General features: G+C 44.8%; 39 protein-coding genes (2 of these 39 cut by a window edge). 33 read left to right on the top strand and 6 right to left on the bottom strand.

The annotated features are described in order from the left end of the window. The 13 genes from OB236_RS11355 to OB236_RS11415 form a co-directional block, all read left to right on the top strand. Positions 1–1,160: the 3' portion of an extracellular solute-binding protein gene (locus tag OB236_RS11355; protein ID WP_262684103.1), read on the top strand. The gene continues 352 nt to the left of window position 1, outside the view; the window shows 1,160 of its 1,512 coding nt (coding positions 353–1,512); the start codon falls outside the window, past its left edge; the stop codon is at positions 1,158–1,160. 248 nt (positions 1,161–1,408) lie between these two features. Beyond that, on the top strand, positions 1,409–3,940 hold the full coding sequence (locus OB236_RS11360; RefSeq protein ID WP_262684104.1) for a glycosyl hydrolase family 95 catalytic domain-containing protein: 2,532 nt from the start codon (positions 1,409–1,411) through the stop codon (positions 3,938–3,940). Positions 3,941–4,008: 68 nt separating this feature from the next. Continuing rightward, positions 4,009–4,371, top strand: a complete 363-nt coding sequence (locus OB236_RS11365; protein WP_262684105.1) for a cupin domain-containing protein — start codon at positions 4,009–4,011, stop codon at positions 4,369–4,371. 15 nt (positions 4,372–4,386) lie between these two features. Beyond that, entirely contained in the window at positions 4,387–5,382 is a 996-nt protein-coding gene (locus OB236_RS11370; RefSeq protein WP_262684106.1) for a Gfo/Idh/MocA family protein, read from the top strand. Between the two features lie 73 nt (positions 5,383–5,455). Further along, on the top strand, positions 5,456–7,240 hold the full coding sequence (locus OB236_RS11375; protein WP_262684107.1) for a glycoside hydrolase family 36 protein: 1,785 nt from the start codon (positions 5,456–5,458) through the stop codon (positions 7,238–7,240). Between the two features lie 339 nt (positions 7,241–7,579). After that, entirely contained in the window at positions 7,580–9,886 is a 2,307-nt protein-coding gene (locus OB236_RS11380; protein WP_262684108.1) for a glycoside hydrolase family 95 protein, read from the top strand. A 121-nt stretch (positions 9,887–10,007) separates the two neighbouring features. Next, complete coding sequence (locus OB236_RS11385) at positions 10,008–12,305, top strand: helix-turn-helix domain-containing protein (RefSeq protein ID WP_262684109.1); 2,298 nt, start codon at positions 10,008–10,010, stop codon at positions 12,303–12,305. A 234-nt stretch (positions 12,306–12,539) separates the two neighbouring features. Continuing rightward, entirely contained in the window at positions 12,540–13,421 is an 882-nt protein-coding gene (locus OB236_RS11390; protein WP_262684242.1) for an ABC transporter permease, read from the top strand. Between the two features lie 93 nt (positions 13,422–13,514). Continuing rightward, the gene (locus tag OB236_RS11395) at positions 13,515–14,393 is read left to right on the top strand and encodes a carbohydrate ABC transporter permease (RefSeq protein WP_262684110.1); all 879 of its coding nucleotides are present in this window, start codon (positions 13,515–13,517) and stop codon (positions 14,391–14,393) included. Positions 14,394–14,445: 52 nt separating this feature from the next. Continuing rightward, the gene (locus OB236_RS11400; protein WP_262684111.1) at positions 14,446–16,098 is read left to right on the top strand and encodes an extracellular solute-binding protein; all 1,653 of its coding nucleotides are present in this window, start codon (positions 14,446–14,448) and stop codon (positions 16,096–16,098) included. A 353-nt stretch (positions 16,099–16,451) separates the two neighbouring features. Then, positions 16,452–18,305 (top strand): chondroitinase-B domain-containing protein, encoded by a 1,854-nt coding sequence (locus OB236_RS11405; protein WP_262684112.1) that lies wholly within the window; start codon positions 16,452–16,454, stop codon positions 18,303–18,305. Positions 18,306–18,417: 112 nt separating this feature from the next. Next, complete coding sequence (locus OB236_RS11410; protein WP_262684113.1) at positions 18,418–21,555, top strand: discoidin domain-containing protein; 3,138 nt, start codon at positions 18,418–18,420, stop codon at positions 21,553–21,555. Between the two features lie 35 nt (positions 21,556–21,590). Then, positions 21,591–21,794, top strand: coding sequence for an Ig-like domain-containing protein (locus OB236_RS11415; RefSeq protein WP_262684114.1), 204 nt, complete (start codon positions 21,591–21,593; stop codon positions 21,792–21,794). Between the two features lie 206 nt (positions 21,795–22,000). On the opposite strand, the gene OB236_RS11420 is transcribed toward OB236_RS11415, so the two are convergent. Continuing rightward, the gene (locus OB236_RS11420) at positions 22,001–22,288 is read right to left on the bottom strand and encodes a hypothetical protein (protein ID WP_262684115.1); all 288 of its coding nucleotides are present in this window, start codon (positions 22,286–22,288) and stop codon (positions 22,001–22,003) included. 85 nt (positions 22,289–22,373) lie between these two features. Next, complete coding sequence (locus OB236_RS11425) at positions 22,374–22,625, bottom strand: hypothetical protein (RefSeq protein WP_262684116.1); 252 nt, start codon at positions 22,623–22,625, stop codon at positions 22,374–22,376. Between the two features lie 635 nt (positions 22,626–23,260). On the opposite strand from OB236_RS11425, the gene OB236_RS11430 reads away from it, so the two are divergent. The 9 genes from OB236_RS11430 to OB236_RS11470 all read left to right on the top strand — a co-directional run bounded on the left by OB236_RS11430 (position 23,261) and on the right by OB236_RS11470 (position 39,440). Further along, entirely contained in the window at positions 23,261–24,232 is a 972-nt protein-coding gene (locus OB236_RS11430; protein ID WP_262684117.1) for an aromatic ring-hydroxylating dioxygenase subunit alpha, read from the top strand. A 143-nt stretch (positions 24,233–24,375) separates the two neighbouring features. After that, positions 24,376–25,761, top strand: coding sequence for a DHA2 family efflux MFS transporter permease subunit (locus OB236_RS11435; protein ID WP_262684243.1), 1,386 nt, complete (start codon positions 24,376–24,378; stop codon positions 25,759–25,761). A 289-nt stretch (positions 25,762–26,050) separates the two neighbouring features. Then, entirely contained in the window at positions 26,051–27,049 is a 999-nt protein-coding gene (locus OB236_RS11440; protein WP_262684118.1) for an ABC transporter substrate-binding protein, read from the top strand. Positions 27,050–27,522: 473 nt separating this feature from the next. After that, positions 27,523–28,482, top strand: coding sequence for an ABC transporter permease (locus OB236_RS11445; RefSeq protein ID WP_262684119.1), 960 nt, complete (start codon positions 27,523–27,525; stop codon positions 28,480–28,482). Between the two features lies 1 nt (position 28,483). After that, positions 28,484–29,356 carry a carbohydrate ABC transporter permease gene (locus OB236_RS11450; protein ID WP_262684120.1) on the top strand — a complete coding sequence of 291 codons (873 nt, stop codon included), beginning with the start codon at positions 28,484–28,486 and terminating at the stop codon, positions 29,354–29,356. Between the two features lie 25 nt (positions 29,357–29,381). Then, positions 29,382–30,917 (top strand): extracellular solute-binding protein, encoded by a 1,536-nt coding sequence (locus OB236_RS11455; RefSeq protein ID WP_262684121.1) that lies wholly within the window; start codon positions 29,382–29,384, stop codon positions 30,915–30,917. A 12-nt stretch (positions 30,918–30,929) separates the two neighbouring features. Continuing rightward, positions 30,930–32,225 (top strand): FAD-dependent oxidoreductase, encoded by a 1,296-nt coding sequence (locus tag OB236_RS11460; RefSeq protein WP_262684122.1) that lies wholly within the window; start codon positions 30,930–30,932, stop codon positions 32,223–32,225. Between the two features lie 91 nt (positions 32,226–32,316). Further along, entirely contained in the window at positions 32,317–34,656 is a 2,340-nt protein-coding gene (locus OB236_RS11465; protein WP_262684123.1) for an AraC family transcriptional regulator, read from the top strand. 59 nt (positions 34,657–34,715) lie between these two features. After that, positions 34,716–39,440, top strand: coding sequence for an Ig-like domain-containing protein (locus OB236_RS11470; RefSeq protein ID WP_262684124.1), 4,725 nt, complete (start codon positions 34,716–34,718; stop codon positions 39,438–39,440). Positions 39,441–39,685: 245 nt separating this feature from the next. On the opposite strand, the gene OB236_RS40045 is transcribed toward OB236_RS11470, so the two are convergent. From OB236_RS40045 to OB236_RS11485, 4 genes are read right to left on the bottom strand one after another with little or no spacing between them, the layout of a single operon-like run. Continuing rightward, entirely contained in the window at positions 39,686–39,892 is a 207-nt protein-coding gene (locus OB236_RS40045; protein WP_408638444.1) for a CLC_0170 family protein, read from the bottom strand. An 18-nt stretch (positions 39,893–39,910) separates the two neighbouring features. Next, positions 39,911–41,140 (bottom strand): Ger(x)C family spore germination protein, encoded by a 1,230-nt coding sequence (locus OB236_RS11475; RefSeq protein ID WP_317259333.1) that lies wholly within the window; start codon positions 41,138–41,140, stop codon positions 39,911–39,913. Further along, on the bottom strand, positions 41,133–42,221 hold the full coding sequence (locus OB236_RS11480; protein ID WP_262684125.1) for a GerAB/ArcD/ProY family transporter: 1,089 nt from the start codon (positions 42,219–42,221) through the stop codon (positions 41,133–41,135). Before OB236_RS11480 ends, OB236_RS11475 begins: the two co-directional genes overlap by 8 nt. Before the next feature lies 1 nt (position 42,222). Continuing rightward, positions 42,223–43,827 carry a spore germination protein gene (locus tag OB236_RS11485; protein WP_262684126.1) on the bottom strand — a complete coding sequence of 535 codons (1,605 nt, stop codon included), beginning with the start codon at positions 43,825–43,827 and terminating at the stop codon, positions 42,223–42,225. 558 nt (positions 43,828–44,385) lie between these two features. On the opposite strand from OB236_RS11485, the gene OB236_RS11490 reads away from it, so the two are divergent. The 11 genes from OB236_RS11490 to OB236_RS11540 all read left to right on the top strand — a co-directional run. Further along, on the top strand, positions 44,386–44,766 hold the full coding sequence (locus tag OB236_RS11490) for a MerR family transcriptional regulator (protein WP_262684127.1): 381 nt from the start codon (positions 44,386–44,388) through the stop codon (positions 44,764–44,766). A gap of 92 nt (positions 44,767–44,858) precedes the next feature. After that, positions 44,859–45,920 (top strand): NAD(P)-dependent alcohol dehydrogenase, encoded by a 1,062-nt coding sequence (locus tag OB236_RS11495; RefSeq protein WP_262684128.1) that lies wholly within the window; start codon positions 44,859–44,861, stop codon positions 45,918–45,920. A 551-nt stretch (positions 45,921–46,471) separates the two neighbouring features. Further along, positions 46,472–49,087 carry a phosphoenolpyruvate synthase gene (ppsA, locus tag OB236_RS11500; RefSeq protein WP_262684129.1) on the top strand — a complete coding sequence of 872 codons (2,616 nt, stop codon included), beginning with the start codon at positions 46,472–46,474 and terminating at the stop codon, positions 49,085–49,087. Between the two features lie 337 nt (positions 49,088–49,424). Beyond that, positions 49,425–49,994, top strand: a complete 570-nt coding sequence (locus tag OB236_RS11505) for an SF0329 family protein (RefSeq protein WP_262684130.1) — start codon at positions 49,425–49,427, stop codon at positions 49,992–49,994. A gap of 202 nt (positions 49,995–50,196) precedes the next feature. Beyond that, positions 50,197–51,075 (top strand): arylamine N-acetyltransferase family protein, encoded by an 879-nt coding sequence (locus OB236_RS11510; protein ID WP_262684131.1) that lies wholly within the window; start codon positions 50,197–50,199, stop codon positions 51,073–51,075. Positions 51,076–51,166: 91 nt separating this feature from the next. Continuing rightward, positions 51,167–51,352, top strand: coding sequence for a VOC family protein (locus OB236_RS11515; RefSeq protein ID WP_262684132.1), 186 nt, complete (start codon positions 51,167–51,169; stop codon positions 51,350–51,352). A 435-nt stretch (positions 51,353–51,787) separates the two neighbouring features. Further along, complete coding sequence (locus OB236_RS11520) at positions 51,788–54,085, top strand: AraC family transcriptional regulator (RefSeq protein WP_262684133.1); 2,298 nt, start codon at positions 51,788–51,790, stop codon at positions 54,083–54,085. A 162-nt stretch (positions 54,086–54,247) separates the two neighbouring features. Next, on the top strand, positions 54,248–55,696 hold the full coding sequence (locus OB236_RS11525; protein ID WP_262684134.1) for a sulfatase family protein: 1,449 nt from the start codon (positions 54,248–54,250) through the stop codon (positions 55,694–55,696). Next, positions 55,641–56,681 carry an ABC transporter permease gene (locus OB236_RS11530; protein ID WP_317259334.1) on the top strand — a complete coding sequence of 347 codons (1,041 nt, stop codon included), beginning with the start codon at positions 55,641–55,643 and terminating at the stop codon, positions 56,679–56,681. The genes OB236_RS11525 and OB236_RS11530 overlap by 56 nt, the downstream gene beginning before the upstream one ends. Before the next feature lie 15 nt (positions 56,682–56,696). After that, a complete protein-coding gene (locus OB236_RS11535; RefSeq protein WP_262684135.1) occupies positions 56,697–57,593 on the top strand; it encodes a carbohydrate ABC transporter permease in 897 nt (298 codons plus the stop codon). A 25-nt stretch (positions 57,594–57,618) separates the two neighbouring features. Beyond that, a protein-coding gene (locus OB236_RS11540; RefSeq protein ID WP_262684136.1) for an ABC transporter substrate-binding protein crosses the window boundary here: on the top strand, positions 57,619–57,671 show its beginning. Its footprint extends 1,588 nt past the window's final position; 53 of the gene's 1,641 nt are visible here — the first part of the coding sequence; it begins with the start codon at positions 57,619–57,621; the stop codon falls past the right edge of the window.

The following is a 57,671-nucleotide window of genomic DNA, read 5'->3' on the forward strand; positions in this document are numbered from 1 at the left end:
CCGCACAAAACGGATTCTTTTGGGATGTCGAGCCCTACCTGAAGGACTACCCCAATTTGAGCAAATTAGACAAGGATACTTTGAACAATACCAGAATCAACGGAAAAATATACGGGATTTACAGAGGGCGGTACGCGGAAAGAATTGTACTTTTTTTCCGGCAGGATTGGTTGAATAATGTAGGAATCAAGGAAGCACCGAAAACTGTCGATGACTATTATAAGGTTTTAAAAGCGTTTACGTATAACGATCCGGACAAAGATGGGAAACAGAACACCTGGGGAATTACGGAAAACAAAGATTTGGGAACCTATACCTTCCCTCTCTTGTTCGGTGCACCGAATAACTGGGGGTACATTAATAACGAAGTCGTTCCCGATTTCAGCACGAAAGAATATATGGATTATTTGAAATTCATGAAGAAGCTGTACGATGAAAAGATTTTGAACCAGGACTTCGCAACGGTACCCGGACAAAAAGTATCGGACGATTGGAATCAAGGGAAAATCGGCATAAGAGGGAATATCGCTGAAAATTATCGCGGCGAATCTTTCTCATACCTCGGTAAAACCCTTCCTGGTGCTGACGTACACATTATCCCGGCGCTCGTATCGACAACAGGACAAAAACGGGTTCAGAAAAGCAGTGGCTTCTTAGGCATGTATATGTTTCCTAAATCAAGCGTCAAGACGGAAGCTGATCTGAAGCAAGTCCTAAGCTTCTTCGATAAGATGGCTGATGATAAGCTGGTCAAAAACGTCATGATGGGAGTTGAAGGGGTTCATTACAAAGAGGAAAACGGTATTCCGAAGATTGTAGACGATCCCAAATACAACAAAGAAGTGGTGCCGGTCGTTCATTTAGCTTCCCGCTTGCAATTCATTAATAACGGCGCACCATTGGCCAAAGAAGCGGAAGATGCAATGAAGGAAATCAAGCAGTACGGAGTTCCAAACGTAACGGATGGCATCATTCTCAGCGACGACAGTAAGAAAAAGTTATCTACGAACAAAAAAATTATTGATGACGCCAAAATCAAGTTCATTATGGGAGTGATCGACGAGGCTGGTTTCAATAAGGATCTTGACAGATGGAAGCAAGCTGGAGGTAACGACGTGATTAAGGAATATACGGAATTGTATAAGAAATTTAAAAAGTAATAATATTGCAAGTTCAAAAAGTCGTCATTTCAGCACCGAGAAGGTTGCAAGAAGGTGAAGAAGGAGGAGCGGAGTTACAAGCTTTCCGTAGGAAAGCTGCTTCGGAAGCATATGCTTTAGGCAGTTTCTAAATGAGCACCGGACTTCAAGCCTGAATGCAAGATTCGATGCCGAATATGCTTATTGTAAGACTTCGTGATCAAATGGGGACTTTTTGAACTACCTCTAATAGGGAGAGTGACTTCATAATGAATTATCGGGAACATGTTTCGCGGGGGGACCTGCACTACGAACATACCGTTAAAAGAAGCGAAGGGGGTCTGCCAATCGGGAACGGAAGAATGGGTACTCTTATATGGACTTCGCCATCCGCCGTTAAATTCCAAGTGAATCGTGTCGATGTCTATGCTAATGACCGTTCCACGAACAGTTTTAATCAACGGCATTTGGATTATGGTTATGCATGCGGATTTGTAGATATTGATTTTGTTGATTACGGTGAGGATGTCTTTGAAGACGGTACGATCCGGCAGCATCTAAGCCTTTATGACGCATTGGTAGCTATCGGGGGAAGTGAAGTGAATCTTGAAGCATTTGCCTATGACCATAGCGATGTGTTTGCTGTAAGCGTGCACGACGAAAGGGAAAACCCGCAGGGGATCAACATCAAACTGAAGATGCTCAGGCCGGCGGAAGTTGTGACAAAAAGCCATTCGGCCATCTCCAAGCTAAGTATGCATAAGGATATGATGATCTTAAAGCAGGAATTCAGGGAGGGAGATTATTATTGCGCTTCGGCCGTTGCCATTGGGATAAAAGGTCGTGACGGAGTCATCCGGATGAACGATGAGTTCGGCGGCAGGTCACCCGTAGGTGATTTCAGGGTAAGTAAAGTGCTGGGGCAGCCCAATGAAACGGAGATGCGTCTATGTGTTAAACCCGGATCGGGAAGCTTTGACATATTTATCGCCAGCGCCGCGACTTTTGACGAGAATGTAGATATTGCAGATCAGGCTATAAGTCAAATTGAATCCGCCAGAAATGCGGGCTATGAGAATATGCTGACTGAGCATAAGGAATGGTGGAACGAGTTTTGGCACAAGTCGTACATTCGCTTAAGCAGCGAAGATGGGAAGGCGGAGTTTCTCGAAAAGCATTATACGTATTATGTGTATCTTATGGCTTCGAATTCCAGGGGTGGCCAGTATCCTCCCAATTTTGGCGGCATGCTCCTTAGTCCTCGCGGGGATTTCAGGCATTGGGGAGCGATGCAGTGGTGGAGCAACCTGAGACTTTACTATAACGCTGTCCTCGCGACGGGCCATTATGAGCTCATGCAGCCGTATTTCAGCATGTATACCGGGATGTACGATTCCTGCGCAATAGCGGCCGAACAGCAATGGGGGAGCAAGGGTATCTACATCCCTGAAACGGTATGGTTTAACGGTGTGGATGAACTACCGGAAGATATCGCTACAGAGATGAGAGAACTCTATTTGCTACGGAAGCCTTGGGAGGAAAGATCTGAACGGTTTAAACAATACGCGCATAATAAGCATCCGCATGAAAGCAGATGGAATTGGAAGGGTCATGAATCATGGGTCGACGGCAACTTGGTTTATACGGATAAAAGCTGGGGCCCCTTCGGCTCAACATCTCATATGTTCGCTAATATTGCCGGCATCGCTTATCACTATTGGAACTATTACGAGTATACAAAGGACTTGGCCTGGCTAAGAGACAGAGCGTATCCGATGATCAAAGGGGCCGTCGAGTTCATGCGGAATTATCCCCATCTACGAAAAGACAATGACGGCAAATATCATATGTACAACACGATCAGTGGAGAAAAATATATCGGCGGCAAGGATACAATCCAGAGCACGGCAGCATTGCACGGCATTATGCCTGTTATGCTGAAAGCTGCCGAAGTGTTAGATATGGATCCAGAGATGAGGCCGGTATGGGAAGAGTTTTATAGTAATCTGGCCCCCCTTCCTAAGAGCGATCACCCGGAGGCTGTTTTCAAGACGAAAGATGATGAGCCTGCTGTATGGGTGGGTGCAATAGGTGACGTACTCGATAATAGAAGCGACATTGCTACGGATCCCATGCGGTATTTGAACCTTTGTTCCTTGGAAACGGCGTATGACAATCCGGAATGGTTTGAGACCGGCAAATCGACTTTAAAATACCAGGAGGCTCTCTTGGGAGAGGATTGGGGTAAGGCTGCGACAGAAATGTCATCTGTTGCCTCGATGTTGGCGGGTATGGGGCTTGCAGAGGAGTTTAAACAAGCAGTATTGGCACAGCTGGAATGCATCAATGCGGACAGAGAATACTGCTATTATGCAGATACCGGCAGAGTCAAATTTTACGATAACCGGTTGACCGTTCGGGAAGGAGTCAATGCCATCAGTGCGCAGAGGATCGGCAATTCGGCTAATGGTCTGCAATATGCGCTCTGTCAGAGCCAGCCGGCAGGACCCGGCAAAGAGTCGGTCATCAACGTTTTCCCGGCATGCCCGAAAGATTGGGACGCTGAATTTTCCCTTTGGTGCCATGGCGGCTTTAAGGTAACATCCGAAATCTGTAAAGGAGTTATCGAGTTCGTGAAGATCGAGTCCACACTAGGCGGCAAATGCCGGCTGAGAAACCCTTGGGGCGAACGTGAACTTGTTGTACATCAAGGAGATCATGTGCAGATGGTCTCGAAGGCTTCATTGCTGGAATTTGAAACAGATAAAGGAACTACTTATACCGTTGCAATATCACCCTGAAGATGTGAAACGGCTGCAGTGTGATCGATTCAATAAATCCATTAAATAACCATTAGGAGTGATATTCAGTGAAACAATTTCGTTTAAACCAACTAGCCGACGTTACAGAAGGACATATATTGAAGGATATTATGCCGGGGGATTACATCTCTTACGGCGGACTTGCCTTCGAGAAGCCGGGCGCACGCGCTCATACGAACGACGGTCCGGGAGGCATCGACTATCATGTGCATGAGGATTGCGAAGCTTTCCTGATCCTGCAAGGAAAGGGCGTGGTTGAAATCAATAAAGAGCACTTTTACCCAGTAAAGACGGGAGATGTCGTCATTATTGAGCCAGGAGAGGATCATCATCTTACTTCAAGCGTGGAAGATCCCATTGTCGTCGTTTGGTGCCATGCCGGACCGTCCCGAAACAAAAATCAAATATAAAGAAGCGAAGAGAGGATGAGCACTATGAAGGCGGTTCTGGTCGGTTTAGGAAATTTCGGTTCAGGGTGGTACAAGAGATTAAGACATCATGTGGGCGTGCAGGCGGTATGCGTTGTTGAAGCAAACGTTCAGCTGCGGGAAACGATCGATCCGGAAACCCCGTTCTATTCGTCTTTGGAGAATGCGATCATCAGCGAGCGCCCCGATTTCGTCATTAATGTTACGCCTCCTCACATTCACACAGTGATTAACGGGATCGCGTTCGCGCATGGCCTGCCTGTGCTCTGCGAGAAGCCGATTTCGAACGATATTATGGATGCACAATATATTGTCGGCCAGGCCGAGTTGAAAAACATCCCGTTCATGATTTCCGAGAACTACCGATTCTTCGCCCCGGTGCTGAAGGCGAAGGAGCTTTTAGACAGCGGCGTCATCGGACATTTGTCATCGGTACACATCGAATTCGACCGTTATCATGTCGTACCCGTTCCTTATTTCGGTCAGCTGGCAAACGGACTGCTGGAAGATGTCACGATTCATCATTTCGATATGATCCGTTATTTTACCGGTCAGGAAGCAATGAAAGTGTTCGCCATGAACAGCAATCCGCCCGGAAGCTGGACGGAGACGACGACGATCCACCTTAGCGCTTGGATGGAGCTTGACGGAGGGACGGTCGTGGATTATCACGGCAACATGATGGCCAAAGGAAAACTGACCGAATGGTATGGAGATTGGCGTTTCGAAGGCGCGGAAGGCGCGATTGTGATAACGAGCAACCGAGTGCAGCTGATGAAGGAAGGAAAGGCCGATGAAGTGTACACCTTCGACGGGGTCGGAAACACGTTGTCGATCGATGAATTTCTCGCTGCTTTGAAAGAGAAGCGTGAGCCAAGACCAAACGGAAGAGATTATTTGAAGTCACAAAGTTTGGTGCATGCTGCAGCCGTATCGTCGAGAATGGGCAAAATGCTTTCCGTGGAAGAGGCACTGGGAGAGGTGTATGCTTAACTTTGTAGATCAGACTGAAGGCTAAAGGCTATATTCGAAGGTTGTGAAATCAATGGAATGAAAGAGGCTCAATATGCTAAATTTGGACGATATGAAAAAAAACAAATCCAGTGTCAGACTTTCCGACTGCACAACAGCTGCTGACCGTGATGTCACTGTAGAGAAAGCATGGGTGAATAATTTTTTAAGCGCTAAAGTTGTCAATCAGTCCGATCATTCACTGCGGATTAGAGAGGTAGTACTATTTTCTGGGGATATGCCGCTCGCCCCCGATACTCCATTTTACGGTGAGGGCTTCCAAATGCTAACTCAATACGGAGGGACGCTTTCTTCCCCCTATGTGATCGGGGCTTACGGAAAAGATCGGGACTTCTTCCGAGTTCCCGAAACTCCGTTTCATGAGAACTTATGGACGGTATACAATCTATTGGCATTGTCTCCCCAACATGAAGGGCACCTGCTGATGGCCTTTACTTCATGCAATCGCTTTTCCGGCGAGTTTCGATTCAGAGATTCCTATATAGAAGTGATTATGGATACAGAAGATTTAGAGCTTGGGCCTGGCCAGTCATGGGAATTGGAACAATTCATGTTTACTTCTGGAGCGAATCGCGATCTGCTCTTTCAAGAATTGGCTGAATGCCTCAATCGGAACCACCCGCGTATGCTTTATCCTGAGATCCCTACGGGATGGTGTTCCTATTATTGTCTTCGTCCAATAACTGCAGAGGGACTTTACGAGAATGCGCGCGGTATGGTTGGGCGAATACCTGAACTGAAACGGATTCAAATTGATGGAGGCTATGCAGCAGCCGACGGCGACTTTTTAATTCCGAGTGTCACGCTTGGAGCAGACGTCAAAACGATTAGTGAAGGTATCCGGGCAACCGGGATCGAAGCTGCCGGCTATATATCTCCTTTTATTGTAGAACCGGGGTCGAAGCTGATGCTTGAGCATCCGGATTGGATGGTTCAAGATCAGGAAGGCAAACCGTTCAATGGAATCGGTCAGAAAAAGAAGCTGCCTGAAAAGCAATGGTATATGCTGGACGGAACGCATCCTGAAGCCCAAAACTATTTGAGATCAGCTGTCAGGGTTATGCATGATGAATGGGGCTGGCGGTATTTTAAGCTGGATTTTCTGCAATACGGTGCCTTGCCAGGATGCCGTTACGACAAACAAGCAACAAGAATCGAAGCATTTCGCAGTGGCATGAAGGCGATTATCAATGAAGTCGGCCACGACAGCTTTATTCTTGGGTGCAATGCTCCTTTCTGGCCGCTACTTGGATTAGTTCACGGGAACCGGGTGACCAATGATATTGCAAGGGACTGGAAACATGTCAGTGGCAATGCGAAGGAGCTGTTTCCCCGTAACTGGCAAAACGACACCTTGTGGTATAACGACCCGGATGTCATAGTCCTCGAAAGAGTAACGTTGTATAACCAGACTATCAGTGGTGAAGTCATTGAGAAGAAATCGGATATTTCAGATCAAGAGTTCGAATTTCATAAAGCCTTTGTCCTGGCATCCGGAGGGATGATCCTAAGCGGAGACTTAATTCCAGCTCTGTCTGAAAAAAATATTCAGGTATTGAAGAAGCTGTTGCCTCCAACCGGTAAAGCTGCCCAATTTGACGATGATACTTATACGATTGGACGAATAAAATTGGAGGATCGTTCTCTCATTTGTGTCTTCAATTTTGGCGATCAGCCTAAAGATATCGAGATCAGCCTGGATGGAAGCTATCGGCTTTACGATTTTTGGACGGATGAGGAAGTCGGGTACTACACCAATACGATGAAACTTAACAGCTTGGAGCCTCATTGTGCCAAAGTATTTTATTATGAGGAATAAGGGAATTACAAATCGTACCTAGTATACAGAGCCTATAGATAGACCCAAAAGACGATTCTTCATTCAGAAATTGAATAAGAATCGTCTTTTTCAGAGGGATGGGAATAATGAGTCCGGCGTCAATAAAAGTTTTTGTGGGTTCGTTGAATAAAAATATCTTATTTTTGTGCAAATACAGAGCAGTATTGGTCATTTATCTTCGATTTCCTTCTACTTATAATAGACTGATGTGTAGTTGAAAGAGTCATCGTAATGGTACTGATATGATTTCCCATTTAAGTTAAAGGATCAGTGCATGGAAACGATACGAATTGATATGAATATTGAGGGAGAACTATTATGCAGTCAAACCTACAAAAGCAGGAAACGAAGCTGTATTACCGCAAACCAGCCAAACGCTGGCTTCAAGCACTACCGCTTGGCAATGGGCGGATCGGGGCTATGGTTCATGGTGAAATCAATCGAGAAGTGATTCAACTTAATGAGGATACCGTTTGGACGAGAGGACCGAAAAACCGTAACAATTCAGATTCTTATCAAACAGCTGGTGAAATTCGGCGTCTTCTGACAGAGGGGCAGATTGAGGAAGCACATGATTTGGCGGATATGGGAATGATGGGCGTTTCGCGACGCCAGCCGCCTTATCAAACGTTGGGTGAGCTCAATTTGTTTTTCACGGGACATAAGGAGAGTGAAGTGTCTGACTATTACCGGGAACTGGACTTGGAAACTGGCATTGCCAAAGTAAGTTATCGTATCCGTGATGTCGTTTATACCAGAGAGGTGTTTTCCAGCGCGGCGGATCAGGTGTTGGTCGTGCGTTTGACAGCGGATCAGCCGAATCAAATCCAGTGTGGTGTTAATTTATTCCGCAAATTTGATGCTCTTACCGAAACCGAAGGTTCGGATACCGTCTGTTTGGACGGCCAGTGCGGGGTATGGGGAACACGATTTCACGTAAAGTTGAAAGCGGTTCTTGAGGGAGGAAGCAGCAGGACACTTGGAGACCACATTTATATGGAAGGTGCCGATGCCGTCACTTTAGTTCTGGCGGTGTCTACTGATTTCCGGCATAAAGCATATCGGGAACGCTGCGTGGAGGAGCTGCAGAATGCCTGTGGCATATCATTCAGTCGTTTACGGGAACGGCATATCGCAGAGCATCGTCAATGGTTTGACAGGATGGAGCTGTCGCTTTCCAACAACGAGAGTAACAATCTGAATAGCCTTGCGACAGATGAACGTCTCGCCCAGGTCAAAAACGGTGAGGAAGATCTCGGGTTAGTGACGCTGTATTTTCATTATGGTCGCTATCTGCTGATCAGCAGCAGCCGACCGGGGACAATTCCAGCTAATCTGCAAGGGATTTGGAACGATAGTTATGTCCCTTCATGGGATTCTAAATATACGATTAACATTAACATCCAGATGAATTACTGGCCGGCTGAAATATGTAACCTGTCGGAGCTGCATTTTCCGTTGTTCGATCATTTGGATGCGATGCTTCCTAACGGTCGTGAAACGGCACGGGTACAGTACAATGCGCGCGGTTTTATGTGTCATCACAATACAGACCTTTGGGGAGATACGGCGCCAACCGATTTCGCTCGGGCTGGCTTATGGCAGATGGGGGCCGCATGGTTGTGCTATCATTTATGGGAGCATTATGCCTTTAGTCTGGACAAGGAATTTTTGACCGCACGTGCATATCCGTTAATGAAGGAAGCGGCTATTTTTATTTTGGACTTTATGATCGAGGATGAACAAGGGAATCGCCACATCGGCCCAACCCTATCTCCCGAAAACTCATACCGGCTTCCGAATGGGCAGATGGGGCGGATTTGTATGGACCCGGCCATGGATATCCAGATTGCCAAAGGGCTTTTTGAACGGTGTATCGAAGCCAGCAGCATTTTACAGACAGATGAAGACCTGCGAAGTCAATGGAAGGATGCCTGCGGTCTATTGCCCGAACCGAAGATTGGGCAATACGGACAGTTGCAAGAATGGGACGAGGATTATGAGGAGGTCGATCCGGGCCATCGCCACCTTTCCCATCTTTTCGGGATTTACCCAGATCACCAGCTTCTGCGCGAGGAAAGATGGTCAAGCGCGGCAAGAGTTGCATTAGAGCGCCGTTTGGAATACGGCGGTGGCGGAACTGGCTGGAGCCTGGCTTGGATTATAAGCTTGTGGGCGCGGTTTGGGGAAGGTGACCGAGCCAACGAGATGATCACGAAGCTGCTGCGAGTAAGTACTGCTGATAATATGCTTGATCTCCATCCACCGCTTATTTTCCAAATAGACGGAAACATGGGGGCAACTGCCGGTATTGCGGAAATGCTGCTTCAATCTCATGAAGGAGTCCTTCGGCTTCTTCCAGCGCTGCCAACCTCATGGACTGACGGTCATGTTAAAGGACTTTGCGCACGGGGAGGATACGAGGTTTCGATCCGTTGGCAGCATAATCATCTGGAGCTTGCAAATATTCTTTCTCTTGCAGGAGGCATCTGTACCGTCCAAACACCGCTGCAGATTGAGATTACTCATGACGGACAGCCGGTTGCAGTAAGCAAGCGGTCATCCGGAGAAACCGAGTTTGCAACCGTGAAAGACGCAAGCTATGAAATTCGGGTTGTATCTTAATTTAATTAAGTCGTATTCACGATCGTTATAACCTACAAAGCTATACGTAAGACCAATCCCAGAATCAGGGGTTGGTCTTTAAGGTTTAGTTAAGTAAATCAGCACAGCGAGGAAGATAGTTATGGACATATTAAGTAAATGGTTTTATCGCCGTACGATGTATTCGAGTATTTTGTTTTCCTATTTGCTTATGCTCATTATCCCGTTATTAATTGAAACATTTAGTTACGTGCAATATTCCAATCTGATAAATAAAGAAACAGAAATCTATAATCTCTCTTTATTAAAACAATCCCAAAGGGTTTTAGATGACCGGCTTCAAAGTATTGAGGAAATGACGATGAACCTTTCTTTGGATACTCAAGTACAACGATTTATTAATGTAACGGAGAATATGGATGCTGTGGATAAATACAATATGAGCAAGTTGATTGAAAGTTTAGCCAGATATAAGAAAACCAACAGCTTTATTGACGGCGTTTATATATATTTTCCGAAATCGGGTTCAGTTGTAACCGAATCTGCAAAATCGACTGTGGATGATTTTTATAAATATGTATATCGGTATGTGGACTGGGGGTCGGAAGACTGGAAATATTCGCTCAATCAAGTTCACAACTTTGAATATAGAGCGGCTCAACTCACACTTAGCGATGCCTCAGCCCCAAGCAGCGTCATTTGTCTGCTCCAATCCGTATATCAAGGGTCGATCAAACAACCGGTAGCAACCATCGTGGTAACCATTGATGCAAAGAAGGTAGAAGAGCTTCTTTCAGACGGACCGTCGGCGTTTGGCAATCTTTATGTATTGGATCATTCCGGTAATAAATTGCTTGGGTTAGGGGACCAGACCTTGTTATCTTCCGTGCCTAAGGAACAACTGATCCATCAGCAAAGTTCAGGTATACAAGTGAAGAATCAACAGTTTCTTGTTTCCAGTATTCGTTCCTCCTACCGTGAAAGGCAATATGTATCGATTACATCCGTTGAATTCATAAAAAATGATTTAAAACGAATTACGGATTTAGTCATTCTTGTAACGTTTGGTTTAATTACAGCCGGGATTATCCTTGCCTTTATCCTTACCAAAGGAAAATACGATCCGATCAAAAAATTGGCTGATAGTTTCCAGGCAAAGATGGAAGCGGCTCCAGCCGATGCAGCTAATGAGCTTAAAGTAATAGAATGGGCTGCCGATACGGCTTTTAAGGAGAAAGAGTATTTTTTACAAGCCATGCAAAGACAGATGCCTGTTTTACGCTCCAATATGCTCTTAACCTTGATGAAAGGCAACATCACAGCCGAGGAAAATTCTCTTGAAGACATCGGGATTGAATTTAATGCTCCCTATTTCTGCGTCTTTTTAGTTCATGTCGATCAATATCACGAAAGTAAGCTTAAGGAACGCAACTTATCTAAATTTGTAATTAGTAACGTGCTGGAGCATTTGGGCAGGGAATTGGGACAATCGTATGTCGTAGATTTGGATATCGATCGGGTAGGGTTGTTGATCAACTTAGCCCATGATAACGTTACGGTTCGAATAAATTTACAAGATGCAGCTGCTAAAGCCTTAGAGTTTATTGGAGTTAAATTTAACAATACGATTACGATTAGTATCGGGGGTGTTCATGAAAAGCTGGAGGGGGTCTATCGATCTTATCAGGAAGCATTCCGTGCAATGGAGTATCAAATCATTAGAGGGTATAGCAGTGTCATAACCTTTGATGAAATTAAAGCCAAGCACAAGCCGCAAACTTATATATATCCGATACAGACAGAGGAGCTCCTCATCAGCAGCATCAAACATGGCGATATAAAAAAAGTTCGTGAAATCATGAATGATGTATATGAAATGAATTTTGTATCCAGTCAATTGCCACTGGAAATGGCCCGCTGTCTGTTCTTTGATATGATGGGGACGTCCATTAAGGTGCTGAATTCATCGGTTACGGAGTACGAAAATATTTTTGACAAAGGCCCACAGCCTTACGAATTGCTTATTTCCAGTCGTACCATACAGGAAATGCAGGGAACGCTTTTGTGGATATACGAGCAAATCTGCGAACATATCCATGAGGATAAAAAAAGACACAGCCATCAGTTGGAGGATCGCATCATCGCTTATATCCAGGAATATTATATGGATCCCGATATCAGCTTGACAAAGGTAGCCAGTATTATTAAATTGAGCCCCAGTTATTTATCTGGATTTTTCAAAGAACAGGTAGGAGAAAATTTCTTGAATTATGTAAACAAGCTAAGAGTTGATGCCGCTAAAAAGATTTTAGTTGAACAATCGATATCACTTCAAGAGGTAGCAGCGAGAGTAGGCTATTCAAACAATGTGGTATTGATTCGAAATTTTAAAAAATACGTCGGAATGACACCTGGTGAATACAGGGAAAAGAATTCATAACCACCATAAGAAATGATAATGAAATTTATATAATCGTTTTTCGCAAATATAATCAACGATTTGAAGTATTGATTCTTTACCTGCTGCTACTGCTCCTCTATGATAAGCGTCAAGCACCAATAAATCAGGAAATGGAGGAGCGAGGGTATGAGTTTAAACCGCAATGAAGCAGGCAAGGATGCTTTAAGTCAGCAGCACGTGCTGTCCAGAATCATTCACATTCTCTACAAGGATATGATAAAGAACAAATATATTTACCTAATGATGCTTCCAGGTATTTTATATTATCTCATTTTTCATTATATTCCTATGTATGGAGCTACGATCGCTTTTAAACAGTTTACCCCGGCAGCAGGTGTTTGGGGCAGTCATTGGGTAGGATTTAAACATTTTCAAGATTTTTTTAACAGCTATTATTTTATACGAATCATCAAAAATACCCTGTTAATTAATTTGTATTCACTGGTATTCGGGTTCCCAGCACCGATCCTGTTAGCTTTGTTATTAAATGAATTAAGGAAGCATTGGTTTAAACGAACGGTGCAAACATTAACGTATTTGCCGCACTTTGTCTCCGTAATGGTAATAAGCGGTTTGATCATTGATTTTTCTTCCAAAAATGGCTTGTTCAATGATATCATCGTTTGGTTTGGCGGCAGCAGGGGAAATCTGCTCATGGAATCGGAACTGTTCCGTTCGATTTTCGTCAGTTCCAGCATTTGGCAGGAGATTGGCTGGGGCTCCATCATCTATTTGGCTGCATTGTCAGGCATCGATCAGGAGTTGTATGATGCAGCAAAAATGGACGGTGCAGGCCGGTGGAGGCAGACATTGAACGTGACGCTGCCGGGGATCATGCCGACCATCATCATATTGCTCATTCTGAGAATCGGCCACATGATGGATGTGGGATTCGAGAAGGTCATCCTGCTGTACAACCCATCGACCTATGAGACGGCGGACGTTATTTCTTCCTTTGTTTATAGAAAAGGAATTGTCGATGCCAACTATAGCTATAGTGCAGCGATCGGTTTGTTCAACTCGCTCATTAACTTTATCTTACTGATTGTGGCCAATAAATTAAGCCGGAAATTTTCGGACTCCAGCTTATGGTAAGCGGTTCTTACGATGCAAGTCTTGCTGCGCAAAACTCGGTATATGCTTACGATGCTAGTTTCGCTAAAGCGAAACTTTCAGGAGATGAAACATATGAAAAGAAATTTAAGTGAAGTTACCTTTGATGTGGGAAACGTCATAATCCTCTGCCTACTCACGATTGCGACATTATATCCATTTTTATACGTAGCGTTTGCTTCCATCAGCAGCCCTTCGGAGCTTGCGGCCCATAGCGGTCTGCTGCTGTTTCCACGCGGCATTCAATGGGAAGCCTACAAGCTTGTGTTAAACAATCCGTTAATCTTATCCGGTTACAGAAACACCTTGATTTACGTTGTTGTCGGAACTACGCTAAATATCGTCGTGACGGCTTTAATGGCTTATGCTCTTTCCCGGAAAGGTGTCTTGCTGCGAAATTACATCATGATGTTTATCGTGTTTACGATGTTTTTTAGCGGAGGCCTGATCCCGACTTATCTGATGATAAAGGGTGTGGGACTTTTAAATACGATGGGCGCCATGGTTTTGCCGGGGTTGATCAGTACGATGAATTTGATTATTATGAGAACTTATTTTCAATCAATCCCCGAGAGCCTGGAGGAATCCGCAAAGCTTGATGGTGCAGGTGATTGGGTCATTTTATTCCGGATTATTATCCCTTTGTCCATGCCTGTTATTTCGGTCATGATTCTATACTACGGTGTAGGGCATTGGAATGCTTGGTTCAACGCTTCCATCTATTTGAACAAGTCGGAGTTATTTCCTCTGCAGCTTGTACTACGAAATATTCTGGTCACCAATAACACGGATGACATGATGGTTACGCTTGGAGTTAATCAGAAAGGTCAAGACATGAGCGAGGTCATCAAGTATGCGACGATAATGGTAGCTACGATTCCTGTGCTGCTTGTATATCCGTTTCTGCAAAAATATTTCGCCAAAGGCGTTATGATCGGTGCGATCAAAGGCTAGTCATCCATCTTTAATTAGAAGAAAAATTAATTTCTCAGGGGGTATATGTTATATGTTAAAAAGAAAATCCACGCACTCACTATTGGCATGTGTCCTGTTCGGCAGTGTTTTGGCCGGTTGCGCTAGCGACAAGTCCACAAGCAATCCATCGGCGGCATCGGATACGAACGGTACCGAATCACTATCGATGCCCATAACGCAAAAACCGATTACGATAAAATGGTATCAACGAAATTATGTGGAAACCGAATTGAAGAGCATGGGAGAAATGGAAGTGTTTAAAGAGCTGGAAAAGCGAACGGGGATCCATATTGAATTCGTACATCCGCCTAATACGCCTGATGCCTTGAACGTCATGCTGGCTTCAGGCGATTATCCGGATGTCATTTTCTGGGATTGGTCCAGTGTTCCACGCGGTTTAACCGGCCTTATTAACGATGGGGTCGCGATTAAGCTAAACGATTACATGGACAAGTATGCGATTAATTACAAAAAAGCGCTTGTCAAATATCCGGATGTAAAGAAATTCGTTACACTTGATGATGGCACGTATCCTGCATTTTTTCAATTGGATCCCGATCCTCTGAGAACGAGCTATAACGGCCTGATTACCCGCAAGGATTGGTTGGATAAGCTGGGCTTGAAGCCACCCACAACGATTGACGAATGGCATACAGTATTAAAGGCTTTTAAAGAAAAAGATCCCAACGGCAATGGCAAGGCGGATGAGATTCCTTACAGTATCGCCAAAACCCCTAGCGGAACCGCGCTTGGAGGGATCGGAAGCGGTATGTCCGAATTCACCGCAGCATGGGGAATATTAGACGGATTTTACAAGGACCCTGCCAGCGGAAAGCTGATGTATGGGCCGTTGCAGCCACAATATAAAGATTATCTGACAACAATGGCCAGTTGGTATAAAGAAGGACTCATTGATTCAGAATTCGCCTCGACGGACTCTAAAGGCTTGACGACGAAACTGCAGAACGAATTGGTTGGCACCACTTTCGGTTCGTTAGGTTCAATCATCGGAAATACGACTACTTTGGCAAGAGCTAAGAATCCAAGCTTCTCATTAATCGGAGTAAAACCACCGATAGGTCCAGGCGGAAAATCGTATAATTATTCTTCACAAACGATCCAAAAGGTCGGTCTTTCGGCTATCATTACCAAATCTTCTAAATACCCAAAAGAAATCATTAGACTGATAGACTATATGTACTCGGATGAAGGCCAGGCGCTCCTGAATTGGGGGATCGATGGAAAAAGCTATGAGGTGAAGGATGGCAAGAAGTTTTTTACAGATGACATTATGAAAAGCAAGGATGGCAAATCTCCTCAGCAAGCGATTTATCGCTACGCGACACCTGTCTTTGGGCATACAAAAGTAATGGAATACGAACCTTGGAGCCAAATTTCCTTGCCGTTTCCGGAACAACAGGAGTCTATCAAAACATTTGCCAGTACGGATACTTCCCTGAATACGACATTATCGATTAGCTTAACGACAGACGAGAGCTCCCAATTAGGGTCGATTATGAGCGATATCAATACTTATAAACAGGAAACGGTACTGAGGATACTTATGGGGGCCGATCCAATAAGCAAAATTGATGAGTTTCAAAAAAGGTTGAAGAGCATGGGGATTGACGAGGCCAATAAGATTTATCAGACCGCTTTCGATCGTTTCAATGCAAGAAAATAAATGCCACTGTAATTAACAGTTTAGTATAATTACCCAATACGAAGCGAGCCTTAGATGAAATTCTAAAGGCTCGTTTTCCTTTTTAATTATAAAAATGGTAAAAAAACACAATTCAATCATAAATAAATTCATTCCAATCTGAATGACGGGATTGTAAAGTAAAAATTGGAAAAAGAATACAGAAGCAAAATGTAATCGCATACATAAGTTCTTTTTCCATGCTTGAAGCACCATGAAATTAGGCAGAATGGGGGGAATGGGGGATTTACCAGAAGTCGAGTAAACGAAGATAGTCGGGTGCCTTTGACTGGATCGGGGTGCTTTTTAAACTAATTATTGAGGATGGTGTAATGATGTTTAATTTTAATCACAAGCAAATTGTCGGTCTCATGCTATGTATTTGTTTGACATTGATGCTGTTTCCAAGCTTAGGCTTTGCGGCGGATGCCAAATTAAACGCTTCTGCTGTTAGCGCAAGCTCGGATGACGGGAATGTACCGGGTAACACGGTTGACGGGGATTTGAATACCCGCTGGTCAGCGAACGGCGATGGGCAATGGATTAAGTACGATCTGGGCAGCAGTAAAAAAGTCTCTTATATCAAAATTGCCTTTTATAACGGTAGTACGAGAACGTCCACATTCGATATTCAAACGTCTACGGATAATACGAATTTTTCTACGGTACAATCCAATGTTACAAGCACTTTAAGCGATGCGCTGCAGACGTTTAACTTCACGGATGTCGATCCGGCTCGTTATGTAAGGATTGTGGGACATGGAAATTCCAGCAATACATGGAACAGCTACACCGAGGTGGAGATTTATGGCGACGTATCCAGCAGTGGAACGGCCGTAAATGTATCCACAGCTGCGCAATTAACAACAGCTATTAATAATGCGACTGCAGGCACGACGATTGTGCTTGCGAATGGCACATACAATGGTCCTTTCAGCATATCAAACAAGAACGGAACGGCGAGCAGTCAGATTCTTATCCGTTCGGCGAATCAAAGTCAGGCGATTATTTCGGGCAGCGGGGGTTTTACACTCAGCAACTCGTCATATGTAACAATCCAGGGCTTGAAGTTCACCAATCAAGGTACTGCGGTCGCTCTATCGAGCTCCGATCATAATCGGATTACTCGCAACCAATTAGCTTTAGCAACGAATACAGCTGCGACGAAATGGATTGTACTTAACGGAACGGGTAGCAACAACAACTGGATCGATCATAATGAATTCGGTCCGAGGCATGACCTGGGTCAAATGATTTCGATTGATGGCTCGGGTGGTCAGGTAGCACAGTATACGCTAATTGAATATAACTATTTCCATGATGCGGATGTCCAAACATCGAATGGGGGCGAAACGATCCGCGTCGGTTTATCCGGATTGTCGATGTCGGACGGATTTAATACGATTCAGAATAATTTGTTCGTCAATTGTGACAGTGATGCAGAGGTCGTTTCGGTTAAAAGCAAGAACAACACCGTTCGTTACAATACATTCCGCAACAATAGTGCGCAGGTGACGGCACGACATGGACATAGCGATAGCTTTTACGGCAACTTCTTCTTCGGAGACGGGGCTAAAGCATCGGTTGGCGGGTTTCGGATTTATGGCAATGACCATAAGATATACAATAATTATTTTGAAAATTTGACCAGCGCTGCGATCAATATTGACGGCGGAGATTTCGACGCTGGTTCCGCAGGCACTAATTATACGAGTGCGAACTTGACTGCGCATTGGAGAGTTTATCGCGCTCAGGTTACGAATAACACGGTAGTGAACAGTACAGGCAGCAGCTTGGCTGTAGGCTTAAGCTTTACCTATGCTCCAGTGGACAGTGTGATAGCGAATAACATTGCCAAAAGTTCAACAGGGACGCTGTACAATGAAGCGAAAACCTCAAACACCGTATTCGAAGGCAATATTGGATATGGAACGACGCTGAATAATGCTTCCAGAACCTCGGCTGAGATCAGGAACATCAATCCGCTATTTACAACCTCCAACGGCTTGCAAAAATTATCTTCGACCAGTCCAGCTCTCGATGCCGCAGTAGGCTCGTATGCATATGTGACGGAAGATATGGATGGGCAAGTGCGTGCGACGAAGGATGTCGGAGCTGATGAATATTCAACTGCGCCAATTGTTCGACAGCCGCTTACTTCAGCAAATGTCGGACCGAACGCGCCTTAGCAGGAAGATACGAGTTACCCGCAATACCTTTGCATTGACCAATTCGAACAGGGGCTTATAAGAAGACAGTAGCGAAGAAATTCAAATATGAACCGAGAAAGGCGATGAATTCGTGCACTCCATTCAGAAGAAGAAACCGTTTCATATCTTGCTGGCTGTTATTCTTGCTGTTGCACTCATGCTGCCCAGCCAGGCTTTCCTTCCTTTTGCACATGCAGCGAGTGAGCTAAACTATGCTTTAAATAAACCAGTACCGGGCAAAAGCTCGGATACGTCCGCCGGTCGGGCTACTGCTGCAGTCGATGGTAATCCCGGTACGTTCTGGCAGCCTCTCTCGAGCGACCGTGTGGACAATCTCAATGTTTGGATGACGGTGGATTTGACAGCTCAGCAAAAGATCAATAAGACAGTTTTGAATTTTGCTGGTACCGAATCCATTGTTAATGGGTATAAAATCCTGTACTCCAATGATAATAGCAATTGGACTGAAGCTTATGCCAAAAGCAGCTCGTCAGGGGCTATACAAGCTCAGGATACGGCCAATTTTAGCGAGGTGACGACAAGGTACGTTAGGGTATCTATCGACCTGACAGGTAATTCTCTATTTAAGCTTGGAGAGTTTGAAGTCATAGGGGAAGGTGAGCCTAACACGCAGTCAGATTTAAAACGCGCATATATTTCCGATACGGCGGGCAATGAATACCCTCTGGACTCGACAATAAAGCTGCATAAAAATGAGAGTGCTTCATTAAAGCTTCGAGGCGAGCTCGTAACAGGCAATGAAGCGGATTTATCCGACCCGGGATTCCTCGTGTCCTTGATCAGCTCGAAGCCGGCAGTAGCTTCGGTTAATTCATCTGGCGCGCTGGCTGCGCTGCAATCCGGCATTACCCAAATCACCGGAACGATCAGACAGGGCAGCATTACGATGACAACAAGTATATGGATTGATGTGAGCGATCCTGAGCTGTTGATAGCCGATCTTCAGATGACCCATCCGGTTATGACGGTCAAGGTCGGTCAACCCGCGTTTGTAAAGCCTGGAGATGTATATCCTGCCCTTATGGTTAATCCCTATGTTGAAGCAGTATTAAATGGCGTGCTTGTAGACAGCGTACAAAATGTCGTATATCGACTGCCTGAAACTTCTTTGAGACCAGGTACTATGCTGCAACTGCAAATACCAGGTACGGTATCGAATATCGGGGAGCATCAAATTCGGCTGACTCTCACACCCACAGGGAAATCGATGCTTTACGACACGTTTTACTTCTTCTCTGCGGATGTCGGTACCATACCAGCAGGTCAAAGCCGCCTTGCATTCATAGGGGCTGGTGGCAAGCTCGTTTATGCTTCGGACTATAAGGGAAATAAACTGATCGATTACTCCGACGCCGGGTATATGGGAGGCGGAGTAAAGCTGCCCGATTTACCGGTTAGATTGACGCTATCGCCTGCCATCAGTGGTGATGACACGGCACGAATTCAAGCGGCGATCGATGAAGTGTCTAATATGCCGCTTTCTGCGGACGGATTCCGTGGGGCCGTCCTTCTCTCTAAAGGGACATATCGAGTGGGAAGCAAGCTTTTTATCCGCAACGGGGGTGTCGTGCTGCGAGGTGAGGGTCAGGGCGAGGACGGAACCATATTATTCGCTACAGGAACGGAAAAGCGGAATATTCTCGAAATCGGCGGCGCTAGTGGTCCAGTGGTCAGTTCAGCTATAAAAACGACCATTAGCGATCTATATGTTCCGACCGGTGCCCGCAGCTTCCGTGTGGCCAATGCGAGTCAATTCCAGGTGGGGAACTCCGTCATGGTACGCAGAATAGGGAATGACCGATGGATTCACGAGCTTCTTATGGATCAAATTACGGACAGACCGGGAACAGACGGCAGTACGCAGCAATGGACCCCATTCGATTTCAGCTTCGACAGGGTCATTACTAAAATCGAAGGGAATGTCATTACTGTAGACGCTCCTCTAGCCAATGCATTCGAATTGCGTTGGGGAGGGGGAGAGCTTCTGGCTTACGATGATCCTGCCCGGATCCAGCAGGTCGGGGTCGAAAATATGCGTGTCGATGTCAACTTCGACGCTTCCATCATTAAAGCGGATAACGGTGTAAACTATTATGCTGACGATGCTCACCCAGAAACCTTCATCGCGTTCAAGAGCGTCAAAAATGCCTGGGTTCGCGACATCACCGCCCTTCATTTAGGATATGCCATGGTATACACAGGCAGAGATACGAAATGGACGACTACGCAGGACAGCACCGTGCTTGAGATGGCCAGCACACTTGACGGCGGGCGCAGATATCCTTTGTTATATGAAGGGCAGCTCGGCTTGACTCAGCGGGTCAACGTCGATTCGGCAAGACACGCATACATCGTAAGCAGCCGTGTTCCAGGGCCGAATGTTTTCCTTGACGGTGTAGCGACAACCCAATTCAACACAACCGAACCGCATCACCGTTGGTCCGTCGGCGGCTTGTTCGATAATATCGACGCCAACATTGCCATTCAGGATCGTGGATGGCTCGGCAGCGGGCACGGTTGGGCCGGGGCAAACTGGGTGGCCTGGAATACTAAAGGGGGCCTTGCTCTGCAGAATCCCCCGACCGCACAAAATTATGCAGTCGGTTTCACAGGAACAGTAAGTAAACCGTTTCTTCCAAACAAGGATGACATGAGGGCGCGCGAGGGCGGATATTGGGAAAGCCTCGGTACATCCGTTTATCCGCGAAGCCTGTACTTGCAGCAGCTGCAGGATCGGGTGGGAAGCGATGCTGTAATCAATATCGGAAAGCATTTTTACGGAGAGCCCAAGCTAAGCAGCTTGACCGTTAGTGAGGGACAGCTTAGCCCAGCGTTTACTGCTCAACAAACAGACTATGAGGCGAGTGTTACGTACAACGTGTATAAGCTTACGGTCACTCCTTCTGCAGTTGATACAGGCGCAAGCTTGCGGGTCAACGGAACTCCGGTTGCTAGCGGGCAAGCGAGCCAGGAGATTGGATTAGGCTATGGCGCCAATACTGTCGAGATTTCCGTCTACTCTCCAAGCAATCTTGCGTCCAGAACCTATAAAGTGAAGGTTAACAGAGCACAGCCGCAGCTGCAGTCCATTGCTTTCAAGTCTGGATTTATATTCGTAAAGACCGGTGAATCCCAAACGACCGAAGTTCAGGGGGCATATGAGGACGGAAGTACAAAAGCGTTGATATCGGGAGTGGTTTACCGGTAAAGCCAGGAGAAACTCACACAACGGTTGTACAGGCGGTGTATTCGGATCGTAGCAAGAAACAGATAACGGCGGGAGTCACTTACCGCTCATCCAACAGTGCTGTAGTCCAAGTAGACGCAAACGGTATTGTCAAGGCGATAAAGGCAGGTAAAGCGGACATTATCGTCGATTACGGCGGTGAGCAAGAGAGGGTTAAGGTAAACGTAACTACCTCGAGTGGTGGACATGGGTTCGATTAGGGTTATTTTATTTCTATCGGAACAATAAGATTCAATGCTACCGTTATTGCCTGCGATCCGGCTGCATTAAACTTGATTCGAAGATTTACGTTGAAGTATTGAGAGTAAGAGCCTTGGCTGCCCGGATGAATGGCATTCGTGTTCTCTGGCTGCCACCCCTTTTATACGTATCAAAGAAGCCGGCCCATTGGGCGGCTTCTGCTCGTTTACTTCGTAATTTGGATGAGGGCGATCTGGACTTTTGCTTCCGGCATACCGGAATAAATTTTTTGGTAAATGCCCCACTTCGGACGATTGATCGTTGCGTTGTCTCTCCAATTATCTTTAGTTCCGCTGTAGGATATGAGTGTTGTGCCGTCCAGCTTCTTTAGCGTCATGTTAATGGAGCCGCTATCGGTGTTTTGGACAGTGACCGTTGCTGCCACCCATTGACCGTCGATATTCGAGAAGGCGGTCTGAGCGAGCACTTGATGAAAGTTGCCTGTAGGCGGCATCGGTCAGGGACTCATGGCACGGAATTGCCAATTGTACGCAACTGTCTGACCAATAGTAGCCTTCACATTGTTGTATGCCTTCACCTCAATGCGCTGCCGATCTGTATTGCTTATTGCTGCCGTCCAGCACCGCAGCAGCCGATGCGGTTCCTGCCTTGAACATGAATACGTTCCCGACGGAGGATGAAGTGGATTCAAACAGATGACCCGAATCCGTAGGACCGTCAATCGGATCCGATCCGAGGTATTGTTGGAAAATTGCCAGTGCCGTCTTCCCGCTGTTTGGTCCGTTCTCCTTTCCAATAGGATGATGTAATTGTAATGGAATCTTTTCCATGTAAACATGAGTTTCCTTGTGCCGAGGGAACGAAAAGTTTTGAAGCTATATTGTCCACCCCTCAGTAGTTCATATCTAAGCCCTCATCTTGTTGACAAGGTTAGGGCTATTTGATGCATACCCAGATACTCTCGTACCTCTACGAGCTTGAAATTTCTGTGTACAATATAAGTTTAGTAAGCGAAAAAATAAAAAGATTGACTTTTTGTTGTGATAATGCAGGTACTTGACAGGCATATGATACGATAAAAAAGTTAAAAGTTCTCCTCTACATCGGCTTTCCTAGTTACATGTGACTGGAGCCTAAATGATGATGAGCACAAATTAAGTCGTTTTGGTTACTGGAGAGTCTCGGGGAATTGGAGAAGCTATTGTAAGACGTCTTGATTACGAGGGCACATCCGTAGCATTTCCCTATGCAGCTCACAGCAAAAAGGAGTCAACAATGCTGGGGTATCAAGCATGAAGCTTTATGATCAGCTTTCAATCGAAGAGTTCGATTATATGATTGCTGTGAACGTTGGCTCCATATTTTCAGCCGTACAAGTAATTGCACCTCAACACTTCGTTCTGTCAGTTTTTATGCAATTCCAGTGAAAATTGAAAAAAGACTAAAATCATTAGGAGGAAATTTCTTGAAGAAAGATTATTTGTTAAATGAGTGGCATTGCGTATACCTTGCATCTGAATTAAAAGAAGAACCACAGCAAGTTTTTGCTTTAGGGGAAAGAGTGGTTATATATCGAACAAAAACTGAGGTTCATGCTTTTAAGGATCTATGCATCCATCGTGGCGCAGCTCTTTCGCTCGGTAAAGTTAAAAATGGATTGCTAGTCTGCCCATATCATGCTTGGGAATACAATACTGCAGGAGAATGCGAAAAAATACCGGCTTTACCCTGTGGAAAGGCGATTCCTAGTAAGGCGAAAGCTACAGTCTATCGGTGCATTGAACACATTGGGTTTATATGGGTTAATATAGGTGAAGACCCAGCCCCATTAGTTGCATTTCCTGAATATGATCAAGATGAATACCGGACAGTCGCTATAGGACCTTATGATGTCAAAGCTAATGCACCACGTATTGTTGAGAACTTTTTAGATATTGCTCATTTAATGTTCGTACATGAAGGGATGCTTGGTGATGCAGATCATGCAGAAATCCCTGTGTTTGATATTAATTTTACGGATGGTCGTTATATAACAAGCGAAATACTGCTCTACCAACCTAATCCGGATGGCCGATCCAGTGAAGGGTACTCAAATTATGTGTACGAAATTTTATCACCGATGACTGCTCGATTTAAAAAGAAAGCTCAGGATTCAAATAATGAATTTTCGTTTTTCATTACTGTTGTTCAAGAAAAAGAAGAACAAACAAAAGTTTTTATGCTACATTCAAGAAATTTCGAGCTAGATCAACCTGATGAACCGTATACAAGATTTACAGATATATTGCTAAAGCAAGATATTGAAATTATTGAGAGTCAAAAACCTGAATTATTACCTCTTGATTTGCAAGAAGAAATGCATCTGAAATCAGACGCTATCAGCATCGCTTATCGTAGGTGGCTTAAAAAGCTAGGTGTAGAAACTGGAATTATTTAACGAAATGATTGATATAGGAATTTAGTACTAATTGGTTTTCATTTAAGAATGAAGTTTTTTACAGAAGCAGGAGAGTGATTTGTTTGCAAGCAAGTATAGAAGCGGAGCAACAAGCTGTTAAAAGTGTTAGAGTGTTTCCAATTATGGCATCATTGATGCTTGCTGGTTTTGTTGGTACGTTCAATGAAACAGCGTTAAATATTGCACTCAGTAATTTTATTCAAGTATTTTCTATTAGTACATCTATCGCTCAATGGTTGACAACTGGTTATTTGCTCACACTGGGTATTCTAATTCCGTTGTCCGGATTATTGATGCAATGGTTTACAACAAGACAGCTTTTCTTGACAGCGGCCATTGTCTCTCTCGCAGGTGCGGGTATCGGGGGGATGGCGGGAAGCTTCGAGGTTCTACTGACAGGCCGTATCTTACAAGCTACTGGGACTGGGCTTCTTCTGCCACTCATGTTTAATATGGTATTTATTATATTTCCCGCCCACAAACGCGGTATGGCGATGGGGCTTGTTACTATGATATTTACTGCTGCCCCGGCTGTGGGCCCCACCGTTTCGGGATTGTTAATTGCAAATTTAAGCTGGCACTGGATATTTTGGCTCTCCTTCGTATTAATGCTCATCGCATTGCTTGTTGGAAGTTTATATATGCAAAATGTATCTACGATTACAAAGCCACGTATTGACTTGTTCTCCTTAGCCGTGTCAACAGTTGGTTTTGGCGGCATTGTGTTCGGATTTAGTCACGCTGGTGAAGGAGATGCCGGATGGAATAACGCGATGGTCGTTTGGCCGCTAATTGTTGGAGGGGTTGCGCTTATCTTATTTGTTTTTCGTCAATTGACGATGGAAAGACCATTAATGAATGTGAAAGCTTTTAAACATCCGATGTTTCTTGTAGGTACCCTATTAATTTTTGTATGTATGTCGATTAACATCTCTTCCATGTTGTTATTGCCGATGTTTTTAATCCGAGTGTTAGAAATGAGTACGTTATCGGCAGCGATTATCCTTCTTCCTGGTGGAATTGTAATGGGGCTATCATCCCCTTTGATCGGCCGCCTGTTTGATAAATTCGGCCCAAGGTTTCTAGTTATTCCGGGTCTTGTCCTGGCGGCGGTTGCACTTTGGTTCTTCACGGATATTACCGCTATATCAACAACTGCTTTCATTGTAACGTTGCATGTTTGTTTAATGATTGGCATTGCATTGGTATGGATGCCTGCGCAAACCAATGGGATGAATCAACTACCGCGCGAGATGCATCGGGACGGGACGGCAATTATGAACTCGCTGATTCAAGTTGCAGGTGCGATTGGTATGGCCGTATCGGTGAGTATAATGACTGCTGGTGGAAATAAGTACATGAAAGCAGCATCGATGGCAACCGAATCACCGATTACGCGAGAAGCGCTTGCTGCCGGTATTCAGGATGCACTTTTGTTTGTGTTGTCAGTTGCAGTAGCAGGCGCAATCGTTGGACTAATGATTAAACGTGTAAAAGTCTCCCGTTAAGCGGAGTTCCTTACCAAATAATCGGAAGCTTTTCGTTAAAACAGAAGGGGCCAGACTATGGTGTGTACTTTAAGCTCTCCAAATTTTACTAAGTACTGGTCAGCATAGATAGCTTCCATTGATGGGTAAATTTTGAAAATCACGTTAATGAGGTTAATTGACAACAAATATGATAATGATTATCATTATCTGATGTAAATGCTTCTGGTGTGGGGAGCCGTCCCCCGCAAACGAGCTAGTCAGCATTTCCTCTTTAACACAATCTATCATCATATGTGGAGGTAACACCATGAATAAGAAACGAATTTACCCATTGTTAGGACTGCTGTTAGGTGCTGCAATAGTAGGAATCGGATGCTCTAGCACAACTAATAATAGCGGAGAAGGCAGCAATTCACCGTCAGCCTCTTCAGGATCGTCTGCAACAGCGAAGCCCGCTGCTGAACGTGTGATGAAGGATGCGCTAGGTCACGAAGTGAGCATACCGGCAAAACCCGAGAGAATTATTGCCTCCTATCTTGAGGATCATCTAGTTGCTCTTGGAGTCAAACCGGCTGCCCAATGGTCGATCAACAATGGAAAGTCGGTGCAGAACTACCTTCAGAAGGAGCTGAAAGGGATTCCCACCATACCAAGTGATCTGCCATTCGAATCGGTCATGAGCTTCGCTCCGGACTTAATCCTCGTGGACAGTGCGGAGCAAGTAGCCGGGGACAAATATGCCCAATATGCTAAAATCGCACCGACATTCACCGTAGGGAGCGGCGTCAACAATGACTGGCGGCAGGAGTTAATGACTGTAGCCGAAGTATTGAATAAAAGCGAAGAAGCTAAGCAGGTTTTGGTAAGCTACGATTTAAAGGTGAAAGAAGCCAAGGAGAAATTAAAGCAGGAGATCGGGACCAAATCCGTAGCTGTTCTCTGGGTAACTAGCAAAAATGTATATGTGCCTAACGAGAAGCTGTCCTGCGGTGACGTTCTGTACCGGGACCTGGGTCTTACCGTACCGGAAGAGATTAAGGAAATATCCAAAACAGCTACAGCCAACTGGAATCCTATTGCCATGGAGAAGCTTGCTCAAATGAATATTGACTATATGTTTATTGTGAACAGCAAGGGAGTTGCGAATGAAGAGATCCTAAAGGACCCGGTTTGGGCCGGCATTCCAGCTGTCAAAAACGGGCAAGTATTCCAATATGACGATACTGCAAGCTGGCTGTATACAGGTATCATTGCAAATGGACAGATGGTAGACAATGTTCTGGAGCGAATCTTGAAGAAAATATAACTGGCAATCACAGCTTTGTCTGGTTTGCCGGCAGCAGCGGCAGCCCCAAAAACTCAGATCGCTCTCACCACAAACAGTCCAGGCTTTTGAGCAAATGGGTGATTAGCATCATACAAACGACCTGGACAGGTGGCGGATGGTTATATCATCCTAACGCTTCCTCAACATGATGGGCTAAAAGACAGGCAAGAACTTCGGAACTGAAGTCTTTGCCTGTTATTTTGCGTGCATTGCTGCACGACTCCGTTCGTAGTCTGATCCTTATTAGTCGTATATAGGTCGAATTTTCCTAATAATGGATGAGTAAAAAGGATTACTTCGCATGTATTTAGGATTGGTAAGGGTTTGAAGCTGAGGCAAGTCCACAGATGTTTACAAGCAAATAAGATTATTTTAAGTTGCCCGGCTGTGTACTAAGATGATAGAGGATACGAACTGGCCAGTGTCCGTACACAAGTTTGGAGGAATGCACATTGAGCAAGGGAACTGCTGCTTCCGTTCAGGTGAGGAAGGAGGCTTACCTGAAAGTAAAGAAGCTATACACTGCAATTAGCAAAGACAGATGGATGTATATGATGCTGGTACCGGGGCTGTTCTACTTCCTTATATTTAAGTACCTGCCTATCGGGGGATTAGCCATCGCTTTTCAGAATTACCAGCCTTTTCTAGGATTTGCGGAAAGCAAGTGGGTCGGCTTTCATCATTTTAACCGCTTTTTTAGTGAATCCGATTTCTGGCTGTTATTGAAAAATACGACGGTCATCGGAGTCAGCAATATTGTATTCTTTTTTCCGCTTCCGATTATATTTGCCCTGATGTTAAACGAGGTAAAGTGTGTTGTTTTCAAAAGGTTCGTCCAGACCGTGACCTATCTTCCCCATTTCATGTCATGGGTAGTGGTAGTCAGTATCAGCTATATTTTGTTTACTACAGAGGGTGGTGTCGTTAACGATGTCATTGCTTCAATTTGGGGACAGAAGCTGAATATATTGGCGAGCCCGGATTGGTTTCTTCCGCTCTACATAGGACAGGTTATCTGGAAGGAATGCGGCTGGGGAACGATCATTTTTTTGGCTGCGCTCACGAGTATCGACCCTGAGCAATATGAAGCAGCCCGTATTGATGGTGCGAAGCGGCTGCAGCAGCTCTGGTACATTACGCTGCCGATGCTGCGCAGTACGATTGTGATTCTGCTGATCTTGAGGCTGGGCTCGTTTTTTGAAACCGGGTTTGAGCACATCTATAACATGCAAAATGCGCTCAATCGGAACGTGTCCGAAGTATTCGACACTTATGTTTATATGGTCGGCATCACTCAGGGAAGCCTGAGCTACAGTACAGCCGTTGGGATGTTCACATCCATAGTCGGTCTGGTTCTGGTGTATATATCCAACCGGATATCCAAAAAACTCGGCGAAGAAGGTATATTTTAATATGATCCACGAGAAATCGATAGGAAGCCGGATGTTTGATATCATTAATTACTTGCTGTTATTCGGATGTGCCGTAGCTACGATTGTACCCTTTATCCATATCGTTGCCGGCTCCTTGACGACTGCCGAGGGATTGCTGCAGAATAGCTTTGTACTGATCCCTACGGATTTTACGCTGGATGCGTACCGTTATATTTTTACATCCGACAGTATTGCCAATAGTCTGCTCATTACGATTTACATTACCGTGCTGGGAACGTTATTTAATTTGCTGTTTACGGTTCTGACTGCCTATCCGCTGGCACGAAATCCGATTATAGGCAAGCAGCTGATTCTTTTTCTGATCGTGCTTACGATTGTTTTTAGACCGGGCATGATTCCCAATTTCATCGTAGTGAAATCGGTAGGGCTGCTGGATAGCATCTGGTCGCTTATTATACCGAGCCTGATCAGCCCATTTTACTTGATCATTACCAAAAATTTCTTCCAGCAGCTCCCCAAGGAGCTGGAAGAGTCGGCCAAGATTGACGGCTATAATGATCTGCAAATTTTATTTCGCATCTTTTTACCGTTATCCAAGCCTATGCTGGCAACTTTCTCACTGTTTTATGCGGTAGCGAATTGGAATACTTTTATGCCAGCTTTGCTGTATATTAATGATGCCACGAAGTGGCCCATCCAGATTATTCTGCGCCAGATTGTGCTGTTGGCTGCCGGTGGGGCGGGTGCTGCGGATGCTGCTGGAGAGTTTGCTGTGCCACCGTCGGTCAAGATGGCTGTTATTGTGATTGCGACGCTGCCAATTATGCTGGTATACATGATGCTGCAAAAATATTTTGTCAGTGGTTTAATGGTTGGCTCTGTGAAAGGCTAATACAAATTCGAGAGGGGTTTTAAGCATGAACAAGGCAACAAAAAGAAAGAGGCTTACCCGACATCTGGCCATCGTTAGTACACTGAGTCTATCCGTAGGTATCTTGGCGGCTTGCAGCAGCACGGGAGCTCCGACGAAACAAGCTGACAGTGCGCCAGATCCGGTAGTCGAGAAAAAGAAGGAGCCGCTGAAAATTACGATGCTGAACGTATTTTATGAGGCGGAGGCCCCGAAGAAGGATAATCCGATTCTGCAAAAGGTACAGGAGTACACGAATACTGAGCTTAATATTACATGGGTGCCGAGCTCAGCTTACAATGATAAAGTCGCCACAATGATGGTAGCCAATGACCTGCCGAAGGTGCTCATGGTAACCAATGATAAGGATCCGCTGCTGCGCAACAGCATTCGTTCGGGAATGTTCTGGGAGCTTGGTCCTTACCTGAAGGCTTACCCTAACCTGAGCAGTAAATTATTGCCTGCACAGCTCAGCAATTCTTCAGTCGATGGCAAAACCTTCGGGCTGTATCGCACCAGGGATTTGGCGAGAAGAGCGCTTATTTTCCGTCAGGACTGGCTGGAAAATCTGGGTCTGAAGCAGCCGCAAACGCTGGATGAAATCTATGAGGTGCTGAAGGCATTCACCTTTAATGACCCCGATAAGAACGGCAAGGATGATACGATCGGTCTGGTGGATTACAAGGGCCTCGACAAAGCTACAAGTGTTGCAGGCTGGTTTGGTGCTCCCAATACGTGGAGTAAAGAGGGCGACCCGGATTTTACCACTGCTGCCTACATGAATATGCTGAATTTCTATAAAAGGCTGTACACGGAGAAAATCTTGAATCAGGATTTTGGAATTATGGAGGAAAGCCAGAAGCACGATACCTTCATGAAAGGCAAAGCCGGCGCGAAGCTTCATATATTGGGAGACCTTCAGGATATCGGCAAATTTGACCCGATGTTCAAGTTGTTTCCAACTGCCAAAATCGATGCGATTTCCCTGCTTAGTGGTACTGATGGCAATCGAAGCATCGCCGAGAATGGTTATACCGGTATTTTTCTGATTCCCAAAACAACGGTGAAAACCGAGGATGAGTTGAAGCAGATCCTCACGTATTTTGATAAATTGCTGGATAAAGAGATGCAGAATCTGCTCGTTCATGGGGTAGAGGGTGTGGAATATAAAACTGTGGAGGGCAAGGCCCAGAGGCTGAAGCCGGAGGACCCGACGAACCGCCGTGTCGGCTGGGAGCTGGGCTTGTACCGCGGAGATACGATTCCGAAGGCTGAGATGAGGGCCGAGGAGGTTAAAGCGAATAAAATGCTGCTGGATAACGAAAAGGTAGCGATCGTCAATCCATTTGCCCCACTGGATTCTGCCACTTTCCTGGAAAAGGGAGCCAAGCTTGCGAAGATGATCGATGATGCCAAAATCAAATACATCATGGGTGTTATTGATGAAGCGGGCTGGAAGGCAGTCATCGAGCAATGGCGCAAGGATGGCGGCGACAAAATGATTGCGGAATACAAGGCAGAATATGCCAAGCTGAAAAAGTAGGGAGAGAAGACGATGTTGGTGAGGGAACCTGAACATTTTGTACAAGAGCAAGGACGTGAAGTCGCAATTGTGGGTGATTATGATGTAGTCGTATGCGGCGGAGGGCCGGCAGGAATCGCTGCCGCTCTGTCTGCAGCCGGGCAAGGCATGCGGGTCATGCTGCTCGATGCTGGAGGCTGCCTCGGTGGCATCTGGACGTCCGGCTGCTTATCGGTCATTCTTGATGTTGAAGGCAAGGGGGGGATTCTTGCCATGATCAAATCGCGGTTGGCCGCGTTAACCGCAGTGCTGCCCAGAGGGAACAATGCCAATTTTGTTTATGATGTCGAAGCCTTGAAGGCTCTGCTGGAGGAGCTGTGCACGGAGGCGGGCATTGAGATTTTGCTTCATACGCGGGTAGCAGCCGTTCTTAAGGAAGGCAGCCGCATTCATGCCGTCATTACCGAAAGCAGCCAAGGGAGAATGGGCATCTCGGGCAAAGCATTCATCGATTGCACAGGTAATGGGGATTTGGCTGCACAGGCAGGCTGTGCCTTTAAGGTCGGGCATCCAGACACAGGCTTGATCCAGCCTGCAAGCATGCTTGCGCTCGTATCGGGTGTCCCTGACGCCTTCAGGCAAATGCAAACCTATGAGAAGAAAAGAGAGTTCAATGATTTCCTGAGTACAATCGGAATTGTGCCAAGCAATAAAGCTCCGACGATTATCGAGCTCCCATGGTCCGGGCTTTGCATCCTGTCGGTCAATCACCAGTTTCATGTGCATAGCGACAATATTTTCGATATTACTCAGGCTACGATTTCCGCCAGGAAGGAAATTAATGCGATTGTGCGGACTCTCAGGGAAAAGGCTGGCTGGTACGAGCTGCGACTTGTTACGACGCCAGACCAAATTGGTTTGAGGGAGGGACGGCGTATTGAGGGCGCTTATAATCTGAATCTGGCGGACATTATGTCCGGACAAACCTTCGAGGACGGAGTTTGCCTCGTTAAGTTCAAGGTAGACATCCATGCAATGGAGCCTGGTCAATCCCACGGTTATGGGAACGGGGGAATTGTAACCCAGCCCTATCAGATTCCATACCGCAGCCTGGTCGCGGATGGCGTGGACAATCTCGGCCTCGCCGGGCGTTGCATAAGTGGGGACTTCTACGCCCATGCCTCATATCGGGTTACGTCCAACGCGGTAGCTACCGGAGAGGCGATCGGCTTCGCCGCTTCAAAGGCTATTGCAAGCGGCAGTTCGTTCAGGGCTGTCTCGGGAGCTGAGATTTCGCTGGAAATGAGCAGGCGGGGCTACCAGCTATAAGGGATGTCCTTGGAGGCAGCAGTACATGGTATAATACACGTATAAAAGGCAGGGGAGCAGGGGCTCCAACTGGAACGCTGGGGGTCATAACTTGAGTCGTAAACGCACAAAAATTCTGGGGAAGCTGCGCTTATTTATTTTTATACTTGTAACCTTACCTGTGCTTGTCGTTAGCATTGCCTCCTATTACAGATCCTCTGATGAGATCGAAAAGAGAGTGGTCGAAGCGAATGTTAACGTGATGCAGCAAAAACAGATACGGATGGAGCAAACCTTAAGGCTGATTGATAATATGGTTGTTCCCTTTATCAAATCCTCGACTTACGGTACGGCTATGGAGCAGGAGCTGGCGTCATTCGATTTTCAGGTGTACGACCAATTGTTCGAGGGGATCCACAATTTGCAGCGATACCAGCTGCCGGTCGCGAATGTATATGTGATCAATCTGGACAAAAAGTGGGCTGTTGATAACCGTGGATCCTTCCGTCTGGACGATATTAGCAGCGATGAGCAAATTGCGCAATATATCAAAACCCCACGTTCCTATTACTGGACCTATGAGGAGAAAAATCGCAAAATTCCGCCGCGTGAGAACGGCTATGAGGCGATTGACGGCATTAGCCTGGTTGCCAAGGTGCCGATCAATTCACCGAATCCCAAAGGGCTGCTCGTCGTGCAGGTCCCCCGTGATGCCCTCATCGAGTTGATAGTATCAAGTGTAGGGGCAGGCAAGTCCGCCATCCTCGATGACAAGCGCAGGCCTCTACCTACAGAGGGGCTTGTCATTCTGGATGATCAATACCGGACGATCTACAGCGCAGACAGCTCGATGATCGGCAAGGATGTATCCTTCCTTGGCTACGTAAGCGCGATCAGCCAATCTCCTGATCCCAGCGGCTACTTTGAGACGAGGATTGATGGAGACGCGATGGGTATCAGCTATGGAAGGTCTAGCTACAACGGCTGGTATTACATTACCATGGTACCTATCGATGACATACGTAAGGATTCACGGTCCATTGGGTTGTATACAATTGTGGTCAGCGTCATTATTTTGTTGGTGGCATGGGTCACGGCGCTTAAGCTGACCGGGAGAATTTACAATCCGATCCAAAAGCTTTTTGATGCGATAAGAAGCAGGGACGGAGCCGAGCTGAACGCAGAGGATCGGGATGAATTACAGGGCATTTATGAGCGGTTTGATACGATGTCCAGAAATAATCTGCAAATGTCCAACGAGCTAAAGGATCAATTGCGATATATCCGTGAATATTATGTGCTGCGCCTGCTGAAGGGACAGCTGTCCAAGAAGAAAATCGAAGATCATCTTGGGCTCTTTCCCCACAGCCAGTCGTGGAAATGGATGAGTGTGCTCAATATTGATGTAGATAGCTTTGCCGAGAACGTATACAAGAAAACAGACACCGATTTGATTACTTTTGCCATCTATAATGTCGTGAATGAGATCGTTCCCTCTGATAATCAATTGTGCATTGTCATTCTGGATGAAGCGGTGCTGGTAGTTATAGGCGGCGGCCAGGATTCGCAGTCTTTGTTCAAAGCCTTCAAGTTATCGATTGGCAGCCAAATCCAGGATGCATTAAAGGATGTTCTGAAAATTAGCGTCAATATCGGGATTAGTGATACCTACCAAGGGCTGACTCATGCACAAAAGGCTTTTCAGGAAAGCATGGAGGCCTTGAAATACCGGATTCGTTATGAGGACGAGGCGGTCATTTGCATAGAGGAGGTTGGCTCAGAGAATTCATCCAGCATGGCGCTGCCGATCCAATTGGAGAATGAACTGATTTATGCTGTGAAATTCGAGGGTACGGGAACGGTAAAAGAATGCTTGCACCAGCTTGTAGCAGAAATCCGCAGTGCCGAGTTAACCTACAATGAATATCAATTTTGCGTATGCAAGCTGGTTGTCAACCTGATGAATTTGGTACCGGAGCCCGGTGTTTATTTTGCGGAAATTTTCAAAGGAAACTCCCCTCTTTTGGAGCAAATGATTCAGCTAAAGGCAAGCGACGAGCTGGAAAGATGGCTAATGGAGCAGATCATACAGCCGTTAACCGCGTATTTTGACGCAGGCAGAGGGACACCAAAGAAAAGAGTATCCATGAAGCTTATCCATATGATCGAAACCGAATACGACAGCGACCTGACCTTGGAGCTATGCGCCTCCAGACTGAGCTATTCACCCAATTATTTGCGCCGTTTGTTCCTGGAGGAAACCGGTATCAATTTCGGCGAGTATCTCGTTCGTTACAGGATGGATAAAGCCAAGCAGCTTTTGGTGGAAACCGATATGCGGATCGCGGACATCGCGGATAAGCTGAGATACAGCAATTCGCAAAATTTCACTCGCCAGTTCCGCAAGCAGGAAGGGACTTCCCCTGGCGAGTACCGCGAAGCCAACAAATGAGAGCAGGCAGGGCAGGGAAAAGAGCTCATATAAGAGTAAGATGAGGAGGAAGTAACGCAATGAATATAAAGCTTAAACAATTGTGGAGTGGATTACTCATAGCGTCAATGCTGTTTGGTATGTTCAATATCGCAATCAACGTCAGGGTATATGCTGATGGCGGTGGTGGAGGGGAGATTTATAGCGAAAATTTCAATACTTTTGCAACAGGTGCCTATCCAGGAACGATGGATGTACTGGCACCCAAAACCGGGTATACGGCTACCGTGGAGGAGTTGCCTGATGCGGGGGATAAGAGCCTGAAAATTGCCAGAAGCTTTGCGAATACAAGCGATTCCTTCTATGTGAACAAAACGTTCCCTAATCAAACGGGAAAGAAAGTAATCGAACTAAAAGTAAGCGCTTCCAGAACGGATATGATCCAATACATTCCTGTTTTGAGAGGACCATCCGGGGCAATCGCCCAGCTTGCTTTTTATAGCGACGGGAAAATCCGCGTCTATGCAGGGGGCTCATGGACCTCGTCGGCAGCTAATCTACAGAGCTATGCTGCAAATACCTGGTATGAAATCAAGCTTGTTATGGATACGGATACACAGAAGCTGGATATATACATCAATCAGGTTCTCAAAGCACAGCAGTTGAGCTTCCAGACGTCGCAGACGTCGCTTACACAAATCCAGCTGGGTATGTATAAAGGCAGTACGCTGGGCGCTTTATACATCGACAATATTCATCTTTACGATAAGCCGGCAGTGACCGGAGTTCCAGTTGGCGACCTGTTCAGCGAAAATTTCGACTCGTATACGGATGGTACCTATCCGCCGACATTGGATACAGCAGCACCAGTGACGGGATACGCAGCGGTTGTGAAAGAAATTCCGGATGCAGCGGATAAAAGCCTGAGGCTCGCAAGAACTGCTGCCAATCCAGAAGTATCCTTTTATGTAAAAAAAACATTGCCCAGTAATCTGTCAAGGGCGGCTATAACCTTCAAGGCGATGGCCTCGCAAACCGATGTGATCGGGTACATTCCCGTGCTGCGGGGACCTGACAATGCTATTATACAACTAGCCTTCTATAGCGATGGAAACATCAGGGTCTATCAGAACGGCTCATGGACAGCGACAGGGAATAGCTTGCTCGCCTATACGCCTGATACGTGGTACGACATTAAAGTGATCGTCGATGCAGTTGAGCAGAAGCTTGATATCCATATCAATGGCAGGCAGGTAAAGCAGCAGATGAGCTTTCAAACTGCCCAGTCTTCCATCTCGCAGCTTCAATTTGGCATCTACAAGGGCAGCAGTCTCGCCAGATTCGCAATTAATGATTTAAATATATATGCTTACAAACCTATGGTCAGCGCAGCGATTGAGCAGCAAGCACTGCATGTAGCGGTAGGAAGCAGTGAAACGATGCATGTAAGCCTGAATCCTGCAGAGGCGTTGTTTAACCGGATTCAATGGAGCAGCAACGATACTCAGACAATTCGTGTAGATCAGAACGGAATGGTGCAGGCGTTACAGGCGGGAACCGCTGTTGTAACGGCAACGGTAACGGACTCGGTCTACGCTTCCGTGTATAGCGCACAAGCTACCATAAGTGCCTACATTCAGCCAGCGACCAGTATTCAACTGGATACGTCTGCTTTCGTACTACCTGCAGGCTCGGACAGGAAGCTAAGCGCGGAAGTATTTCCCCAAAATGCGACCAATAAGCAGGTTGTATGGGTATCCGATAATACAGCGGTTGCAGTTGTGGACCAGAGTGGTAAGGTGACTGCTCTTTCTGCAGGTACGACGACAATCCGGGCTACGACGGTTAGCGGAAATATTAGCGCAGCCAGCACTATTGAGGTGATCGACCGACAGGTTCAGGCAAGCTACTACATCTCCCCGGATGGGAGTGACAGCAATCCGGGTACCGAGCTTTTACCCTTCAAGACCTTGGAGAAAGCCCGCGATACGGTCAGGTCTCTCAATAGCAGGATGACGGGTGATATTAACCTGTATCTGCGGGCAGGAACACATGAGCGGCTAACTACATTCCTGCTGGATGAGAGGGATTCCGGCAGCCAGGGCTATCGTATTGTGTACAAGGCTTATCCCGATGAACATCCCGTTCTTAGCGGAGGTAAGGTGATCACGGGCTGGGAGCTCTCCGACGTCGTGAACAATGTGTACCGTGCTCCGTCCTTAGGCATTACGACCCGGCAGTTGTATGTGGATGGTGTGAGAGCCGTGAGGGCAAGAAGCGAATCGGGTCTGGCCAATGCGGTCAAGACAGAAAGTGGTTTTACGACCACCGATACGTTTCTTGGGGGCTGGGAGCGCATCAGCGATTTGGAAATGGTGTTCCAGCGGGAATGGACTCAGCCGAGGGTAGGGGTTGACACCATCCAACTGACAGGTGGATTGGCTCAAATCCAGATGAAGGAGCCAGGCTGGTATGCAGCTACCCATAAAGGCGGCACTTCGATCAGCAAAGGGCCAATCTATTATGAGAATGCGTACGAGCTGCTGGATCGTGAAGGGGAATGGTATTTAGACCAAGCTGCCGGCTACTTCTATTACAAGCCGAGACCAATGGAGAATATGTCCTCTGCCCAGATTGTGGCACCTGTTCTGGAAGAGCTGGTCAAGATAGAGGGGAGTTCGCTTTCGGCACCGGTTCATGACCTTCATTGGGAGGGTGTTGGTTTTGCTTATACGACTTGGATGTGGCCCAGCAGTGCAAACGGACTATCCGATGCACAGAACAATCATCTGAGATATCCGGGCTCGGATGATATTCTGCCTACAGCGGCGGTAACTGTACAGCGGGCCCATCATATCGTATTTGAGCGGAATGAATTTGCGAAGCTGGGTATTACGGGCCTGAAGCTGATCGGTGGTGTCCAGGACAGCTTGGTTAGGGGAAATGCATTCTATGATATATCCGGTAGTGCGGTTAATGTGGGCGAGCCGACCAATAACAATGCGGCGATCTACAATCCCCAGGATGCAAGGCTGCTGATGCGCAATGTGGATGTGACCAACAATTACATCCATGATATCGGAGTCGACTATGCTTCGGCTGCAGCTATATCTGCCGGATTTCCAGTGGACATGGAGATTAGCCATAACCAGATTTTCAACATCCCCTACAGCGCTATTCACGTTGGCTACGGGTGGTACAATTACAATACTTCAGTCCTGAAAGAGGTCAGGATTCAAAACAATTATATCCATGACTTGATGGGAGCGGGGATTTTTGATGGGGGTGGTATATATACGCTTGGACATACCACAGGAACCATGGAGGAGCCGAATATCGTCTCAGGCAACTATATTCAGAACCAGATGGATAAGTATGCCGTTCTCTACGCGGATAACGCGTCCGATTATTGGAGCTTTGCGAATAATGTGATTGATCTCAAGGAGACGCCTGTCTGGCAGGGTGTATATGCAAGCTGGGCAATGGGCAAGGAGGTCAACCTGCGGTTTGATAATAATTATACAACGACGGGAAAATATGCAGACCCTTTGGGTGTTCAATTTCCGGTCACCCATACACACGTAGTTCCGGATGCCAACTGGCCGTTAGCGGCAACAGCCATTATCGATGCTTCAGGTTTGCAAGAAGCGTACAGGAATTTGGCTGATGGCAGCCTGGAGCGGGTATCCCTTCCTAATGTAGTGGAATTGGGCAGCAATGAGACCTACAGCTTGAATGTGCTGGCGACAAGAAGCAAAGGGCTGCCAGCGGATCTTAGCAGTGCCGTGATTTACTACCAAAGCAGCAATGAGAATATAGCCGCTGTTAGCCAGCAGGGTGTCATTACAGCGGGCCAAACCGGCAAAGCGCTCATAACGACCCATATTCGAATGGGGGATGTCATACGCAGCCTGAAAACCGAGGTCTATGTCAATGATGTCCTCAATATGATCAAATTCAAAAATGTAACAGGCAACGGGAGGAACATCATTCTGGGCGAGCCTTTGGAATTGGGAACCTACGGAACGACATGGCTTGGGCATGATGTAGAGCTGGAGGCAGTAGTCTACGTCAGCAATGATCCTGCTATTGCCGCAGTGGATCCGAATGGCATAATTACAGGTTTAACAGAGGGTACGGTTGCGTTGTCAGTATATGGGCATTACAACGGAGCAACCGTACAGCGAACATTGACGCTTGAGGTGATTCCATACAGCAGTGTAGAAGGGCTGGCACTCACGGCTTATCCAATCAATAGTGAGTTGCTGGATACAGACCATTGGAAGGTGTACGGTTCGGCCAGCACGCTGGATTTTGGCGATAACAGCGTAACGGTGGGTACTCCTAATGGACAGGCAACCTACGAAGGTACTGCCTTCGGGAATGAGCTGCTGAGCTTTAATATGAACATCATGGCCAATGGTGGCTGGGAGGTCATTCAGTTCAGAAATCAGCAAAAGGAAAGCTCCTTGCAGGATACATATGCTCTGGTCATCAAACCGGACCTTATTGAGCTTCAGCGGTTTAATAACGGGCAGCGGACTGTTATTTTTGGAAACGTCAACGGATTTACCAGCATAGGAGGAGATGCCTATTCCAACGATGTGCTTCCATTCAATCAAATCAACTATGTACAGGTAGGGGCACTGACAGAGGAGAATGGGGTTCGAATCGTACTCAACATTAATGGCGAGAACATCTTTTATTTTCTCGATAAGGAAACGGATCGTATTACCGAGCCCGGATACCTTTCGATTTACGCCAAATATGGTCAAATAGTATTAATAGCCGAATTCGTAGGATGAGGTTCTCACGATTCGTTATTTATTGACGCAAGAGTTGACCGATATGAGATGAAGAAAGGATATTCCACTACGCTTTGTGTACGAGCTGGGGGGCTTTCAAGTCGAACACGCTCAAAACAGTGTTAGTTGGAATGTCCTTATGATAAACAGATTTAAAAATAAGGTTTACGTGTCCATTAAAACCACACATACCATTAAAGTCAATGGATGCGTTATTTTCACCTCGCAGTAATAGAGATCAAGTTTCAGAGGAGAAAATTATAGACCCAATATCCTAAAAATGTAAAGATCCCTATTGAACAATTACACCATCCCAAAATTCGCGCTATCTTTTCCTCTTTAAAGAGCTGTTGTTTTTTGTATGATCCTGCTTCAAAAAGTAACAATATCAAGCCAGTCAAAATGAACAGGAGTTCAATATAACCGATATAACCAATCGTGAGATAATACACAAGATTCAATCCCCTTCTTTAAGTAGCTTTCATACCAACCCGCCGAATTCGAATTTCCATTTTAACGTCTACAGTCAGGTTTTTGAATTCCTCCTGCCACTTTTCCTCGGTTTTGATTTCACGATTCCAATATTCAGGTTCCTTAGCCCTGACGTATTCGCCGAAGCCAAAAATATCGGATCCAGCTCTCTGCATTTTTTCAATCAATTCTATGATTCCTTTTTCCGAGCCTTTGCTGATGTCATCTTGAATTTGTAAAATGGTCTTGTGTTCCTTTATTTTGAATAATTCATTGGATTTTTCTTCAATGTCTCCTTCTACCCGCAAATTCAAGTTGATATGGGGACGGCCATTTTTGATGCTGACCTTGGTTCTGGATTTTCGGCTGGTGGTTTTAAACATGATCGTATCAAAGGAATTGGGAAGATATTCATAGACATTGTATCCTCCTGTCTTGACTCCTGTTACTGCCATAAATAGGCCTATCTCCAGTGGCTTTGTTGCACCAATCATTTTATCCCCTCGGAAATAAGCAAGTCCAGAAATTTCCAAATTCTCCTCCTTTTTAATTTCAATATAAGGAAGAAAGGGCTCCTTGCCCCTGCTGGAATCGGCACTCCAGAATATGCCCAGAAAATCATTAGGCAGCTTCCCCATCCGTATTGCATTATCCATCATAGCCAATAAATACAGAGAGGGGACGCGCTCCAATTGAGGAGCTGCCTTCATAAGATCAGCTGCTGCACCTTTGGAAACAACCATCCAAGCTAATCTTCTGACTTCCGGACTACGCCTAAGGTAATCATTTAAATTTTGTACGCCGCTTCTGGCAATTTTTTCTGAAATTACAATGATTCGCAAATGTCCGAAAAACATCCGTTCCCCGAGCTGCTGCTGGAGTACCATCAATGCGTCGTCAATGGTGTACCCCTTGGCGCTGAGCACCCATACAGGTTTGTTCTTCCCTGTGCCGCTGCTCTCACCTGGTCCCAGAGGTATCCGTCCTGGGACTGCTATTTGTACAGTCACTTGTATCATGCTTCTGGGCGGCTTTGGGAAAGCAGATTTAATATGTGTAACCTCACTTTCATCTTGTTTGTCCACAGCTTCATCAACGGAAATTCCAAGGACTACCGCACGTTCTTCGATTTCCATTCGATCCCAGCACCCAGTCAGTAGGGGGATGAATATTGAAAAGAGAATGAATAGTTTAATTTGGAACCAAGAGTTAGGAATCAATTCAATCACTCCTTTTATTCCAGATGATGGATATTAACAGCAGCAGACCCGGATAAACAATTGTAATACATAATCCAATTTGACCAACAATATTAATGATTTCGTATAGTTGTATAACATTTTGCGGTAGCATCGCTATCATAGTGATAAAGGGAAGAATGAAATAGCTAAATATCTTATGCGTATGTAATCGAAATATTTGAGTCATGGATTGAATGGTCAGATAAAAACCGGAGAAAAGTGTTGTGAATACAGCTGTAACCCAAACTGCCAGAAAGGCAGCATCCAATCGTTCCAAAATGTTAGCTGGCAATGAAGTGGTTTTTGCCAATTCCAGTGTAGGCCATAGCAGCTTATTGATTTCTTCCGCACCAAATACTGCTACTGAAGCTACAACAATGGAGAGATAGAGGCCTGTTGCTATTCCCATTCCCCATAGGCTTGCCTTCATCGCTTTTTGTGGTTGGCGCATAAACGGTATGATTAATGTCAAAATAAAGGACCCCTGAAATAGTGCAGAAAGCGTCAATATACCTTTCAGTATTCCACTCGGATGGTTCCCCCAAATAGGCTGTAAATTGATCAGATCCGCATTTTTTAGAGACAAAGCTACGATTAACAAACCAGGGGCCAAAATAAATGGCAAATAAAACAGATGTATATAAGAAAAGGTACGTATATCATTGCGCGAAGCAATAGTCGCGAGCAGAAGCATGACGATAACAGTCACTTCTATCGGTGTTTTTTTCAATACGGATGTAATGACAACTTCTCCGAATTCACGAGAACCGAGCGCTGTCAATAAGGAGAAAAAAATGATAATAAATATATTCCCAATAGCTGCCGGCCATTTCCCGATGATTTCCTCACTGTATTGAATGAACGTCTTACTAGGGAAGCGCATACCGAGTACGGCTATGAAGGTAAGTCCGATAAGACCAAGTAATGCACCAAGCAAGGTGATCAAGGGAGCACCTGTATCAGCAACTCTCACGCCATAGAGTGGGAGCCGCAATACCCCGACACCAACAATTGTACTAGTGATAATTGCTGCCACCTGGATATTCGTAACCTGCCGTGGATTGTTCATCTTACTTATCCTCCTCTTGATTTCCCATTTTCGACGGATCCAGAGCATTATCAGAATTCTGTAGAACAATTTGTTTCATATCCGGTCCTAATCGGTCAGTATCCAAAGGGAAAAGAGCGGGAGGTCTTTTCTTCATCCACCAAAACGGAGCTCTGATCACCAAATCCTTCAATCCTTGAATATTCCAAGGAATTGCTGGTGTCATATAGGGAACTCCGAATGATCTTAAGGACAACAGGTGGTTACAAATCAGAATTAATCCAACAACTAAACCATAAAGCCCAAAAATCCCTGCGAGAAAAATGAGTGGAAATCTAAGCATCCTTAATGCAAACGCGGCATTATACGCGGGGGTTGCAAAGGATCCGATCGTGGTAAGTGCAATCGCAACAACAGTGATTGGGCTCGCAAAGCCCGCCGCCACCGCTGCCTGACCGATAACGAGGACACCGACAATGGATAAGGCACCACCAACCTGCTGTGGCAAACGAATTGTCGCTTCCCGTAAAACCTCCATGGAAACCTCCATAATTAATATTTCCACAACAGCTGGAAAGGGAACCCCGGCTCTACCTCCAGCAACGGCAACGGCAAATTTGGTCGGAATTAATTCCGGATTAAAAGAAATGATGGCCACATATAGAGCCGAAAAAATCAAAGAAAAAACAAGAGCCACTACACGAGCCATTCGGACAAAGCTTCCCTGAAGATACCGCGTCGTATAATCTTCAATGGATTGATAGAAAGAACTGAAAACGACAGGGGCTATTAACGCGAAGGGAGAACCGTCTACGAGAATAGCCACCCTCCCTTCCAGCATATTGGCTACTGTTTTGTCTGGACGTTCTGTATTCATAATCTGTGGAAAGGGTGAGAAATGATTATCTTCGATAAACTGCTCCAGATAACCCGCGTCCAGGATTCCATCAATATCTATGGCAGATAGACGTTTATTCACTTCCTTAACTAACTCGGGATTAACAATCCCTTCCAAATAGCATACAGCAACCATTGACTTGGTCTTAGTCCCGATTTTCGTAATATTAACACGAAAATCGGCAGTCGGCAGTCGGTAGCGGAGCAGGCCCAGATTTGATATGAGGGGTTCGATGAAACCTTCTCGTGGGCCTTGTATGACTTGCTCAGTCTGAGGCTGCTCGACAGCCCGTTTATCTACAGTTCGCGATCCAATCAATAAGGCCACATCCATACCTTCAACTGCAACCACAGTCTTTCCTTCCAAAATCGCTTCAGCAATATGGCCCAAATATCTCTCAAACTTGCTTTGGCTATAGAAAAGTGCTTGATCCGATATGATATTTTTTAACACGGAGATTTCGATTTTTTCGTTCTGTAGATGCTCCGGTACATACATAAGGGGTTTCATAATTTCTTGATTGATCATGACTTGATCAGTCAACGCGGAAAAATAAAATATAACGGCTGGAAACTCCGAGAATACCTTGAAGCGACGAATGATAAGGTCATCATTTTGTCCCAATAGATTATTGATAAAAGAGACCACTTCCTCTATGGAACCATTCAGAGTGATGTCTTTGTATTGATTCAGTATTTGCTCGGGTTCAGACTTTTCTTGGTCATGCATGGGTTCCCTGCGCGTAGGAGTGGATCGTGTTTGCTTTGGCGTTTCCTTTGATTTCTTAAGTAACCATTTCAAAATAGACATTTTTTTTCACGCTCACTTTTGTCCCAAATATCAATGAATTCCGGGTTATTGTGAATAATTAATTTTCATCATTATTTATAATTTTCTATATCGTATATTTTTATCCAATTATACAAATTTAAAGTTTGCTTCATGCTATCACAGATTACTATTCGTTCTTTGGAATTCGTCTTATTTTGATGTCTTTATGTCCGGGGCCACCTCTGCCGCAGTATTTGTTTCAAGAGCCACTGAAGAACAGGTTCCATCACTTTGGAGCTCTGCAAAAAACACAACATCCATTGACTGTACTCCAAGCAGTTTGATTTGTTCTTCCAGCCACTCGAGATTCAATTGCAGATCCTTTAATGAAAACGATATGTGTTGCATTAAAGTGCACTTTAAGGTCTATAATAAAACCTGATAGATTACAGTAAAGTAATAGTTAGTAATAATAAGGAACAAAATAATAAAAAGATTTATGGAGGGTACAGTATAATGGAAATTCATATAAAAGAAGCAGCAGAAAAGATAGGATTGCCTACACATACACTCCGATATTATGAACAAGAGGGTCTTCTACCTTTTATAAAAAGAGATGAAAATGGAAATCGTATTTTTAACGAAGGGGATATATTATGGTTAGAGCTTATTGTATGTTTACGGAAAACTGACATACCTCTTTCAGAGTTACGTACGATAGTGGAATTAACAAAAGAAGGAGATAGCACAGCCTCGCTACGCAAACAGATATTTGAAAAACATAAAGAGAAAATGATGGAGAAACAAAGAGACTTGGATAACGCTTTTATAAAAATTGAATCGAAAATTGAATACTACGATGAACTAGAAAAGAAGTACCACAAAGAAAAAGCTTAATTTTCAAAAAAACCTTGCCTTAAAGTCAACATTAAGGATTAAGCTATTCTTGTAGCTAATTTTTACAAAAGAAAGGATTGTGTTATCTATTTATGTGCAATAATCATAAAAACATGACTACGACACGTGTTCTAAGTGTCCCAAGTGCAAAAGCATCATTTGAAAAGACCACTATTGAACGGAGAGAATTACGGCCACACGATATCTTAATAGATATTAAGTTTAGTGGCATTTGCCACTCTGATATTCACAGTGCCTTCGGTGAATGGGGGGGCGGAATCTTCCCAATGGTTCCTGGCCATGAAATTGCCGGAGTCGTAGAAGCAGTAGGTACAGAAGTGACCAAATATGTCGTTGGTGACCGCGTCGGCGTTGGCTGCTTTGTAGATTCCTGCGGTGAATGCGAATACTGCCTCAGTGGAGAGGAGCAATATTGTACGAAAGGTGTTGTCAACACATATAACGGCTTGGACTACGATGGTAATCCAACATACGGAGGATATAGCCAAAAAATCGTTGTAACGGAAGGGTTCGTTGTCCGTATCCCAGACGGTCTTGATTTGGATATGGCAAGCCCACTATTATGCGCAGGCATTACCACATTCTCTCCTTTAAAACACTGGAATACTGGTCCGGGTAAGAAGGTTGCCATTGTGGGAATGGGAGGTCTTGGCCACGTAGCGATCCAATTTGCTCATGCTATGGGTGCGGAAGTAACAGTATTGAGTCGCTCTAATAACAAGAGAGAGGAAGCATTGAAATTTGGCGCAGATCATTACTTTGCGACAAGTGATCCCGCTACATTTACCGAATTAGCAGGCCGTTTTGATCTGATCTTAAACACCGTGTCTGCCAATCTGGATGTGGATGCGTATTTATCCTTGCTTCGCATTGATGGGACACTTGTAAATGTTGGTGCACCAGCTGAACCAGATAAGTATCATGTATTTTCATTAATCATGGGTCGTCGCAGCATTGCAGGTTCACTCGTTGGTGGAATTCGTGAAACCCAGGAAATGCTCGATTTCGCAGCTGAGCACGGCATTGCCCCTATGATTGAGGTGATCAGTGCAGACCAAGTTGAAGAATCGTATGAGCGTGTACTCAAAAGTGATGTGCGGTATCGATTCGTTATTGACATCTCTACTTTGTAACTCGCAAAGATGCATTCTACCATCTTGAACCGTATCTGATTAAAAAGAGAAAGAAAAAGCCAACGTTTTGAACAAAGTTTGATCAAAACGTTGGCTTTTTGCTATTTGATTCACATTGCAGGTCATGAAAGATTCTATCCTGAAAATCGGTGATCTCAAAGATGTTTTTGATACTGATATTTTGTTACATGTCATTTTATCTAGGGATCCCGCTATTTTAGTTGATGGCTGTCCTCAGGGAATTGTGGTTAATACGGGAGATGGAAGGACAGGGGGGGCGAAGCCATCGCTTGGAAACTATGTAGTGACAGAGTTCGGCTCGAACCGTGGTTTTTGATGTAAATAATGATAGCGGGAAATCAAAAAAGAACCTGGGTAGTTTTATCAGGTTCTTTTATATTGCATATATGCAGACACGATGATATAATCAGATTACGACTTTTCTATTGTTAAATGAACATGATTGTTACATCCTACAATTTAATTGTAACATGCCGGTAAACTCTTGTCAAAGGTTTTTTCTCAATTTAATTGGTTAGGAGAGATATTGAATGAGTTCATTGGTTCTCGGTTTTCAGGAAATGGAAAAAACGCAGCATTTGCTTGTTGGCGGAAAAGGGTTAAATTTAGGGGTATTATCAAAAATTGAAGGAATACAAGTACCAGAAGGATTTTGTGTTACAACAGTGGGATATCAAAAAGTCATCGAACAAAACGAAACGTATCATGCTTTGCTCAATCGACTAACCATGTTAAAAGTAAAAGATCGAGATCAAATTGGTGAGATCAGCAGGAAGCTTAGACAAATCATTATGGAAGTAGTAATTCCTTCCGATGTTGTGGAGTCTGTTACTCAATATCTCTCCCAGTTTGGTGATGAGCATGCTTATGCCGTGCGTTCTAGTGCGACTGCTGAAGATTTGCCACATGCCTCTTTTGCTGGTCAACAAGACACTTATTTAAATATCATCGGCGTCGATGCCATCTTGCAGCATATCAGCAAATGTTGGGCTTCCCTATTTACGGATCGCGCGGTAATCTACCGTATGCAAAATGGATTTGACCACAGTCAGGTTTATTTATCCGTTATCGTTCAAAGGATGGTTTTCCCACAGGCTTCAGGGATTTTATTTACCGCTGATCCAATTACTTCCAACCGAAAATTGCTATCAATCGATGCCAGTTTTGGACTTGGAGAAGCACTGGTCTCTGGCTTGGTATCTGCCGATTGTTATAAAGTACAGGAAGAGGAAATCGTCGATAAGAGGATAGGAACCAAAAAATTGGCTATCTATGGACGAAAAGAAGGCGGAACAGAGACACAGCAGATCGATCCTGATCAGCAAAAGACTCAAACTCTTACTGAACAACAAATTTTACAACTGGCATGCATAGGAAGACAGATCGAAGCTTATTTTGGCCAGCCACAAGATATCGAATGGTGTTTGGTTGATGATACATTTTATATTGTCCAGAGTCGGCCAATCACTACTTTATACCCGATCCCTGAAGCGAATGATCAAGAAAATCATGTTTACGTATCTGTCGGACATCAACAAATGATGACCGATCCCATGAACCCACTGGGCTTGTCTTTTTTTCTGTTAACGACTCCTGCACCCATGCGTAAAGCAGGTGGAAGGTTGTTTGTTGATGTTACACAAATGCTGGCTACACCTGTCAGCAGAGAAACTTTATTGAATGCCATGGGACAACACGACCCGCTTATGAAAGACGCACTCATGACCATAATAGAGCGAGGAGATTTTATAAAATCGTCACCAGATGGAGACAAAGTACCGAGTCCCATTAAAAGCAATAAAGATATATCGTCTACGGATTTTCAAGCACAAATCGAAAACGATCCGACGATCGTTTCTAATTTGATTAAGAATAGTCAAACATCGATAGAAGCGTTAAAACAAAACATCCAAACGAAATCAGGATCAGAATTATTTGATTTTATTGTAGAAGATATCCAGGAATTAAAGAAGATTTTATTTGACCCGCAAAGTTCGCGTGTATTTATGACTGCTATGGATGCTTCATCATGGATCAATGAAAACATGAACAAATGGTTAGGTGAAAAGAACGTAGCAGATACGCTTTCTCAATCTGTCCCTAATAATATTACTTCAGAAATGGGTCTGGCACTATTGGATATCGCAGATGTGATTCGTCCTTATCCCGAAGTAATTGATTATTTACAACATGTAAAAGATGATAACTTTTTGGATGAACTGGTTAAGTTTGATGGTGGACAGGAGACTGGGGACGCTATCTATGCTTATCTCCATAGATACGGAATGCGATGTGCCGGAGAAATCGATATGACTAAAACTCGTTGGAGTGAAAAACCAATTACAATTGTCCCGATGATTCTTGGTAACATCAAAAACTTTGAGCCTAATGCTGGCAAACGGAAATTTGAGCAAGGGCGACAGGAAGCTTTAGAAAAAGAACAAGAATTATTAGATCGATTGAAGCAATTGCCGGATGGTGAACAAAAAGCCAAAGAAACAAAACGAGTGATCAGCCTGATCCGGAATTTCATCGGCTATCGTGAATATCCAAAATACGGCATGATTAATCGCTACTTCGTTTATAAGCAGGCTCTACTGAAAGAAGCCGAACAACTCGTACAAACAGGCGTTATTCATGAAAAAGAAGATGTATACTATCTCACTTTTGAGGAATTTCGCGATGTCGTACGCACCAATAAACTGGATTACCCGATCATCAGCAAACGAAAAGACGAGTACAAATTATATGAAAAACTGACTCCCCCACGTGTTATTACGTCTGATGGTGAAATCATTACGGGTAAGTACGAACGAGAAAATCTCCCAGCCGAAGCTATTGTAGGTCTGCCTGTTTCTTCCGGAGTGATTGAGGGACGAGCACGTGTCATCTTACGTATGGAAGATGCTGATCTGGAAGATGGAGATATATTAGTTACTTCCTTTACTGATCCTGGCTGGACACCATTGTTTGTATCCATTAAAGGCCTGGTCACCGAAGTTGGTGGACTGATGACCCATGGAGCAGTTATCGCACGTGAATATGGCTTGCCAGCAGTTGTCGGAGTGGAAAATGCTACCAAACTGATCAAAGATGGGCAACGAATTCGCGTGCATGGAACAGAAGGGTATATCGAAATATTGTAATGGTTGAATACGCCAAAAGAGCCTCTGTCATAATGGACGGCATTACATGCAACCTGTCATGGATAAAAGGGCGGTTACTCTGTTCGTCCTTTTATCTACTTATTTATTTAATGATCGAACAAACACATTAAAAAATCTGTAACCTACGAAGAAGAAAAGCAGTACGTTTTAAAATTTTGGATTTATTGTACCATATTCGAAATAATTCGTTACATTGATGATTTAAGTTTAATTAATATAGGCATGTATTTAGTAGGATCGATGTGTTGGTTATTGTATTATGGATAATAGAATGAGCCTCAATGAGTATTTATAATATAGAACGTAGGAGGATTACATGGCCTGGAGCAAATTGAAGCAACAGTTGGAGAGTTTTCTCTGTCCGGCGTTATATGGAAGGGTCGAATACCGTGCAACCGGCTATCGTTATTTACCTGATAAAGCAGGACTTTGTTATATTGCGGTAGATAAAAAGAACGTACTCAATATGGGTGATAAAACTACCTTAATCAGATGGTATCAGACGGAGTTGGAAATTAAGAATGATTCAGATATCCAAATTCCTATCAACAATGAAGAAATTGAAACTGTCAGAAAAGATACCAAGGGAATAGTTCCGGAAGATCGTCTAAAAATAATTGCAAAAAGTAGAAAAATAGCAGAATATGCAAAGGAACTTGTGGCAGCACAGTCAGCATTAAGTAAATCAAATTTTACCGTTGTAGCTAATAAGTTTTTATCCATTTCAATTGAGGAAAGTATAGAGAGCAATGATATCTTATTGAATATTTTAGCTTTGGTGGACAGAAGAGTTGGAAAAAAGCGAATATTAAATATAAGCGAGAAGATGAAGTTAAAGCATCCAATTGTGCAGTATTTTTATGAACTACGACTTAGTACGTTATGAAAATAAATAACTCATTCACCTCACCATTTCGCTAATTTTTACTGACTCTAAATATCGAGGAGTTCTTTCTAATTCAACACAACTGTATCGGTACAGTTGCGTTGTTTTTGCATTGAGGAATGAAACATACAACTCTACAATGAGATTATGCAGCTGAAGCATAATCCCGGCGACAGCGATTACAAATCAGAGGTGATTCACATTGTATACGATGACGAAAGAAGAAGTAAAAGCATACCTTCGCAGGATCGGTATTTCAGAGGTGCAACCGCCGACCAAGGAATATTTATTTTCTCTGCATCAAGCTCATGTACGGACTCTTACGTGGCAAACCGTAGACATTTTTGCCCGCAAACCGGCTAGCATCGGGTTCGAACAATCGGTTCAACTTGTTCTCCATGGTAGGAGCGGCTACTGCTTTCATTTGAATGGGGCGTTCAGTGCGTTGCTCCATTCATTGGGTTATCACGTAAATTTGCACCGGGCGGGCGTTCAGCCACTGGGAGCCGAACCGCGCGTGAATTCGTTCCATCTGGGTTTGAGTGTTAACTTTAGGGATGATCTTTATGCTGAGGAACGATGGATTATCGATGTGGGATTGGGAGATATGCCTTATGAGCCTATTCCGCTTCGTCATGGCCTATATGATCAGGGACCTTTGAGCTATAAGGTGACGGCATCCAGCGTGGTGACCAATGGCTGGCGCTTGGAACATGATCCAAACGCTTCCTTTGTCGGGGTCGATATCGATGCTGAGGTACTCGAAGGCTTGGAGGAGTTTATCCCGAAGCACGACTTCTACAGCCGTTCGCCGGAGTCGATATGGTTTCATATTTTTCTCATTAGACAAAGAGACGCGGATGAAAGCAACGAGCTCCGGGGATGCGTATGGAGCAAGCACGATAAGAACGGCCTGACGAAGATTGAAGTGGAGAGCAAGTCACGATGGTTTGACATTCTGGGGGACGTATTCGGGGAACATCTCGTCAATTACAGCAGACTGGAACGCGATGATCTGTGGAAAAGGGTAGAAGCCGCGCATCTCGAATGGAAGGCTGCCAAGCTTGCAACGGGAAAATAGTTGTCTGTTTTATCACGCTTACCATATAACTAGTTGCAATAACATTAGTATCATACTTTATAATTAGCTAAGCGGATGGGTTTGTCAGGCAATGGGCCATCGACCAGCCAGAGGCGTCTATTTTGTACAGCGGGTCGGAGAACGTATTGCATTTGCTGTTGAAGATATTGATGCCGTTGTTGCCAAATTGAAAAAGAAAGGTACGGAAATCTTAAATGAGATGCAAAACTATGAAGATAGTTATAAGTTATGCTACTGTCGCGGGAAATTAATTTAACTCTCCAGTTAACTTAGTAACATCCGATAACGAGAACACGTGTTCGATAAACTTCTTTGCGTGAGGAGAGCGGTTTATTGAATGGGATGAGATGATGAATTTTGTGAAGGTCATTCCTGGTGGCATCATGACGTAAACATATGGTTGTGTAACAGCTACAAAATAACGAACCGTTCCCTGAAAAAAGGAACGGTTTTTCGTGATGTTCTCTCCTCGGGATTGGTCTTCAATAGTAAATTTGTCATAATATTTTGCTAGAGGACTCCTATCAGTACCGTTTTACGTAGAAAATTAAACTTAATGAATTAAACTTTTCTTGTAGATCTTGCACGATCTATTTATAATTACGATGTGGTTTGTCTTTAAGCCCATCCATCCCATAGGTACATCTATCCCGCATTATGAATTTGACTACAACAAGGAGGAATATCTTCAATGAATAAAGGACGGCATATTCGAATGGAGTCCTTGCTTATTGTTCGTTTTGTACTCCCGTTATTCATCATCCTCACTTTGTCACTGATTGTTGGGTTTTTAATATACCAACAAACTTCTTCTGTGCTGGAAGATGAGGTTAAGGCATCCAACCGCCTATTGCTGGAACAGGGCATGAATGTGCTAGATAAAAGATGGGAAGACATCGATACGCAAATCAGACGAATTACCAACGATTTGAAGGTGACCAGGCTGCAGCAAATCGATGATCCTTTTGGCGTTAATCTGTATCGAACCATCGAAGCAAGAGGACGGCTTCTTGAATATTATATTTCCAATGAATTGATAATGAATTATTTTATTGTATTTAAAAACAACCAGCTCGTACTGAACAACGATTATACATCCAGATTAGACGATTTTTCTTCTGTACTCCAGTATCCGAATCAATCGGAGAATTTTTTGCAATCGTTAGTAGAGACTTATCATAATCGGGATGTTATCCCGGCAGGAAACGTCTCGCTTCAAGGTACCCAGTATGAGTTGCTGACCTACCTTCGTTCTTTTGGTTTCTCCAACTACTCCAATGGGATTATCATCATGCTTATTAAAAACAACGAAATTACCAAGCTGTTTAAAAGATTCGACACAGACGGCAGCTGGGTGTATATAGCAGATGAGAAGGGCGAAATTATTACTAGTGTCGAAGGGCCAAATGCCAAGCTGCCGCAGGAACGGCTTGTTTTGCCTTATAGCAGCGGGGTAATGAGCAGCAGTATCGATGGGGATGATATGATGGTCACGTATGTGACCTCCGCCTATAACGGCTGGACCTATGTAGCAGCCCAACCCTCCAAGGTTGTGCTGAAAAAAATTACCTATATTAAAAATACGACGATTACCATCTTCCTTTTATTTTTATTCAGTGGCAGCCTTATTGGCATCTATATGACTTATAGGAACAGCATGCCGATTCGCAAGATCATACATACTCTGGCTAACTACAGGATAACGCCTGACGATCCAAAGAGCGGTGCTTTCGGGATGATCAGCCAAAGCATATCTATGCTCATGACGAGCAACCAGGAGCTGCAATCAAAAATGGAGCGTCAGCTGCCATTTCTGCGAGCGGCGTTCTTCGAGAGGGTGCTTAGAGGGCAATTTCAATCGGAAGCAGATATGGAAGCCGTTCGTACGCATGTTCGAGTGGATTGGATGGGGAAAGCTTATTTGGTTGCAATCCTGACCTTCCCTGACAGGGCGACGACAGCTGTTAATGCCGATGAAATCGAATATCTGAATCAGAAAAAACTGATTGCCAGTGAGATCCTAATAGAGATGATCCCGGATGTTATTTTGCATGATGTGGATGTAGACAAAATTGCTTTGATCATGCAGTTTACTGAGGACGAGCCCGCTAGCATATACGGGAAAGCAGCAGGGTACCTGGAGTCGGTACAGTTTCAAATCCAGCAGCAATGCGGTATTGCGTCCATTATCTCGATAGGTAATTATTATCCACAAAGAATGGATATCACAAGATCTTTTTTTGAAGCCCAGCAAGCCCTTATCCGCAGCAAGGATAACCGCATCATCTGGTTCAAAGAAATTTTGCCGAATCCAAGCAGCTATTATTACCCGGAAAATATGGAAACCCGGCTGATAAACCTGGTGCGTACGGGGAATGAGGAAACGTTAACAAAGCTGCTTAGCGAGCTGCACTGGCATAATTTTGTGGACAGGAATTTGCCTGTTCTTGTGCTTAAAGTCTTTTTATTCGATTTTGCCGCAAGCGTATATAAGACTTCAGGTGAAATCGGCGAAGTGACAGGTGTGGAGACAGCAGTAGCAGTGGCCAGTATCTTGGATAAAGTGGAAAGTATTGAGGCTCACTATATCCAACTCAAAAATAAACTAGAAGAAATGAGCAGATCAGTTCGACATAAGCAGAATGATCGGCAGCAGCAATGGTTTCAAGATGTTATAGCGTTTGTTGATAATCAGTATTCCGATCTGCAAATGTCTCTTGCCATGTTGGCAGAACGCTTTAATGTGACAGAAACTTATTTGTCCAGATTGTTCAAAGAAAAAACCGGGATCAATTTCTTCGACTACCTGGAAAGCCTGCGGATCGAACAATCCAAACAGCTACTGATTACGACAGGGCTTACGGTTGGGGAAATCGCACTCCGTGTAGGCTACAGCTCCTCCAATACGTTCGGACGTGCCTTCAAGCGGACTGTTGGTATAAGCGCACTGGTTTTTAGAAACGGAAATAGCGGGGAAATGCAAGAATAGCAGGGTCTGCAGTAATTGCACATAAGCCAAAAGCAAGTATTGCAGAGTCTGCAAATCCTTCATGTTTACACTAGTTTCCAGGCTCTGTATATTATAGATGTCCCGGGATGGATATTAATGTTATCGCTTTCATTTTGGATTAAACTAAACGGAGGACTTAAGATGAGCGAACCTAATATTTTATGGATTTGCACAGATCAACAGCGATATGACACCTTGGGGTGTTACGGAAATTCATTTGTTAAGACGCCAAACATTGATCGCCTCGCACAAAACGGCGTATTGTTCGAGAATGCCTTCTGCCAGGCAACGGTATGTACGCCTAGCCGAGCCAGTTTTTTGACCGGTCGTTATCCGCGCACGACCCGTTGTCGGCAAAATGGACAAAACATTCCGGAGGACGAAGTACTTGTTACACGGTTGCTTGCAGACGCAGGTTATGTAGGCGGTCTGTCAGGCAAGCTCCACTTGTCCGCTTGTAATCCAAGTGTCTCGCATGGAACAGAACGCAGAATAGCAGATGGTTACTCGCAATTTCACTGGTCCCATCATCCAGACAATCACTGGCCAACCAATGAATATATCCAATGGCTGCGCGCCAAAGGTAAGACCTACCAACCAGTGCAAACAGAAAGAAGCCGTTATGTCGAGATCGGTCCCGATGCAGAAGACCATCAAACGACCTGGTGCGCGGAGAAGGCGGTCCATTTTATCGAAGCGAATCAATCCTACGAGCAGCCTTGGTTTTTTTCTGTCAATATGTTTGACCCGCATCACCCGTTTAATCCTCCTCGGGCCTATCTTGAGCGATATATGCAAAAGCTGGATGAAATTCCGCTGCCTAATTATAAAGAAGGTGAGTTGGAGGAAAAGACATACTTCCAACAGTTTGACCACAACGGGGCTTATGGGAATGAAAGATTGCTACCCTTCTCCCAGATGAATGAGCAGGACCACCGCATGCTAAAGGCTGCCTATTGGGCGATGATCGATTTGATCGATGAGCAGGTTGGCCGAATGCTGGAGGCGTTGGAACGCACTGGACAGCTAGAGAACACGATAGTCATCTTTATGTCGGACCATGGCGAGTTACTGGGAGACCATGGTATTTACTTGAAGGGGCCATTTTTCTATGAGCCGTCGATTCACGTTCCATTGATCGTATCTTGGCCCGGCCATTTTCAATCAGGAGTACGCATTCCTGAGCTTGTTGAGCTTGTCGATGTGGCTCCTACTCTTTTGGAAGCTGCTGGCTTGCACATTCATCCCGGTATGCAGGGGAAGTCACTTGTGCAACTGCTTACTGCAGAAGCAGTAGATTCCAAATTATCGCATCGCAGCGATATTTACTGTGAGCATTATAACGCTAGTGCGAAACAGAATGGTATCGGAGGCTTTGCTACTATGGTGCGAACCGACCGGTATAAGCTGGTATCTTATCACCGCCGTCATGAAGAGGAGTTATATGACCTCCAGGAAGATCCGAATGAAAGGCGTAATTTATGGATGGATGAGAGCTACTCGGAAGTTAAGCTGGACATGATGAAACGATTATGTGACCGAATGGCTGAAACCGTGGATCCGCTACCGGAACGATTGGCTGTATGGTAGCAATGGCGCAAGAATTCAGGTCAGTATTAACAATAAACGGATGACATCTACTCAGGAGGTGGTCACTACGAATAAAAATCGAATTTCACGCCAGCTACTGAAGGGATGGCAGTTATACTTATTGCTGATACTTCCACTCCTTTATCTGGCTTTGTTTCGCTATGCACCGATGTATGGAGCTCAAATTGCTTTTAAGAACTATTCGATAACCAAGGGCATTATGGAAAGTCCATGGGTAGGCATTGCTAATTTTTCTCGTTTTTTTCACTCGTATGATTTTTGGCGAATTTTAACCAACACGCTGCTGCTAAGCTTGTATCATTTACTGGCGACCTTTCCTTTTCCAATTTTACTAGCGTTGGGCCTCAATTATATCCATCATGTCCGGTTTCGCAAAACCTTACAACTCGTCACGTATGCACCGCATTTTATTTCAGTTGTTGTCATGGTGGGACTCATTCTACAGTTTCTTTCTCCACGTATCGGGCCGCTCGCTTCGTTAAGCGAGTGGTTAGGCTTCACAATGCCCAATGTAATGGGTGACCCGAACTGGTTCAAATCGGTCTACGTATGGTCGGATGTTTGGCAGCATACAGGCTTTTCCTGCATTATCTTCCTTGCCGCTTTGGCTGGCATCGACCCGGCTCTGCATGAGGCTGCGCTGATGGATGGGGCGTCCAAGGTAAGAAGGATGTGGCACATCGATCTCCCGGGCATTATGCCGATTGCGATTATTATGCTGATCCTGAATGTGGGCCATATATTTGATCTGGGGTTTGAAAAGGTTCTACTTATGCAAAATCCGCTGAATACAAGAACCTCGGAAATTATCGACACCTATGTATATAACGTCGGGCTGAAGTCGGCGGTACCCAATTTTTCCTATGCTTCGGCCATCGGGTTATTTAAAAATGTGATCGCGTTTATTCTGGTCATGTCCGTTAACCAGCTATCCAAAAAATTTGGCCAGTCTAGCCTTTGGTAACAGGAGGAATGGAACATGGAATCGTCGTTTTTAAGTGAATCAAGGGGTGACCGTTGGTTTAATATCATTAACTATACGTTTATGGCCTTGCTCCTGATTATCGTGTTATACCCTGTAATATTTGTGGTAAGCTCTTCATTCAGTAATAAAGATGCCGTCTCTGCGGGGCAGGTGCTGCTGTGGCCGGTTGGATTTAGTCTTGAAGGCTATCAAGCCGTATTTCGCGATCCAGCAGTGCTGAGATCCATAGCGGTTTCAATCGGCTATACGGTTGCCGGTACGTTAATTAACGTGACTCTGACGATTATGGCAGCATACCCGTTATCACGTCGGGATTTATGGGGGCGAAATTGGCTGATGGGTGTATTCGCCTTCACGATGTTTTTCAGCGGTGGGCTTATTCCAACGTACTTACTCGTCAAAAATCTGGATTTGCTCAATACACCTTGGGCGCTTCTGCTGCCGACTGCTCTGAGCATTTGGAATATGGTGATTACCCGGACTTATTTTATGGCGACCATTCCCGATGAGCTTCTGGAAGCGGGACAAATCGATGGTTGTAACGATCTCATTTTCTTATGGAAGGTCGTGCTTCCGCTTTCCGGTCCGATTACCGCAGTGATTGCTTTATATTATGGGGTGGAGCATTGGAATCAATACTTCAATGCATTGCTTTACTTAAAGGAGCCGAAGCTTTATCCGCTCCAACTGGTGCTTCGGGAAATTCTTATCCGGAGCCAGATGAGCTCAGAAATGATGGGGGATTCTGCCCAAATGGCAGAACAGGCCGGTCTTGCAAATCTGCTTAAATATTCATTAATTGTAGTAGCTACTGCGCCCTTAATGCTGGTTTACCCTTATGTGCAGAGGTTTTTCGTGAGAGGCGTAATGATTGGGGCTTTAAAAGGATAATGAACTTAACAAGGAGGGTCTTAATATGAATAAATGGACAACAATAACAATCGCAACGTTGTTGCTGGCAGCAGGCTG

The organism is Paenibacillus baimaensis, assembly GCF_025567575.1.

Coding starts and splice junctions, on each gene's coding strand:
- OB236_RS11360 (WP_262684104.1), top strand. CDS start 1,409: ATGAATTATCGGGAACATGTTTCGCGGGGGGACCTGCACTACGAACAT.
- OB236_RS11370 (WP_262684106.1), top strand. CDS start 4,387: ATGAGCACTATGAAGGCGGTTCTGGTCGGTTTAGGAAATTTCGGTTCA.
- OB236_RS11375 (WP_262684107.1), top strand. CDS start 5,456: ATGCTAAATTTGGACGATATGAAAAAAAACAAATCCAGTGTCAGACTT.
- OB236_RS11380 (WP_262684108.1), top strand. CDS start 7,580: ATGCAGTCAAACCTACAAAAGCAGGAAACGAAGCTGTATTACCGCAAA.
- OB236_RS11385 (WP_262684109.1), top strand. CDS start 10,008: ATGGACATATTAAGTAAATGGTTTTATCGCCGTACGATGTATTCGAGT.
- OB236_RS11390 (WP_262684242.1), top strand. CDS start 12,540: ATGATAAAGAACAAATATATTTACCTAATGATGCTTCCAGGTATTTTA.
- OB236_RS11395 (WP_262684110.1), top strand. CDS start 13,515: ATGAAAAGAAATTTAAGTGAAGTTACCTTTGATGTGGGAAACGTCATA.
- OB236_RS11400 (WP_262684111.1), top strand. CDS start 14,446: ATGTTAAAAAGAAAATCCACGCACTCACTATTGGCATGTGTCCTGTTC.
- OB236_RS11405 (WP_262684112.1), top strand. CDS start 16,452: ATGTTTAATTTTAATCACAAGCAAATTGTCGGTCTCATGCTATGTATT.
- OB236_RS11420 (WP_262684115.1), bottom strand. CDS start 22,288: ATGCCGCCTACAGGCAACTTTCATCAAGTGCTCGCTCAGACCGCCTTC.
- OB236_RS11425 (WP_262684116.1), bottom strand. CDS start 22,625: ATGGAAAAGATTCCATTACAATTACATCATCCTATTGGAAAGGAGAAC.
- OB236_RS11435 (WP_262684243.1), top strand. CDS start 24,376: ATGGCATCATTGATGCTTGCTGGTTTTGTTGGTACGTTCAATGAAACA.
- OB236_RS11440 (WP_262684118.1), top strand. CDS start 26,051: ATGAATAAGAAACGAATTTACCCATTGTTAGGACTGCTGTTAGGTGCT.
- OB236_RS11450 (WP_262684120.1), top strand. CDS start 28,484: ATGATCCACGAGAAATCGATAGGAAGCCGGATGTTTGATATCATTAAT.
- OB236_RS11455 (WP_262684121.1), top strand. CDS start 29,382: ATGAACAAGGCAACAAAAAGAAAGAGGCTTACCCGACATCTGGCCATC.
- OB236_RS11460 (WP_262684122.1), top strand. CDS start 30,930: ATGTTGGTGAGGGAACCTGAACATTTTGTACAAGAGCAAGGACGTGAA.
- OB236_RS11470 (WP_262684124.1), top strand. CDS start 34,716: ATGAATATAAAGCTTAAACAATTGTGGAGTGGATTACTCATAGCGTCA.
- OB236_RS11480 (WP_262684125.1), bottom strand. CDS start 42,221: ATGAACAATCCACGGCAGGTTACGAATATCCAGGTGGCAGCAATTATC.
- OB236_RS11485 (WP_262684126.1), bottom strand. CDS start 43,827: ATGCATGACCAAGAAAAGTCTGAACCCGAGCAAATACTGAATCAATAC.
- OB236_RS11490 (WP_262684127.1), top strand. CDS start 44,386: ATGGAAATTCATATAAAAGAAGCAGCAGAAAAGATAGGATTGCCTACA.
- OB236_RS11495 (WP_262684128.1), top strand. CDS start 44,859: ATGTGCAATAATCATAAAAACATGACTACGACACGTGTTCTAAGTGTC.
- ppsA (WP_262684129.1), top strand. CDS start 46,472: ATGAGTTCATTGGTTCTCGGTTTTCAGGAAATGGAAAAAACGCAGCAT.
- OB236_RS11505 (WP_262684130.1), top strand. CDS start 49,425: ATGGCCTGGAGCAAATTGAAGCAACAGTTGGAGAGTTTTCTCTGTCCG.
- OB236_RS11515 (WP_262684132.1), top strand. CDS start 51,167: ATGGGCCATCGACCAGCCAGAGGCGTCTATTTTGTACAGCGGGTCGGA.
- OB236_RS11520 (WP_262684133.1), top strand. CDS start 51,788: ATGAATAAAGGACGGCATATTCGAATGGAGTCCTTGCTTATTGTTCGT.
- OB236_RS11525 (WP_262684134.1), top strand. CDS start 54,248: ATGAGCGAACCTAATATTTTATGGATTTGCACAGATCAACAGCGATAT.
- OB236_RS11535 (WP_262684135.1), top strand. CDS start 56,697: ATGGAATCGTCGTTTTTAAGTGAATCAAGGGGTGACCGTTGGTTTAAT.